The organism is Carboxylicivirga caseinilyticus, assembly GCF_050589785.1.
Taxonomy (GTDB): domain Bacteria; phylum Bacteroidota; class Bacteroidia; order Bacteroidales; family Marinilabiliaceae; genus Carboxylicivirga; species Carboxylicivirga caseinilyticus.
Genome location: NZ_JBNGOX010000001.1, coordinates 1 through 57,671 on the forward strand (window position 1 = coordinate 1; position 57,671 = coordinate 57,671).

Genomic DNA, 57,671 nt, shown 5'->3' on the forward strand with positions numbered 1-57,671 from the left:
TTGGTGTTAATTATTTAAATTTCAGATACTTAAATATAATCAAAACCTTGTTTATTTCCTTGTAAATCAGTCAGTTTTTATTTCGAACTCAGGTTATTAGCATAATATATACTTTTTGCTATTTTTATATTGTTTATTAAAAACATCATACTCAAAATAACCTTTCAACCTTAATAATAATTACCATGACAAAAAAGGACTTCTTTATTCTTATCATTAAACTATTTGGTTTATACTCAGTAATAACTTCAGCCTTTATCACAATACCTCAGAATATTTCCCTTCTTATGATGGATTTTAATCTGGTATCCTTAATTTTTATTAGCCTGGCTGTGGCAATACCTATTACTTTATTTGTTTTCCTTATCTTCAAATCTCATCGTATCGCGAGAATGCTGAAACTGGAACAGGGTTTTGATACTGATACTTTAGAGCTTGGAAAGCTTAATTCTAATGAGATTGTTAAAATTGCTGTATTAATAATTGGGGGTATTATGATTCTAAATAATTTACCTCATTTTATTTTTCAGTCAGTCAGCTGGTTTCAGTCAGAAATGAGAAACAATATTCTTAACACTCCCGATAATTGGAAATGGTTTGTAAGTGGATTTAATATTACAATTGGTTATCTTTTAATAACGAATGTAAGACTGGTTGTAAAGATCTTAAACTACAAAACCAAAAAATTGGATTAGTATGATAATTAAAAAAGCTTTACACCAGGAAAATATGGTTCAGCTTTTTTTAAAACTGGAGTTAGCTAATTCTCAGGAAAAGGAAATAATACTGGCTGAAATTGAAAGACGAAATCTTTCTGAAGAAGAAATGAATCGTGCTAAAAAAGAATATAAAAGTTTCAAAAAATATCTTGAAGAAGAAGCCAGCAAACCTTTACCCCGGTACTGGAAAGTAAGTTGTATTATGGTACCTTTTTCTGCCAGTGAATCATTTGGAAATAACAAACTAAATGAGAGAGATTTTGTAATGATCAATTCAACACATAACACACTACAACGAAAAGAAATATATAGATACAGTAAAATAGGCTTAATCATTTACGGTCTCATTATCATACCACTAATAATTGCTAGGATAGTCACGCAAATATTTTTTAGATAAATAGTCTTCTTTCCATACAATTTTAATAGATAATATTCTATGCTTTCAAATCTACAACACACTGTTATTTTGAGCGTTGTAACCTTTAAGATAAATGGCAGTATACATTGCAGTTGACCGATATGAAAGAAAACTAAAACAAATGAAAAAAACTGCATTACTATTACTGATCAGCTTATTTGCTATCACAACTTTCTCGCAAAAAATAGAAGATATTGTTGTCGAAACCTCTTATTTAACCTATCCACGAATACCTGTTAAAGACATTAATTGGAGCAGCTTAAAAGCTGAGGTTGCTCATTCCGAAATCAGCGTTGGTGATAAAGCCATATTGAAAGGGTCCAATCTCTGTAAGGCTAAAGGTGCCAGCTTAAAAGATGCGAAAGTTATCGAAAACTTTTATTACAGTATAAAATACACCACTCCATCAGCTATTTTGGTCTTAACCGATAATTCCGGCAAAGTATTGTTCAGTAAATATACATCTGAGAGTGGCGAATCAAGCGTTTTATTTGGAAAAGATGAATGTTACTTTCTTGAACAAATCCTAACGGATGTATGGAAAAAACAGGAAGAAGGGTTTGTAAATGACGTTGCGACTGACGAATATAAGGCTGTGCAAACTACTGCACAAAACTACATGGATGAGGCAGTAATCTTCCGATATGTTCCTGAAAGTGTAGAGGTATTTAGTCCAAAGACCAACAAAGATCACAATTATGATCGATTGACTGAAATAGCTCAACAAGCTGCGAAGGGATATGAGTTATTGAAAGATGATTACCAAAATGCAGAAGGTAAGGCCTTACTAGAAAAGTCTATCACAGAGTGGGAGAAGGAGCTGGAAGCTACTGACCTGAATGACCGTAAATCGCGAATCAATAAGAAAGTTGCCGGAACATTAAGAGCTAATATTGCATTGGCCTATGCGTATCTTCAGGAATTTGACAAGGCCATTATACAGTCGCGTAAAGCACTAACTATTTATACAGGAACAACCAATAACAGAACCCTCAAATGGGAAGCTTTGAATGACAGATGTCGCGAACAAAACACTTATTACCTGATGAATAAAGATGCTCAGGTAGATTTGACTGAGCATAAAATTATGGTAGAAAACAGGGGTTTGGAAGAATTCGATTCATTTAAAACTCAATACAAAACTTATGCTGCCAACCAACAGGGTGCAGAAATTATGGCTGCCAAAGATGCCCATGATAAAGCTGTTGAATCAGGAGAAATAAATAAATACGAAGGGATGATTACACAAACAGCCACACAAGGCTATATGTTAATGTATATGTCCTTTCAAAAGCTGGGAGAATTTCCTGTTGAGGTTTGTGAACTAACGCAACTAAACCAGATTTACTTTAGCAATCAAGGCATTAACAGCATTCCTCCTGAAATTAAGAATCTTAAAAATCTGAATAAACTAACCTTATCCAATAATAATATTTCGATAATTCCTGATGAGATTGGAGAGTTGACCGAATTAAAAACACTGAATTTAAAAGGGAATCCTCTTCCTCAAAGCGAATTGGATAAACTAGCCCGTTTATTACCAAACTGTAAAGTAAAGTTTTAGAAAATAAACATAAAAAATAGAAGGTCATCCAAATTTAAACGGATGACCTTTTTTATTGGCCTTCTTTCCGACAATGCATAAATTATTACTTCAAATATTGTACATTTAAACACATTAAATAACCTTTAGCTTTAATAGTATGATTTTAGGAGTTTGTAAATGGCTCAGCTATAAACTTGGCTGGGATGTAACAATTATTAGAATTGCTTTTGTAATCGCAGCCTTGTTTTTTGGTACAGGAGTAGGTTTATATCTAATACTTTGGATAGTTAAAATTCTTTCGAAATAATCTATGAATAATAAACAATTGCCGATAGGTCGAACCTACCGGCAACAAGTGAATGAGATATTCCAAACCAATATTTTATGAGTTTCTCATTGCTTCATCAATTTTCATTACCTGTTCATTCGAAGTTATCATTCCCCAGTTGACAAAGTCCATTTTCCATTCATCATTTTCCAGAATCCAGTTTACTGTCATTCGGTATGACATTGTTTTGGAAAACAAAGGCTCAAAAAATTCTTCAATACTGGTGGCCGAGTTTGCATCATGATACACCCGAACAATGCGTTTATCAATGTTATAAGTAAGATTCTGATTCAAATGCCGCGCAAATTCAGTGGCGTCTTTGATAAAACCGTATTTATCAACAACCTCAGTCTGGTCAGTACCCATATATAGCATCTCTTCCGACATCATATTGCTCACCGTTTCAATATCCCATGTTTTAAAGGCTTCATGAAACTTATCCAACAAAGAATGAATTTCCTGCTGAACTATTTTTAAATCAATCTTCTCGTTATGCGTTGCTTTCATAGTAAAGTATTTTAATCAGTAACCGGTTCTTCTTTTAGTGCAGTGTTTATGGTAGCAATATCTTCGTTGTAGGGTATAAAAGCCCAATCCATGAAATTGATCTTCCAGCTCATATCAGATTTAATCCAGTTGGTTGTTAACCTAAATGGCATTTCTTCACTCCAGTATGGAATATAGAATTGCTCAACAACAATACATGATAATCCATCTTTCGAAACCTTTAGAACACGTTTATCGATATCATATTCAAACTGATCCGAAGTATTTTGTTTTGCTTCTTCCCACAACCCGATTAGCTTATTTTTATCCCAAAACTCTGTAGGATCTGAACCTATGAATAATCCATCATCATCCATCATGCTTGATAATCGGTCGATTTTAAGTTCAACAAATACAGAATGAAATTCATCAAGAAGTGCGGTAATTTCCTTTTCAACCACTTTAGTGTCCACTTCACTTTTAGGAGGATTGGGAGCACACGATACAAGAACAGCCACTCCCACCATAACTACAAATAATTTTAAGTTCATTTTGCTATTTTTTTGGGGTTCAACACAATCATTTACAGATCAATAATTTTTTGAATGAATGCAAGTTACAACCCAAAGCAAAACCTTGTCAATAAATGCAAGACACAAAAAAAGATTGCCTTTCGACAATCTTTCTCTTTTAAGGGTATGAGATCATTCACACGGAGGTCTGAAATTCCCATTCATTGAAACCCACTGAAGATTGGTAACAATACCTTCTTCACCGACCACTCTCATTAAGATTATCTGACCAATCTTCACATAATTTTCAACTCTTACAAAATGATAACGCTTACCACTGACCAAACCATAAACATCGCTTTGTTTAACGCTAAAGTGAGCAGCATTACCATTTTCAACCACTTGAAAAACAACGGTACCTACCAGCTGTTCTCCGGCACACATACAATAGAAATCAATTGCAAAAGGCATTTCATAGGCCTTACTGTTTGACTCCGGGTTATTAGCACTTGTACTTAACACCATCATAAAAGATAGCAACACACCCATTGTCCATTTTACCAATGCTTTCATAATAACATGTTTTAAAGTTCGCAATACAAATGTCCTTCAAAGCATGTTGCATCGTTAGCAATAAGGTTTCAGAATTTTTCGATCATGTTGCAAAAACAGAAAGCATGTTTCATTAAAGAAATAAAGTAGTACTTAGAAAATAAAAGAGGTCCTTTTCTCAAAGAACCTCAAATTATTTCTAAGAATGAAATATCAACACTAACAAAAAGACCTCTGTGACTATAGACCTTATTACCTGCTATTTATTAAACTTATCCACGATAACTGCGCAGGCTGCGTCACCTGTAATATTTAACATGGTTCGCAACATATCAAAAACTCTGTCCAGGGCATAGAGTAAAGGCAGACCGGCAATTGGAATATCAGCTGAAACCAAAACGGCAATCACCAGTAAAGATGGCCCTGGTACACCTGCCTGACCAATTGATCCCACTGTTGATGTCATAATAATGGCCAGGTATTGTGTCATGGTAAGATCAACATCAAACAACTGTGCAAAAAACACCGCCACCAATGCATAATACATGGCACTACCCGTCATGTTAATGGTAGCACCCAATGGTAATACAAACCCTGTTGTAGCTTTCGTAACATTAAGTTCCTCCTCACATATTTCCATATTTACCGGTAAAGTGGCCATTGACGAACTGGTTGATAAAGCTACAATCTGAGCCTTAGGCATCTTGGATATAAATTTTCGGATCGAAGCTTTTGAAAATAACTTCAATGTTAAAGGATACATGACCAGTAACAGAATGATACCTCCCAGGATATTAACCCATAATAAATCGAGCGCCATGGATAAAAGGTCAAAGCCAAAAGCTCCAACGGATGAAGCCATTAAGCCAAATACTCCAACAGGAGCTGTCCACATCACAATTTTAATCATCCAGATCAATGCTTCAACCAGGTAGTTCATTCCATTCATCAGTGGCTCCTTTTTGTTTTTCGGTAATGTAGAAATACCAATACCCAGAAATAACCCAAAGAAAATGATTTGAAGAATGTTACCACTAACAAGTGATTCAATTGGGTTAGCAGGAATGATGGATATAATCGTATCCCAGAATCCAGCTGAAGAATGAACAGGCGCAGCTTCCTGTGGAAACATAGCCAACACTTTTTCAGGTTCCAATCCTTTACCCGGCTTCCAAATTTCGCCCAACAACAAACCCAACGATATTGAAATGACAGTTGTGACAATAAAATAAGCAATGGTACTTAATCCAATCTTACCGGCAGATTTGGTAGCTCCCAAAGAAGCAGCCCCGGAAATGATAGAAACAGCCACCAAAGGAATGACCAGCATTTTAATTAACTGAATAAAAAGATCGCCAAGGGGGGAGAAAATGGAAGCTTTGGGTCCCATAAAAATACCTACAGCCACCCCAACAATCATTGCTACTAAAATCTGAAATCCTAAATTCTTGATTAATTTTTTGAACGTCATTCCTGTTTATTCTTATCTGTTTTTAATTGGCGCGTAAGTTCGTAAGAATTTTTTAGGTATCAACAGCCCTTGTTCGTTTTAATACCAACCTGTTTATTCTTATCTTTGGCGCTTGCATCTGCACACTTCAAATTGATACCAGCGTAAATGATTGATCAGGTAACCATCGATAAAATATTGGAGACCGCCAACAGCCAGATTGTTGACGTGGTGTCTGATTATGTTACCCTGCGTCGTCGTGGAATAAATTATTTAGGTAATTGTCCCTTCCATAACGAAAAAACACCTTCATTTACGGTTTCGCCACATAAAGGTATTTTTAAGTGCTTTGGTTGTGGTGAAGGAGGTAATTCCCTCAATTTTATCATGAAGCATGATCAACTTTCTTTTGTTGAGGCCATCAAAGCTTTGGGTAAGAAGTTCAATATTCATGTCGAAGAAGAAGAATACTCGCCCGAACAGCAAAAACAGCGCAACGAACGTGAAAGCATGATGGTTCTGAGCGAATTTGCGGGTAAGTACTTCACAAAGATGCTTAATGAAACAGATGAAGGCAAATCTGTTGGACTTGGATATTTTCGTAGTCGCGGTTTTCGCGACGACATCATTCATAAATTTGATCTAGGCTATTCGCCTGAGAAAAAAGATGCTCTTACCGAAGAGGCCGTCAAACAGGGCTATAGGCTTGAATACCTTGAAAAAACAGGACTATCCATTGTACGCGATGATTACAAAGCAGATCGTTTCAGAGGTCGAGTAATGTTTCCTATTCACAGCCTGGCTGGTAAAGTAATTGCATTTGGAGGTCGTATTCTGAAAACAGATGCCAAAACAGCGAAATACCTCAACTCGCCGGAGTCTGAAATCTATCACAAGAGTCGTGTACTTTACGGTATTTATCAGGCAAAGCAGGAAATAACACGTCAGGATATGTGTTACCTGGTTGAGGGCTATACCGATGTTTTATCATTTCATCAGGCCGGCATAACCAATGTAGTTGCATCATCGGGTACAGCTCTGACTCCGGATCAGATAAGGCTAATTTCGAGGTTCACTAAAAATATCACCATTATTTATGATGGGGACCCGGCTGGTATAAAAGCGTCGCTTCGTGGAATCGATCTTGTCCTGGCCGAAGGTATGAATGTAAAGGTTCTTTTATTGCCCGATGGAGAAGACCCTGACACCTTTGCCAAAGAACGAAGTGAAGAAGAACTGACACAATATATTAAGGAGAATCAGAAGGACTTTATCAAGTTTAAAACTTCGTTGCTTTTGGAAGATGCCCAAAACGACCCCATTAAAAGGGCTCAATTGATACAGGATATTGTACGAAGTATATCTACCATTCCCGACTCAATTATTCGTTCGGTTTATGTAAAAGAGTGCAGCAGCCTGTTAAAGGTTGATGAACGTGTTTTGGTTCAGGAAACAGGCAAGTTACAACGTCAGAAGCTGGAAGAAAACTTTCGCAGGAGTACTACCAGTAACGAGCGTCCGGTTGGATATGAAAAACCTTCTACACCACAAACTCCGGCAAACACCAATCCATTTGAATTGGAAGAACGCGAGGTTCTCCGGTTTATGGTAAAACATGGTGAAAAACTGTTGTCTGATTTAACTGAGGATGGACAGAAAGTTACAGTAGGTCAGTACATCATTCATGAACTGAAGCAGGATGATCTTTTAAGCATCAATCCTCTTTACAATAAAATGATGGAAGCTTATGAGGTGGTTTGCCATGATCCTGAGGTAATAGCACAGAAATTTTTTGTGAACAATGCCGATACCGACCTGAGTCGTCTGGCATCAGACCTGATTGGGAAAGAATACCAGTTAAGCAGAATTCATGAAAAATTCGGGAAGGTAACACACGAAGAAGAAATTTATCAGGACCTGGTAATGAAGGTTGTTGCTGAACTGAAATGGAAAAAAGTAAAGGTTGTTTTAAAGGAAAAACGGTCACAATTACAACACATTGGGGCTAACGCTTCTGAAGAAGAGTTGATGGAGCTGATGAAGGAGATTAATACATGGCAAATGGTATTAGCTCACATCTCAAAAGAATTAGGCGGCCGAACCATAGTTTGATAAAAATAAAAAACATATACCATGCAAACACTTAACCACACAGACATTGAAGTTATTGAAGCAATTATACGTAAGTGTGACATCTGTTTTATCGGGGTTGTCGATCCTGAGAATAAACCTTATGTGTTACCCATGAATTACGGATATAAAGACCAGGTTATTTACCTTCACTCTGCACCCACAGGACGCCTGATTGACATCATCGAAAAAAATAATAACATATGCATTACCTTCTCGACTGACAACGAGTTGGTTTTTCAGCACCCTGAAGTGGCCTGTAGCTACCGAATGAAATCGAAAAGTGTTGTGGTGATGGGCAAGGTTGAGTTTGTTGAAGATATGGATGAGAAGCGGGAAGCTCTTAATATCCTGATGAAAACATACAGTGAGAAGGAATTTAAATACAACGATCCTGCCGTTAAAAATGTTAAGATCTGGAAAGTTCCTATGGATGAAGTGTCCTGTAAAGAATTTGGAGCACCTCATGATGAATACCGTCTTAAAAGGGATCTTGAAGATTTGAAAAACCACCCAAGAAATAAAGCCTAACCAATTTTTAGCTATATTCAACGTTCTATTTGTACTTAAACCTCAGAATTGACGCTTTATGAAGAAAGCATTTTTGTTGTTCTCTTTTTCGCTATTCGTAACTTTTATATTTGCACAAAACGATAAAGAGACTAAATTAAAAACCATTTATAACCAAGGCTTTAACAACGACAAGAGCACCGATGATTTTGAGTTTTCAAATGAAGGTAAATGGTTAATCAGTAAGATGGGAAAACCCGGCAAATCGCTTAAATGTTCAGGAAAAGGTGATTACACCAGTGCTCATGAGGGCCCATCAATAATTGCAGTTTTGAAAAATTATGTAGTCTCCAGCTTTGAATTGGAGATGACTATTCAACAAAACGGAAAAAATTTCGATTTACTTGATTTTTGCATCTTCTTTGGCATAAAAGACAAAGAACATTATTGTTATGCTCAGATTGCCGGGCATGCTGATAAAAAGACACACAATATTTTTAAAGTTGACGGATCAAAACCTGAAGTAACAGGCCAAAGTCTGAATAAAGGTGTATTGTGGGGCATTAATGAATGGCATAATGTAAAGGTGATCAGAGATGCTGATGAAAAAACAGTAAAAGTATATTTCGATGATGAATTAATACTGGAATCAAGCGATGAGTCTTTTGAACCCGGATTCATTGGTTTTGGGTCAACAAGCAGTGCTTTAAAAGTGGATAACATTAAACTATCTACAACCGAATTTACTGAAAACACAACCTCCATTTTTAAATAAACCCTATGGCACTGAATTATTTGTGGATTGCTTTCTTTTTAATTGCTTTTGTGGTTGGACTGGTACGACTGATATTTTTTGGCGATATGGAAGTTTTCCCCAATATGATCAATGCCACATTTGATAGTGCTAAAACCGGTTTTGATATATCCCTTGGATTGACCGGAGCACTCACCTTATGGATGGGACTAATGAAAGTTGGTGAAAAAGGAGGCATGGTACAACTTATGTCAAGACTTATCGGTCCTTTCTTCAGTCGTCTCTTCCCTGAATTGCCTAAAAATCACCCTGCCTATGGAAGCATGATGATGAACATTGCTGCCAATATGTTGGGGCTCGATAACGCTGCAACACCAGTAGGCTTAAAAGCCATGAAAGAATTGCAGGAATCAAACCCGCATAAAGACACTGCATCCAATGCTCAGATCATGTTTCTGGTCCTTAACACAAGTGGGCTAACCATCATCCCGATAAGTGTTATGGCAATACGTGCAACAAAAGGAGCTGTTAACCCATCAGATATATTTCTACCCATCCTGTTAGCTACCTTTTTCAGCACTTTAGTTGGAATTATTTCGGTTTCTGTAGTTCAGAAAATCAATCTTTTTGATAAAGTTATCCTTGCCTATCTTGGTGGTTTTATCACTTTAATCGGAGGTCTTATCTGGTATCTTTCAACCTTACCTCGAGAAATGATTAATACTGTTTCATTGTTGGGTGCCAACCTTTTACTTTTTTCCATTATTGTTGCATTTATCGTAATGGCTTTACGTAAAAAAGAAAATGTGTATGACGCATTTATCGAAGGAGCCAAAGAAGGTTTTGGTATAGCCATAAAAATCATTCCATTCCTGGTTGCCATTTTAGTGGCAATTGGTGTGTTTCGTGTATCAGGAACAATGGATTTTATTGTTAATGGTATTGGAGATGCATTTGCTTATATGGGTTTGGATGCTCGTTTTGTTGATGCACTTCCGACAGCTTTTATGAAACCTTTGAGCGGAGGAGCTGCCCGTGGTATGATGGTAGATGCCATTCATACTTTTGGTGTAGATTCTTTTGTTGGTAAGGTAGCAAGTACCATTCAAGGTTCCACAGATACTACCTTCTATGTATTAGCTGTATATTTTGGATCGGTAGGCGTTAAGAGAACACGCCACGCAGTTGGATGTGGTTTATTGGCCGACCTTGCAGGAATAGTGGCCTCCATCTGGCTGGCTTACCTTTTCTTTGGTTAAGCAGAAATATGTGAAAGAATATTTTCTTGTGAATGAGGCTGCTTACAAGGTATTTCGATATAAAAAGTACTACCGGATTCAGGTTCTGATTCAAGCCAGATAATACCTCCCAGCATTTTTACATATTCTTTGGTAATAGATAAACCAAGACCCGATCCTTCAAATTCGCTTGAATAAGAGATATCAGCTCGCACAAACTGATTAAAAATCACTTCCTGTTTATCCTTACTGATACCAATACCTGTATCACTTATTGCAAATCGGGCAAAGGTTTCTGAAATAGAAAAATTGATGGTTACCTTACCTTTATATGTAAACTTAATTGCATTCTTTAGTAAGTTGGTTAAAATGGAATGAAGCTTATATTCATCCGTTCTTATTTTACAAGGATGGATACAATCACCTTTTTCAACCACCAACTCAATACCTTTCTCTTTTGCTTCAACACTGAAAAACTCACCAATTTCTTGAATCATCTGCTTCAGATCCAGATCCTTTAGTATTAGCTTTTCAGCACCTGATTCTATTTTAGATATATCAATGATGTTATTGATGGTTGACAACATTCGGGCACCACTTTTCTGAATCAGACTTATATAATAGCTCTGTTCTTCCGACCCGTAATCAGCAGACTTAAGCAATTCTGAGAATCCAAGAATACCATTCATTGGAGTACGAATCTCATGACTCATATTAGCCAAAAAAGCAGATTTCATCTGGTCGCTCACTTCTGCTCGTACCTTTGCTATTTCAAGCTCCTGTCGAATTATATTATTCAGTTCTAACTGATGTTGCAGATGTTTGGTTTTCTGCCTCACCTGCTTCTTTAACAACCGATTGAAAAACAGTAATATTCCGATAATAAGACTTAATACAATACCACCAATGATGATATCTTTAATATAGTATCTCCAACTATTAACTGGTTTATCAAACTCCCTGATCCACTTGTCATATATTTGCTGGTAAGTACCATTAGCCATAATGATTTCCAAACCATTATTTAGTATCTCGGCCAGTTCGGGATATTCGCTGCTTACCTTAAAGCCCATATTTCTTTCCAGAAACACATCATTGGTAGCCTGTACAAAATTGAAATTCAAATTCTTTGCAAAATACTTGCCGGCATTTTTCTGAGCTATTGCACACACAACATCTTCTCGTTGTAAAGCTTTAAACAGCTCTTCATAATTATTGACGAAAATAAAATCGGAATTAGGATTTAGCGAAAGCATATAATGCTCAAGAACATCATTCTCCCAAAGCACCACTTTAGGTCGCTGTTCTGTTCTTATATCTTCAACAGATAAAAAGGATCGATAATCACTATTGTAGAAAAAACAATGACTGGTACTTATTACTGAACGTGTATAAAAGTATTTTTCATCCGATGAACCGGGATAATGTACGCCGGCTACAGCCTGTATTTCACCTGAATCTAATAAACTGACAATTTCCTCCCAATCACCAATAGAGATCTTAATCCGATTATCATAGATGTTATTAATTGCTTTTATGATATCAATATTAAAACCAACCATCTCACCATTAGTGTTATAAAAATGATAGGGTGGATAATTATGGCTGACCATAACATGATATTGTCCCATTGCATTCAATCTGGGCAATATCAGGGTAAATAAAAGAATGTAAAATATGGTCCGCATTCCAAAAAACAATTTTATAGAAAATTCAGGTGTTTATTTTTTCCAGAGTTATTTACGATCAATCTTATAAATCGTTACACTATTTACATATTAATGCCTTTTTAAGAAAGTAATTCTCAATTGAGCACATATTTCTTTTTCAACCCTGAAGTTCTGCGAAAATAAAACACTTTTAAACATTATTGCTATTCAGAATTAAATAAATCAACCAACACAAACCTCATATAGTTGTTTTTCTGTTTATTACGAGTTTTACATTTTTTCACATTTACACATTTGTGCAAGTTTAAAAACCATTTGTGTAAGGGTGTAGCTTCCATTCGTAGGTAAATTCGACGAAAATATTGTTCACATTAAACCACCAAATTTATGAATGACAAAATCAAACGATCTGTTAGAACATATTGTAATCCAATATCATTTTTTTTGATACTGGGTTTTGTTCTTACTTCATCAACCCTTTTCGCTCAAAACAGAGTTGAAGGAGTAATTTATGATGAAACGAATACACCCTTGCCAGGAGCTGCCATAATGATTAAAGGCACAAGCGAAGGAACTATTACCGACATGGATGGTAAGTTTAGTATTGACGCTAACTCATCAGATGTTTTAGTAATTTCTTTTATTGGCTATAAAAACTATGAAATTACAGTGGCTACACAAACCTTTATTACCATCAGCCTTCAACCAGAATCTGTTGGCCTGGATGAAATTGTTGCCATTGGTTATGGAACACAAAGGAAAGGAGATATAACAAGTGCCATCGCCAGTGTTAAATCAGAGGACTTTTTAGTGGGTAATGTTCAAAATGCCGCCGATCTGATTAAAGGTCAGGTTGCTGGTTTGGTAATCACCAAAGCATCCGGAGACCCTAATGCCTCATCAAGCATTAATATCAGAGGTATGGTATCGTTAATAGGAAGCTCAAATCCTCTTGTACTGGTAGATGGAATACCTGGTGATTTAAATACGGTTGCTCCGGAAAACATAGCCTCCATCGATGTATTAAAAGATGCTTCTGCAGCAGCTATTTACGGAACACGTGGAGCCGGTGGGGTAATAATTATAACCACTAAAGGAGGACAGCGTCAGGGCAAACCGGTTGTTTCTTATGATGGATATTATACCACTTCTGAGTTTTACAAAAAAGCTGAGTTTATGGGTCCGGAAGACATAAGAAATGGATTAACAGCTTTTAAAGATGCCGGATACGATACCGATTGGCTAAAAGGAATATCGCAAAACGCCTACACTCATAACCACAGTATTAGTGTTACCGGAGGAACTGACAATGCAACTTATGCTGCAAATGTTACTTATCGTGAGGAAGAAGGAATTATTAAATCAACAGGAAACAATACCCTTAAAGTAAACTTTGATTTAAATCAGTACTTTCTTGACGATATGCTTAAACTTAATTTAAACATAGTAAAAGGCATTAGAAAATATGATCTTGCTGATCCGGCATATGCTTACCGTCAGGCGTTAATAAGAAACCCAACGCTACCGGTATACAACGAAGATGGAACCTATAGGGAGGATTTTACTGTTTTGCAATATTTGAACCCGGTTTCAATGTTGAATGAAAAAATTGGAGAAAACAGAAGTGAGTATACACGATTAACAAGTAATTTGACTTTTGAGCCAATAGATGGTTGGCAAACAAATCTGATGTTGGCTACGCATCGCAGTTTTTCAAATAGCAAAAGCTACACTACTTCACAATTTTATACTGCAGAAACCAATAATAGGGTTGGTGAAGCCTATCAAAGCTCATACAATGATCAGAAAGACTATTTGGAGTTAACCACTAAATATGAAAAAACATTTTCCGATCATCGCATCTCTGCATTGGCAGGATATAGTTATCAATCCAATATGCAGGAAAGTTTCTGGGCTTCAAACTATGGATTTTTAACAGATTACTACCTATACAACAATTTAGGTGCTGGAGAAGCCATTAATGATGGTAACGCCGGAATGGGAAGTGGTAAAAGTGATGACTTACTTATTGGTTTTATCGGACGTGTAAGCTACGGGTATAAAAATAAATATAATGTATTAGCGAGTATCAGACACGAAGGCTCATCAAAATTTGGTGACAATTATAAATGGGGTAACTTTCCTTCTCTTTCGTTAGGATGGACCATCAGCAATGAATCATTTATGTCATCCTTTGAATGGCTAAATAACTTAAAACTAAGATCTGGTTTCGGTGTAACAGGTGTTATACCGGGCGATCCATATTTGTCTTATCAAAGGTATTCAGGTGGCGCTAACTATTTTGATGGCACCCGTTGGAAGAGTGGAACGCAGGTTATATCCAATCCTAATCCTGATTTAAAATGGGAAGTATCAGAAGAATACAATGTTGGATTTGATGTTTCTGTTTTAAATAACAGGGTTAATGCCTCAGCAAACTATTACTGGAAAAGCACTTCAGACCTACTTTATTATTACAAGGTACCAGTACCACCATATAAATATCCTGAGATGTTGGCAAATGTTGGCGAGATGAAAAACGAAGGATTCGATATTTCGGTGAATGCCTTGCCCGTTAAGTTAAGTAACTTCCAATGGAGCACAACTATTACGGCTTCTCATAATAAAAATAAACTTGTTAGTTTATCCAACGACTTGTATGAATCAGATAATTTCTGGAATACAGCATATGCAACAGATCCAATTTCTCTGCCAACTCATCGTGTTGAAATAGGCATGTCGATGGGACAGTTCTGGGGCATGAAGTCTGTGGGTTTGACAGATGATGGCTATTGGTTAATTGAGAACCCTGAAACAGGAGAAGCTGTAAAATTTAATGATGATATTAAAGCGAGCGAAGATTACCGTCAATATTTAGGATCAGGTCTACCCAAAATAACAATTGGCTGGAACAACACCTTTACCTACAAGAGTTTTGATTTGGTTATGCAAATGAGCGGTCAGTTCGGACATAAAATCTTAAACGGTCAGAGAATGTTTTACGAAAACAATTCCATCCAATACAACCGTTTAAAAAGTGCAGCAAACGATGTATATGGTGTTGCGCCGTTAGCAAACAACCTGACTCAAACATTTGTGAGTTATTACCTGGAGGATGGAGACTATATGAAGATGGATAACATCACATTGGGCTATACCTTAAAACAAAGTAAATATCTTTCTAAAGTAAGAGTTTATGCTTCTGTAGAAAATGCATTTGTTATAACCAATTATTCAGGTTTAGATCCAGAATTAGCTACTAATTTCTTATCTGCAGGAACTGACGATAGAGATAAATATCCATCTATTCGTTCGTATACAATTGGACTTAACATCACCTTTTAACGGTTACAGAAATTATTAAGGTTTTTCAAAAACTTGAAAATAGAAAAGCATGAAAATACAATATATCACAAATAGAATAGCAGCTATATTCCTTATTGCCATAATAGGTTTTAGCTCTTGTACCGATCTTACAGAGAAACCCTTCAGCGTAATACCTGATCGTGGATATACATTTAGCAATGAAGAGATTAAGTCATTAAATGGAGATGTTTACCAGAATTTGAGATGGCTATATTGGGGTTGGAATGGAACTTTTGATATTTACGAGGAATCATCAGACTTAATTATGACTCCCCTTCGAATTGGTATTGGTTGGGGTGACTTATACGTTACCATGCATAAACATACTTACACGGCTACTACAGGTCATTTCTGGACCATATGGAATCAGGCCTATAAAACCATCAACGGATGTAATCAGTTACTGGAGTATGACATTGTTAAAAGTGCACCGGTATCTGCTGCAGAACTAAGAGGTATCAGAGGCTTATCATACTATTTATTGCTTGATAATTTTAGAAATGTACCGTTAGATACCATCTTTACGCGTGATGCCGGATTCTTGCCGGAACAAGAAGATCCTCAAAAATTGTTCAGTTTTATTGAACAGGAAATGAAAGATGTAAAAACCATCTTAAAAGACGAAGATATTCTTTATGGCCAATTCAATTATTATGCTGCCTGCATGGTTTTAGCTAAAATGTATCTTAATTATAATGCATGGTTCGGAACAAGTGACAATTCTTATTACGAAAAAGCTTACAATGAAGTAAATGAAGTAATTAATGATGGCAAATTCACCCTTTCATCAGCCTATACCGAACCTTTTATGGCTGACGGATCAACCTGCTCTGAAATTATATATGCTATCGTATACAGCAAGCAATACAATGCAACCGGCAACTACCTGTCAAATAAATGTTTACACGGTGGAAGCAAAGCAACCTTCGGTCTAAAATCTGCACCCTGGAATGGTAGTTGTGCAGTGCCACAATTCATCGACACTTACGATATGGATGATTCCAGATTTAGTGATACCTGGTTGATTGGTGAACAAAAAGACAAATCAGGAGCATCTATCACCATTGATGGTACTCCTCTTATCTATACTCAATCTGTTCATAGCATTGATAATCCCGGAGCCTATCAAATGGAAGGTGCACGTTTCCATAAATATGAAATCGTTTCAGGAGAAGATGGTACCTATGGAGATGATGTTCCATTCTTCCGTTTGACTGATGCCTATATGATTAAAGCAGAATGTTTACTTCGCTTAGGTGGATATAATGGAGAAACAGAGCAAACAGCTGCAGACATTGTTACTATGATTCGTCAAAGAGCATTTAAATCGAATCCTGAAAAAGCAATAAGAACAGTTGAGCAATTGAAAGGTCCAAGTATTTATAACTACGGACATCAGGAAAATACAGGACTTGAAGGTGAAGATGACAATTGGGTTATTACTGAAGAAGGAGGAAATGATATTGAGTTGGGTGGCCTTTTAGACGATCTTGCCTGGGAATTTGTGGGAGAACACCACCGTCGTCAGGATCTGATTCGATTTCAATTAACAAACGGAAATAATGTTTATACAGGAAAGTCACGCTTCTGTTTTGATGCTCATAACAATTCTGATAAGAATATTTTCCCATTGCCTCAGGATTTCTTAGATGCCAACTCAAAACTTGTTCAAAACCCTGGTTATTAATTCTTATTTAAAAGTAAAATATGAAAAAGATAAATATATATTTTCTGGCAACCTGCTTTTTAATAGGCTTGTATAGCTGCGAAGACTATGATGACTTTTCATCTAAACACGTCTATTCTGAAGATGAAAATCCATACCTGAGAGTAGATGCTGATGCTACAATTATTACGGATACCGAATTTGAAGTGGGTCGTTTTGAACCTTATACTATCCAACTGGATGATTATGCTGAAAAGTTCGAAACTGAAATGGGTATGACTGTTGATCAGGTAATAAGTGGTTTAAACAACGGTACTGTTTTATTTTATAATATCAATTTGAGCAGAAATATTTGGAATAAAGCTGCAAAAACAAAAGGAAGCAATGGGTGGTATTATAATTCTTCAGGGGTAATTTCTGCCGAAGGAGATAATAACCTTACCGCTACAGTTGAAGTAGACCCCAATAGCAAAACCCTTATTGTTAATGCATTGGAAGCTGCCAAAGCTGGAACAGTTTTTCAAATAAATGTTGGTTTTGCTGTTAATGGCCCTGATTACGATCAATATATCCGATTCCTATTTAATGTATCCATTACCGATCCATCCATTATTTTAACAAGTATTACCATACCTGCAGGAGACTACAATAACTTTGGTATTGATTTAGAACAATATGCAGATATCATTGAGTATAATATTGGTATGACTTTAGATGATTTTGTAAATAGTTTTGACCACAATGGTGGAGGTACTATTCATATGAATATGGTAGATATTGAATCAACTGAGTGGGATTTAACAAGCAGTTATACAGCCAATCCTCCGGGATACTGGTTAAACAATGAGGCAAAAGTGTGCAATTGGGGCGAAACAGGATTCTCTTTATATGCAGAGACTAATTTAAGTGATAAGGTTTTGTATATCGGAAGAGCACCTGAACTTGCATCTGGTAATAAATATAACCTGAGTGTTGGTTATCGGGATACATCTGATGATTCAAAATTCTTTAGATTTATAATTACTGCCACCCTTGAATAATATTGAATGAAACTTTTAAATGTTATATTAAACAAACAAAAGCCGGTAAATGCCGGCTTTTGTATCATACACCTTGTAATAATATTATTGCTGTTTACATCCTGTGGAAAAAACAACTCCATTGTAGCACAAACTCCCAATAATGGAAGTGAGAGCGATGATCCAAAGTCTGATGTTGTAGTGCTTACAGAAGATGATGTAACCGACTATCAGAAATATTACAAACCAGCTGAAATGGCAGATATGGATGTGTTACGAAGCGACAGTAAATGGTCGTTCGTTCGCAGCAGACAATCTGATCATTTTATTGTGTTTTGGGAAGAAGGTTTTGGAGATGATCCTAATTCAAGTGACTTAGAAGAAAAAATGCGAATTGATATTGATGACCTGCTACAAAAAGCAGAAGAATTCTTTAGTATTAATATCAACACCTTAAAATTTGCAGACTTAGGAACATCCAAAACAAATCTTGAGACCTATAAAATGCAAATCTATTTACATTATACAGAGGAATGGATGGCTTTCGGAGCGGGATATGATGATGTAATCGGAGCCTTATGGGTGAACCCGGCCACTTGTAAACCTGTTGGTTCAACCATTGCACACGAGATTGGTCATAGCTTCCAGTACCAGGTATATGCCGACTTACTGGCCCATGGTGAAATAACAAACGATTTTACCCGGGGATTTAGGTATGGATTTGGTGGAAATGGAGGGAATGCATTTTGGGAACAAACCGCACAATGGCAAGCTTTTCAGAGTTATCCCATGGAAGCATTTACATCATATAATTTTTCAGTTTATTGTAATAATTACCATCGCCATATATGTCACGAGCATCAACGATATGCAAGCTACTGGATGCATTACTTCTGGACTGATAAACATGGCATTGATGCGGTTGCAAGAGTTTGGCGCGAATCAGTCAGTCCTGAAGATCCATTAGAGACTTATATGCGAATTTATGAATTGAGTGTAAGTGATCTTAATGATGAGATTTATGAAGCAGCAACCAAATTTGTTACGTGGGATTTGGATGCGATCCGTTCAAATGGAGAAAACTATATTGGTCAGTTGAAATATAAGTTTTATCAATTAGAAGATGGCAGCTATCAGGTTGCCTATAGTCATTGTCCAGGTTCAACCGGTTATAATGTGATACCTTTAAATGTACCTGATGCAGGAACTACTGTAACAACTAAGTTTACAGCTCTTTCGCCAGGATCTGATCTGGCACCAAATGATCCAGGTAATTATGCTGATAATGAAACTACCTTAGTAACTACACATTATAACACTGGTTCGCAAGCAAGAGCAGGATGGAGATACGGATATGTTGCTTTGTTAACAGACGGTACAAGGGTATACGGAGACATGAACCAAAACACCTCAGCTGAGATAGATTTTATAATTCCTGCCAATTGTGAACGCCTATGGTTAGTAGTAACAGGTGCCCCAAAAACATATATCGCACATCCTTGGGATGAAATCGAAAGCAACGATGATCAATGGCCTTATATAATTAAATTTACCAATACTGATTTGTTGGGTAATGTAACCGTTGATACGGATAAGGATCCTGAAAATTTAACATTGACTTATAACTTGGAATTTAAGGCTGATAAGGAAAACTATACCGGAACAATTGTAAATCTGTTTACCAATGGTGATATTGCTAAAGTAGCTCAGGCCTTATCAATACAACCTTCCGATATTGGTTCTAAAATGTTAGAAGCTAAATCTTCTCCCTCAGAAGGTAAAATTGCTTTCGCTGCCGTTGAACCAGATGAATCGTTAAACTATGAAACAACCGCCAACGGATATGGCTTTTGGTTCGACAGTAATGGATCAGTAATTGGATGGGGAGAAAGCAATGATAGTAAGTTATACTGTGAGCTGAATGCAGGAGGCATGCAATTCTCAATTGGTCAGTTTCCGGGTAAAAGTTCTGCAGGTGATTCATATCAAATTAAGGAAGCATTGGTATATACCAAAGGGGGTTCTCAATATGTGGTGACCTTTATATTTAATGTTGGCCTACAATAATCACAAATGTTCGTTTCTTTAATGTAATGTCAGTATATTATTGAATTAAAAGGAATAAGAATAAGGGTTAATAAACATTTGTACTAAATATTAATGAAAACGTGACATAATAAGTAACTCCCCCAACTTATTTTTACAATCTATAATCCAGAATCATCAAAAAATTAAATACAATGAAGAAAATTGCCTTCTTACTTCTGTCCTGCATCGTTTTTACAACCTATGCGCAAGATAAGAATAGTGGATATCCAATCTCTCCAGTGCCTTTTACCTCGGTAAAAGTTAACGATGCTTTTTGGGGACAACGTCTGAAAGCAAGTCGTGAAGTGACCATACCATTGGCATTTAGTAAATGTGAAGAAACAGGTCGGTATCAAAACTTCATCAATGCAGCCCATCCGAGTGATACAATCAAAGTTGGAGGTTTATCATTTGATGATACCGATGTATATAAAACCATTGAAGGTGCGAGTTATTCAATGCAGACTTTCCCGGATGCTAAACTAGATCATTACATCGATAGTATTTTGGTGATCGTAAAAGCGGCTCAGGAACCTGATGGATATTTGTATACCAGCAGAACCATGAATCCTAAACATCCACATGAATGGGCCGGTTCGAAAAGATGGGAAAAAGAGGAAGACTTAAGTCATGAGTTATATAACCTGGGGCATATGGTTGAAGGTGCCATAGCTCATTACCAGGCTACTGGTAAAACCAACTTTTTGGATATTGCTAAAGCCTATGCTGATTGTGCTGTTCGCGAAGTAGGTGATGGTCACGATCAGGCGTGTGTGGTTCCGGGTCACCAGATTGCAGAAATGGCTTTAGCTAAATTATATGTGGTTACCGGAGAACAAAAATACCTTGACCTTGCAAAATTCTTATTGGATAAGAGAGGTTATACTACCATCAAAACAGAATATAGTCAATCGCATAAACCCGTTCTGGAGCAGGATGAAGCAGTTGGACATGCAGTTCGTGCCGCATACATGTATTCGGGTATGGCTGATGTTGCAGCTTTAACCGGCGACACTTCATATATTCATGCCATCGATCGTATATGGGATAACATTGTTGGAAAGAAACTATACATTACCGGAGGTATTGGTGCAACCAACCACGGTGAAGCTTTTGGTAAGAATTACGAATTACCAAACATGTCAGCCTACTGTGAAACATGTGCTGCCATTGGTAATGTTTACATGAACTACCGCTTATTCCTTCTTCATGGAGAATCAAAATACTACGATGTATTGGAACGTACGCTTTATAACGGATTAATCAGCGGAGTTTCATTAGACGGTGACGGATTCTTCTACCCTAACCCCCTGGAATCAATTGGTCAGCACCAGCGTCAGGCCTGGTTTGGATGTGCTTGTTGTCCATCCAATGTTTCACGTTTTATTCCTTCTGTTCCCGGTTATATCTATGCCGTTCACAACAGCGATTTATATGTGAACCTGTTTATGTCCAACACATCAACATTGGATGTAAATAGTAAAAAGGTAAATCTAACTCAAAAAACATCTTACCCCTGGAATGGTGATGTTGCAATTGAAGTAAATCCTGAGAAAAAACAAAGCTTCAATCTCAAGATCCGTGTTCCGGGCTGGGTGCAAGGTCAGGTTGTACCTAGCGATTTATATTCATTTGCTGATAAAAAACGCTTATCATACACTGTAATGGTAAATGGTAAAGCTGTTGAAAGTGAATTAACCAACGGTTATTTTACTGTTTCGCGTAAATGGTCAAAAGGAGATATGGTTTCTGTACATTTTGATATGGAAACACGTGTTGTCAAAGCTCATCCATTGGTTGAAGCCGATCAGGGTAAAGTATCTTTCGAACGCGGACCAATTGTTTATTGTGCTGAGTGGCCCGATAATGATTTTAGCGTGCTAAGTGCTTTCATTCCTCAAAAACCAGAATTTACCGTGACAGAAAAACCTGATATGCTTTATGGTTTAAACATGATCCAGACCAATGCTCAGGTGCTTGCTTATAACAAAGAGGGCAAGATAGAAGTAGAGGATGTAGAATTGAAACTTATTCCTTACTATGCATGGGCCCACCGTGGCAGCGGAGAAATGGCAGTCTGGTTCTCAAATGAACTACGATCAACACGTCCTGTTCAACAACCAACCCTGGCATCCGAAAGTAAAGTGGATGCTTCGCATATGGTAAAAGCTATTAGTGCCGTTAACGATAGACTGGTACCCAAAGATGAACACGATAGATCGATTCCTTATTACCATTGGTGGCCCAAACAAGGAACAACCGAGTGGATTTCATACGAATTTCAGGAAGAAAATACGGTTTCAAGCTCATCTGTAATTTGGTATGATGATGCACCATGGGGTGGTTGCAGAATTCCTAAGGCATGGAAGATTTACTATAAAGACAGCGAAGGAAACTGGACTCCGGTTGAAAACGATACAGACTATCCAATAGTGAAAGGAACCCTTAATACCATTTCATTCAAGCCGGTAACCACAAAAGCTGTAAAAATTGAAGTTCAACTTCCGGATGATAATGCCGCAGGACTTTTCGAATGGGAAGTTGAATAATCAGAAATAAACTCAACAACAAATTGATGAAACTAAAACATTTAATATATTCCTCAATTCTAATCCTTTTGGCCTTTTCTTGCGTGAGTAAGGAGGGCCAAAAGGCTCCCCTAACACCTGTTTCATTTACCGATGTAAAGCTGACAGATGCATTTTGGGCACCTAAAATTGAAATCAATCGCACTGTTTCTATTCCTTCGGCCTTTGGTAAATGTGAAGAAACAGGCAGATTGGATAATTTTGCATTAGCTGGTGGGCTAATTAAAACTGATCACCAGGGTGATTTTCCTTTTGATGATACCGATATTTATAAAGTATTAGAGGGCGCATCCTATACTTTAGCTGCCCAATATGATGCTGACTTGGACAATTATTTGGATAGTGTGATCACATTAATAGCTGCAGGTCAGGAAGATGATGGTTATCTAACCACTTGTGTAACCAATAAATGCGAACGATTAACCGGATGGTACGGTAAAGGTCGATGGGATCGTTTAAACAGTCATGAGCTCTATAACAGTGGTCACCTTTACGAAGCAGCTGTAGCACATTACCAGGCAACCGGCAAGAGGATTCTGCTGGATATTGCCATCAAAAATGCCAATCTGGTGAATGAAGTATTTGGGCCTAATGAAGGTCAGAAACATGTACCTTCGGGCCACCCAATTATTGAAATGGCACTGGTTAAACTTTACAGAGTTACCAACAATAAGAAATACCTTGATCTGGCACGATACTTTGTTGATGAAACCGGGAAAGGAACCGATGGTCATAAATTAAATGCATACAGTCAGGATCATATGCCTGTTGTTAAACAGGAAGAAGCTGTTGGACATGCTGTTCGCTTAGGATATTTATACTCAGGCGTTACCGATGTGGCTTCATTGCTGCACGATCAACAATTAATGGAAGCTACCAAACGCGTTTGGGAAAACGTTGTTTCTAAAAAGCTATACATCACAGGTGGCATTGGCTCGCGTGCTCAGGGTGAAGGTTTTGGTCCTGATTACGAGTTAAACAACATGACTGCCTATTGCGAGACCTGTGCATCCATTTCGAATGTGTACTGGAATTACCGCTTATTCTTGAATGAACACGAAGCCAAGTATTACGATGTTCTGGAGCGGACTCTTTACAATGGAGTAATTTCCGGAGTGTCATTAAGTGGTGACAAATTCTTCTACGACAACCCTCTCGAATCAGTTCATAACCATGAAAGAGCTCCCTGGTTTGGATGTGCTTGCTGTCCGGGCAACATAACCCGCTTTATGGCATCGGTTCCGGGGTATATGTATGCTACAGATAAGCGAACTATTTATGTGAACCTGTTTGCTCAAAGCACGGCTAAAATTCCTTTTGGAGAAGAAACCATTGGCATTAGTCAGGAAACCAAATATCCATGGGAAGGTAAGGTTAACATTACAATTGATGAGCCTTCATTAACCAAAATGGAACTAAAAATCAGAATTCCGGGATGGGCCCACAATCAACCTGTTCCATCTGACCTATATCATTTTGCCAACGAAAACAAGGATGCATATGCGGTAAGTGTAAATGGTAAAAAGGAATCTGTTAAAACCGAAGATGGTTACATCTTATTAGATTCCAAATGGAACGCTGGTGATCAAATCACTATTGATTTTCCAATGCCGGTTCGTAAAGTTATTGCCAACGAAAAGGCAACCTACGATCAGGGCAAAATAGCTTATCAAAGAGGACCGGTGGTATATTGTTTCGAGGATAAGGATAACCACGATGGTTTCATGTTCGATAACTTTGCATCTGCTGATGCTAAAGTAACTCATGAATTTGATGATTCTCTATTGGGAGGAGTGGTTAAATTAAAAATGCCAGCTCATAAAATTAGTACAGAGAAAGCAGAAACAACCGAAGAAACTGTTGAGTTAACAGCTATTCCTTACTATGCATGGAACAACCGAGGAACTTCAAACATGTTGGTTTGGTTGGCAGCCAATAAAGAAACAGCTATTGCCAAACAAGCTCCATCATTGGAATCTAAAGCAACTCCGACTGCATCTAGCGGATGGGCTCCCGGATTAAATGATGGATTCGATCCTAAAAACTCAGGTGATGTAGACAAATCATATTTCTACTGGTGGTTGAAAGAAGGTAGCGAAGAAACCGTTGACTATGAATTTGAATCACCTGTTACGATAGCACAATCTTCGGTTTACTGGCTGAATATGGATCATTACGATGGTAACTACCGTGTACCTGAGCATTGGTCAATCCTTTATAAAAACAAGGCCGGAGAATGGAACGAAGTTGAAACAAGTAACGAATTTGGAGTGGCTTTAGATCAATACAATACCGTTAACTTTAAACCTGTTGAAACAACTGCAATTCGTATCAAAGCGAAGCTACAGGAAGGCGAGTCAGCTGGTATTCTGGAGTGGAAATTAAAATAGTTGGTACTACAACGCAACAAACTAACCATTTTTAAAGGGAAGAAGAATGAACATAAAATCGATTTTACTTTTAGCCGTGATGATGACTGTTATACTTTCATTATCATGTGCCAATAACAACAAGAAAAGTAACAGTGTATCAGAAAAATATACTATTACAGCACCGCCTGCATCGTTAAATCTTGATCCGTTTTACAAAAAATATGCGAACATTAATGGTATTCATATCATGAGTTCGTGGCGTGTGCCCGATTCTGCCTTTGTGAAAGCATGTGAGATAATTGATTTTATGACTGCTGATTTGCCTGAAGATGTTTTAAACCAAATGGTGAAAGTTGGAGCCCGTTTAGGAATCATGGCACGTTACGAAGGAACTACCGACATACCCGAACATGCTCACCTGGCAAATGATACAACAATCAACTGGGATGTTCGTGCCCGGGGTTTAGGTGGTGATATGGAATTACCCTTAACCACCTGCGCAGAGGAGAATCTTCTTTGTTATCAAATTGACAAGTACCATGCCGAGGATATTACCATTCACGAATTTGCGCACGCTATTCACCTGATTGGTATAGCTCCTATTGATTCAACCTTTAACGATACACTTCAGCAATTACTCGATAAAGCAATGTCTGAAGGAAAATACGTTAACACGTATGCTGCCACAGATATCTACGAATACTGGGCAGAAGGCGTTCAGAACTGGTTTAATGTTAACGCCGAAGTGGCAAAGACAGATGGTAAGCATAACTGGGTTAATACCCGTGATGACATGAAAAAATATGATCCTGACTTATATGATTTGGTTAGTAAATATTTTTCCGACTTCAAACAAAGTCCTTCCTGTCATAGTGCAGAAAATCTCTACACAGAGTAATCAAATACGATTATTATGCAATTAAAAAACCTAATAAAAAGCACTGTATTTTTAGGCCTTATGTGCTCTGCCATTTCTTGTAATCAACCTACTGATTCAAGAATTGAAACTGACGGACGGGAAATAGTTGATTTCAAGGTGCTCACTTTTCCGCTGGAAGATGTCAAACTTTTGGATGGCCCTTTTAAGCATGCAACAGAATTAAATGAGCAATCGCTCTTAAACTACGAGCCTGACCGCTTACTGGCCAAATTTCGTTTTGAAGCCGGTTTAGAACCCAAAGCCGAACATTACCATGGCTGGGAAGATAACACCATTGCCGGGCATAGTTTAGGTCATTACCTGTCAGCCATCTGTATGATGTATAAAACAACCGGTAACGAAGAATTTCTGAATCGGGCCAATTACATTGTTGATCAATTGGCAGAGTGTCAGAAAGCAGATGGTAATGGCTACATTGGAGCATTCCCTGATGGGAAAAGGATTCTGGAAGAAGAAGTTGCCAAAGGAAATATTCGCTCACAAGGTTTTGACTTAAACGGCATTTGGGTTCCTTATTATACCCAGCATAAAGTGATGATGGGATTGATGGATGCTTATGAATTATGTGGAAATCAAAAAGCTCTTGAGATCAATAAAAAGTTTGCCGATTGGTTACTAACTGTTGTGAAAGATCTGACAGATGACCAAATCCAGTTGATGTTGAATTGTGAACATGGTGGTATTAACGAAGCTTTAGCTGAGTTATACGCAGTTACCGGTGACACCACCTATATGAAAATGACGGATTCTTTCTATCATAAGTCTATTCTAGATCCATTATCCAACAACGAGAATATTTTGCCCGGAAAACATGCAAACACGCAGGTACCAAAACTGGTTGGTTTGGCACGTATCTACGAATTAACCGGAAACGAGAAAGATCGTCGTGCTGCAGAATTTTTCTGGGACAGAGTTGTTCATCATCATTCGTATGTAACCGGTGGACATTGCAATCATGAGTATTTCGGAGCACCCGACTCTCTGCGCGATCAGTTAAGTGATGGTACCACTGAAACCTGCAATGTGTATAACATGCTTAAGCTTTCGAGTCATATGTTTAGCTGGGAAGCACAACCCGAAGTGGCTGATTTTTACGAACGTGCTCTTTTCAATCATATTCTGTCGTCTCAACATCCGGTAGATGGAAGAGTTATTTACAACCTTTCACTGGAGATGGGAGGTCATAAGGTTTATCAGGATCCTCATTGGTTTACCTGCTGTGTCGGAACAGGAATGGAGAACCACTCAAAATACGGTCGTAACATCTACTACCATAACAACGATGAGTTATATGTAAGTCAATACATTGCATCGGAACTGAACTGGAAAGATAAAGGTGTAAAGATCATACAGGAAACTCAATATCCTGATGAGCAAGGCACTCAATTGACAATCAAAACAGATCAAGCCAAAAAGTTTAGCTTGTTATTACGCTATCCTTATTGGGCTGAGCAAGGCATTGAAATTACAGTGAATGATAAAGCGATTACAGTGAATCAAAAGCCGGGCAGTTTTGTAAGCATTAACCGCAATTGGAAGGATGGTGATGTGGTAAAGCTTAAGATGCCATTCAGCCTGAGACTGGAAACAATGCCTGATGATTCCAACCGTGTAGCCATTATGTATGGGCCATTGGTACTGGCAGGCGATTTAGGTCCTGAAGATGATCCTAAGGTAAGTAAATTGATGTATGTGCCGGTATTGATGAGCGAATCACGCAATCCATCTGATTGGATGGAGCCGGTTGAAGGAAAAGTAAATACTTTTACGACACATGATGTGGGTCGACCTCGCGATGTGGTTTTCAAACCATTTTATCAAACGCATGAAAGAAGATACTCTGTTTACTTCGATTTGTTTGACCAGGCTGACTGGGACGAGAAACAGGCTGAATACAGAGCGAAACAAGAACAGAAGAAGAAGATTGATAACATGACAATTGATTTCTTTCAACTGGGTGAGATGCAGCCGGAAAGAGATCATAATTATGAGGGTGACAAAGTATTTGTTGATCAGTTTAAACAAAAAAGATACCGTCAGGCTGACAGAGGCGGATGGTTCTCGTTTGACATGACAGTCTACTCGGGCCAGCCTATGGCACTGGTATTTGAATACTGGGGCGGTTTCCCTTGGTCACTTACCTTCGATATTTTTGTTAATGACCAGAAACTGGTAACTGAAAACCTGAAAAATAAACAACCTGGAGAATTCTTTTACCAGGTATATGAATTACCCGATAATTTAACCGTTAATGGTGGAAAAGTAAAGGTAAAACTGGTACCTCATGAAGGCCATCGGGCAGGTCCTGTATTCAGTGTTCGAACCATCAAAAGATAATTGGTTTATAATTAATATTAAGTGCTAAATTAGATTTCGAATAAAAGTCAAAGTTTCATCTTTGACTTTTATTTTTTAAACACTACAAGTATAGAAACCATGGAAAACATCATAAAGAATCGTCTGCAACAACTAAGAAATGAAATGAGAAATAAAGGAATCGCAGCATGGTACATGTCGGGTTCCGATCCTCATCAGAGCGAATATATGCCCAATCATTGGCAGATTAGGGAGTTTATCAGTGGTTTTAATGGTTCGATGGGTTTTATGGTTGTTACCTTAAACGATGCAGCGTTATGGACCGATTCGAGATATTTTCTACAGGCTGCCAGTCAGTTGGAAGGAACAGGTATTCAGTTAATGAAATTCAGAATAGAAGGAACTCCCAGTCCGGCTCAATGGATCAGCAGTCAATTAACATCCGAACAACTTGCCGGAACAGATGCCAGCTGCATCTCCATTTCTGCTTATGAGTCATTACAGTCAGAGCTTTCTGGTTATGATATTACCCTGACAGATTGTGGTGATTTATTGGACTCATTCTGGACGGATCGCCCCGAATTACCATCTAATCCAATCTTTGAACATGAAGTAGATTATGCGGGTCATTCACGCATCGAGAAGATTGATCAGATAAGAAATCATCTGGATGAGAAAAAAGCTGACTACATTATTTTAACTGCCTTGGATGATATCGCCTGGACATTTAACCTTCGTGGTAATGATGTTGAATTCAACCCTGTGTTTATAGCTTTTTCTCTCATCAGTAAAACAACATGTACGCTGTATGTTAACCAACAAAAGATTCCGGATTCATTAAAGGATAAACTGGAAAACGAAGAAATAAACATACTTCCTTATGAGCAGATTTATTCAGATGTTAACAACATTCATGGCAAATTATTGATTGATCCGGATAGAGTTAACTACGCTTTAAAAAATGCCTTAAGTAAAGAAGTCAAAATTGAATATACTTTATCGATAGCTGCCATCTTAAAAGCCATAAAGTCAGATCATGAAATTAAGATGTTTGAGATCGCCATGCAAAAAGATGGAGTTGCCATGGTCAGGTTTTTAAATTGGCTATATCAAACAGCAGGAGTTGTGAGTTTTACAGAGTATGATGTTTTACTTAAACTGGAAGAATTCAGATCTGAACAGGCAAATTTTATGGGAGCCAGCTTTCATTCCATTGTCGGCTATAATGGCAATGGTGCAGTAGTTCATCGCTCTGTCACACCCGAAACGGCTGCTTCCATTACCAATGATGGTATTTTGTTATTTGATTCAGGAGGGCAGTACTTAGAAGGAACAACCGATATTACGCGAACTGTTTGTTTGGGTGATCCAACTGATTTGGCAAAAGAAGATTTTACCATCACACTTAAGGGAACCATCGGACTGGCTGAACTTAAATTCCCGGCCAATACCTTAGGTTGTAATCTTGATTTGGCTGCCCGTCATGCCATGTGGCAAACAGCCCGAAACTATGGTCACGGTACTGCTCATGGAATCGGATTCTTTCTAAACGTTCACGAAGGTCCTATGAGCATCCGACAGGAATACAATAACCGAGTGATTGAACCCGGAATGGTAATGTCGGACGAACCAGCTTTTTATCGTGAAGGATTATATGGTATAAGAACCGAGAATGTGATGGTTTGTAAAGAATGGGTGACAAATGAATATGGTCGTTTCCTTCAATTTGAAACCCTTACCCTTTGTCCCATCGATACCAAACTGATTGAGAAAAGTCTATTAACTGAGGCCGAAATCAGATGGATAAATAATTATCATCATCAATGCTTTGAGAAGCTTGCTCCGGCTTTAAATGATGAAGAAAGAGAATTTTTGAAAGAATTAACTCAGAAGATTTGATTGGATTATGAATAAATTTTCAGCAATTGGTGTTATGAGCTAAACATTTGTACTAGTTATTTAAACCTTCATGACAGCTGTTGCCGGAAATATTTTTCTTCTTCACCATGAGAAAAAATCAGTAATCCAGGAAAGAATAATATATGTACAAATTATCGCCGCCCCGTATCAAGAAGAAACACACATTAGTTGTCACAACTCTTTTATTATTGATTTCTATGTCATGTAATCATGACAAACCAAAAGCAATTGATGAATCAGTAAAACCCAGGGTTGAGTTGTTTTCTATTAAAGATGTTACATTGCTCGAAGGTCCATTTTATCATGCCACCGAACTAGGAAAGAATACTTTACTTGCCTATGAACCGGATCGCTTCCTGGCAAGATTCAGAACCAATGCCGGATTGGAAGCCAAAGCGGAACATTATGAGGGATGGGAAGGTGAATCACTAGCCGGACATAGCCTCGGACATTACATGACAGCTATTAGCCAAATGTATCAAACCACTGGCGACAAAGAATTTTTGAATCGTGCCAACTATATCGTTGATGAATTAGCCTTGTGTCAGGATCAAAGCAAATCCGGTTTTATTGGTGCTTTTGAAAACACCGAAAAGATACTAACCGAAGAGGTTGCCAAAGGACAAATTAAAGCACAGGGATTTAACCTCAACGGCTTATGGTCTCCATTTTATACCGTTCACAAAATAATGGATGGATTGTTTCACGTTTATAAACTTTGCGATAATAAAACGGCACTTGAAATTGATGAAAAGTTAGCCAGATGGGTTGGGCAAATTCTAAAGGACTTAAACGAAGAGCAATTACAGGAAATGCTGCACTGCGAGTTTGGTGGCATGCCTGAAACACTCCTCGATCTTTACGGAGAAACAGGCGATACCATCTATCTTCATTATTCCAAAAAATTCAGACATAAAGCCATTATTGATCCCATCATCGAAAACAACGATATTCTGGCGGGCAAGCATTGCAACACACAAGTCCCTAAATTTCTAGCTCTCGCACGTAGTTATGAATTAACAGGTGATACAAGTGATTACAAAGGAGCAATCAACTTCTGGGATATGATGGTGCATCATCATGCATACGTAGCGGGAGACTTCGACAATTACGAATATTTATACGAACCGGATCAGTTAAACGATCAATTGAGTAATAGTACGGCAGAAACTTGCTGTGTGTACAATATGCTGAAGTTATCAAGGCATCTTTTCCAATGGAACCCATCCGTAGAAATTCTTGATTATTACGAAAGAGCTTTGATTAATCATATTTTGTCATCACAACATCCTGAAGATGGAAGAGTAATCTACCATTTGTCGCTGGACATGGGTGGGTTCAAAGTTTACGAAGATCCGCATGATTTTACCTGCTGTGTCGGATCCGGAATGGAAAATCACGCTAAATACGCACAAAACATTTATTATCATTCTGAAGATGAATTAATTGTAGGTCAATTTATTGCTTCAGAAGTTAACTGGAAAGAGAAAGGTTTTAGCTTAAAACAAACTACCCTATTCCCCGAAGAGGAAGGAACAACTTTGGAAGTAATAACTGATCAAGCCGAAATTAAAAACTTATCCTTAAAAGTACGTTACCCGGCTTGGGCTTCACAAGGTTTTAAAATAAGCATTAATGGTAAAACATTCGCTTTTGATGCTCAACACGGATCATTTATTAATCTGGGTGATACATGGAGAAATGGTGACCTGATTAAAATTGATATGCCATTTAACATCCATACAGAATCGATGCCGGATAACAAAAACAGATTAGCCATATTTAACGGTCCGGTTTTGTTGGCTGGTATTCTGGGACCAGAAAATGATCCAAAGATTGCTGATCCTTTATATGTTCCTGTTCTGATGACAAAAGATGCAAATCCTGCAAGCTGGTTAGTTAAATCCGGAAAAGGTTTTAATACATTTAAACTAACTGATATAGCTCAACCAAGGGCGGTTGAATTGCAACCATTTTATCGCACGCACAATTGTACCTATACCGTTTACTGGGATTCGTACACTCCAAACGAATGGAAGCATCAGCAAAAGAAATACAAAGAAGAACAGGCTAAAAAGAAAGAGCTGGAACTAAAAACAATTGATCTGTTCCGATTGGGAGAAATGCAACCGGAGCGTGACCATAACTTTAAAGAGGAAGCATCGTGGGTAGGTGAATATAAATCGAGAAAATACCGTGAGATTCCTAAGGAAGGTTTTGCTTCCTTTGAAATGGCTGTTGATCCGTCGAAAAAGAATTCTCTTGTATTTGAATACTGGGGTGGTTTTGCCGGAAGCCATACCTTTGACATTACAGTTGAAGGTCAGGTAATTGCTACCGAAAACATCACAAATATGGCCCCGGGAAAATTTATTAATGTAACTTATGAAATTCCGGAACAACTGATTGAGAATAAGAACAAGATTAAAATAGAACTCCTGCCTCATGACGGTCATCGTGCAGGACCTGTTTTTGCTGTTAGAACAATAAAGTCATAATCGCCCAAATAACGATAAAAACTTCATCAAAAGCATGTACAAACATCCATTCATACTAGTATTACTAATTGTTCTATTTTCAGTTGTTGGTAAGGCACAATCGCCTCATATGCTTCCCGGAAATGGTAATCCTCTCCTACCCGGTTACTTTGCGGATCCAACCATCAAGAAATTTAATGATACTTATTACATCTATGCAACCAGCGATGGAGTAAAGTTGGCATCAGGCGAGCCATCGGTATGGATTAGCGATGATCTGGTTCATTGGTACAATCAGGAAATGGATCTGGATTTACCCGAAGGATTGACCAATTGCTGGGCTCCAGATGTGGTTAAAGGTGATAATGGAAAATATTATTACTACATGGGTAATTGCCAATTTGGATGTAATATCTATGGCTATGTTTCAGACTCTCCAACAGGCCCCTGGAAACCGGTAAACGAAGGTAAAGCTGTAATACCCGTTGGAACCAGTAAGGAATATTTACCTGCTTTGGATGCTCAGTTTTTTAAGGATGATGATGGATCGTTGTACAGCTATTTTGGAACCTGGTGTACCTCGTTTAAAGGTATGGGGTGGGTTAAAATCAATCAGGATGACATGTTCACGATTGAAGAAGAAGGATTTATTCCCATCGAACAGATCCCTAATGCTTTTGAGGCCGCGTATCTTCTAAAGAAGGATAGCATTTACTTTTTGATGTATTCCGCCGGAGATTGTCGATTGAGCTCTTATTCTGTTCATTATGCCTGGTCGAAATCTCCTGAAGGGCCCTGGAACTATGGCAAAAACAATCCCATTTTGGAGACATCCGAAGATGGCTTAATCCATTCTCCTGGTCACCATTCTGTTTTAGAGGAAAACGGCGAGTATTATATTGTTTATCACCGACATGATAACCCACATAGCTCAGGTGGAGAGTTCCGTCAGGTTTGTATGGATCGCATGGTCTTTTCTGATCCGTATTCTATTGAAAAGATTAATGCCAGTCACGAAGGAATTTGCAGACAAACAGATGAAATATATCCAAAAAATCTGGCTTTAGGGGCTAAATCATCAGCAACATCTTATTATCATTTAAAAGCCGAAGTTAACAGATACACCGAAAAAGAAACGGATTATGAATATCTGCCTCAACTGGCTACAGACGATAATAACGGTACAATCTGGAAAGCCTCCGGATGTTCTTTACCGCAATCGCTTGTAATCGATCTGGGTAAAAATCAATCCATTCAGAGAGTGATGATAGAGTTTGAATATTCAACCTATTTTTATCAATATAAAATTGAGACATCTGAAGATAGCATTCATTGGAATTTATTCGCCGATCGCACCCTGAACAAACAAAGTGGTTGTCCAGTAATTGATGATAATAAAGCCGAAGCCAGATATATTAAAATTACGGTTACCGGAACAGAGAAAGCTGGAATGTATGCTGCAATCTGGAACATAAAAGTGTATGATCAATTATTTGAAACACCGGAACTAAATAATCATATCCAAAATGTTGAAGCAGCCAATACTGTTTCTAAAGGTTTATTAGTTGACTTTGATGTACAAAAACAAAAGGCAAAAAATATCAACCAGTTTAAAAACAAAGGTTTGATGGGTGGTGATTTTATTTTGAATGGAGAAGCATCATTTATAACAAAAGAAGGCGTAAAAGCCATTGAGTTAAATGGAAATGGCTACTATGAATTATCGGCAACACCTACTCAAAGTCTGAACTGGAATTCACCCTTTACCGCATCAGCATGGGTATACGTATCGGAATTGCAAAATGGAGACTGCATCATTAAGTGGAACTCACGAGATAATATGCTACAAGCCTCTTACGCAGCAATGATGTTCGGCAAAGGTCCTTTTGGTGCAATTGCTCATGGCGACGGATCGGTTGATATGGGATTTAAAGAAACTCCATCGGCAAATCAATGGCATCATGTAGCAATCTCTTTTGATGGAATGAAGGAAAGTATTTACATAAATGGCAAACTTGACAGAGAAATGCCATTGATGCTTTTTGTTGAAAGTGATACAGTATTAATTGGAAGCTCTGGTTTTGAAATGGAAAATTTTAAAGGATTCATTGCTAAAGTTCAATTATATGATAAAAGCATGAATTCTGATGATATTACAAGATTGTATAAACAAACGAAGCCCAAAGGGATTAAATAAAATTCACTGGTAATACATAAATCATTAAGTTTATATTTTTAAAACCCTTTAAAATCAACCTAAGCTAATCCATTTCTCATAAATTTAAATCTATGAATAAAGTGTTTTTAGCTAAGTATCTGTTTATAAATATTTTGGTATCGATATTTGGTATCGTAACTATTCAGGCTGAAATTTCTGAAGAAGAACCACTTTATTTTAGTCATTATACCAATGAGGATGGACTACCATCAACCTACGTAAAAAGTATTGTTCAGGATGTGGATGGATTTATTTGGGCAGCAACCCGCATGTCGGTAGTACGGTTTGACGGAAAAACATTTCGTGATTTTCCGAGCTACAACCAGCAGCACGAATTAGTTCAGATGTATTGCAATAAATTGTTCTTCACTAAAGACTCGATGCTGATTTGTCGCACCAATGATGAAGAATACTTTTATTACGATTGCAGCCTCGAATGTTTTTACCCTTATGATTTACTAACCACATTAGGTTCAACAACCTTAATCACTCCTACTGATAATGGATTTTGGGTTTGTCAGAATAACAAAATCTATTTTGTTGACAAAGCAACTGCTGAGCAAACAGATATCCTGACAAAACTGGATATAAAAAGTATCTACAAGAAAACGGTTTTCTTCGATATAGTTGAAAACGATCAATGGCTGGTTTTTTCAACAACTGGAGGACAAATATATGTCTACAATAAAAATACTTTTAAAACATACGAGTATTCATTACCATCTGTAATTGATGTTGCCGATCACGATTTAAGATACATTGACAGCCATAACAACCTCTGGGTTACTTCTTCCTTTACAGGTCTGATAAATTTAAATCTGGTAAACAAGCATTACAGTCATTACACAACCAATCGAAACGATGCTTATCGATTACCACATAACCTCATCCATGCTTTTTCTGAAGATAAACTAGGCAGAGTCTGGATGGGTACAGAGGCAGGTTTAGCCATTTACAACCCCTCATCGGATAAGCTTCGACTCTTAAAAAGTAAATTATCAGAACCGCAGGGATTAAATACAGATCCTATTTACGACACCTTTTGTGATAAGGAAGGTAATATGTGGCTGGGATCCTATTTTGGTGGGATTAACTTCTGGAGCGGAGAGCAAAACTTTTTCAGAACATGGACACCCGGATTCGGCAAATGGCAAATTAATGGTAGGGTAGTAAGTTGTTTCGAAGAAGATCTGGATGGTAATCTTTGGATTGGTTTTGAAGATAAAGGGCTCAATAAACTAGATATTGAAACCGGGAATATGAAACTTTATTCTTCTGATTCAGAACCTTATGGTTTATCATACGATAATCTTCACGATTTATTATTTGTTAATGATGAAGAATTATGGATCGCAACGTATACGGGTAGTATCAATGTTTTAAATACCCGCACCAATACCTTTAGTTATTATCATCGTAACAACGAAGAGCAAACGCTTTCAGATGTAATCTATCAATTTAAGAAAGTAGGTGATACCATTTATATAGCCACCTCAGAAGGGATTACTTATTACAGTATCAAAAAAAGGAAATTTACAGCCCTGAGGCCCGACATCCTGCGATCGATCCAGTTCGAAAGCATAACCAGTACTGATGATGGAATAATCTGGTTTTCTTCCTACAATCAGATTTACCAGTATAACCCGGTTAGTGACTCACTGTATACTTTTGATCGGGTCCCACATATGAAGAACATCAATTTTGTAAAAACAGATTCTAAAGGCAGACTATGGATTGGCGACTGCTACAATGGTTTGTGCATGTATAACATAAAAGATCAGTCGGTTCAACAATTTAATCGGTCCAATCATTTTCCTGCCCACTGGATATTTAGTCTTGAGGAAGGAGACAATGGCTGGTTTTGGGTAAGTACAGATAAAGGATTAATTCATTTTTCGCCCGAAAAAGAAATATTTACTCTGATAGACAGTAATTCAGGAATCCCTTTTAATCAGTTTAATTACAGAGCTTCATTTACTGATAGTAAAGGAAACATTTACTTCGGAGGAAACAGTGGAATGGTATCTTTTAATGAGGAAACTAATATCCCTAAGAAAGAGCATCTCCCTATCGCCTTAACCGATATTAAACTGTTTAACGAATCGCTTCAACCCGGAAGTAAAACTCTCAGCCAATCCATCAATAAAATAGATCAGCTGACTTTAAAACACAACCAAAATGTTTTTACCATAGAGTTTTCAGCCTTTAGCTATTCCACACAAGGCAGGTGTCAATACATGTACTACCTCGAAGGACTGGAAGCTGACTGGAACAATGTTGGTAACCGTAATTTTGCGACTTATACCAACATTAGTCCGGGAACTTACACCTTACATATAAAAGCTGTTTACAATGAAAAACAGTCAGATACTGAAGAAAGGCAATTAATAATTGAAGTACTTCCACCCTTCTGGCTTACAGGTTGGGCTTACGGAATTTATTTTCTAATTATTCTTTTAATCTTTCTGGTTGTTTTCCGTGTGGGTAAAAACATTGAAAAATCCAAAGCTTTGGCCGAGTTGGAGCACCGCGAGAAAGTGCATGCCGAAGAAATAACACGTGTTAAACTTGAGTTCTTTACCAATATTTCTCATGAATTAAAAACTCCGTTGACCCTTATTGTAGGTCCCCTAAGCAAAATTATGAGTGAAGAAAACATCACTCCTGCTTTTCGTAAAAGGCTAATGGGAATTGAACGAAATGCAAATCGTTTGTTTCAACTAATCAATCAGCTTTTAGAATTCAGAAAAATAGAAACCGGAAAAGAAAAACTGGAGGTATCCCCAACAAATCTTAACGATTTAATGAATGATGTAACCGATTCATTCAATAGTATTGCTGAAACTAAAGGCATTGAACTATCAACCCAACTGAACTTATCAAACGAAATTGTTTGGATTGACAAAAATAAGATGGACAAAGTGTTCTGTAATCTTCTTTCCAACGCTTTTAAATTCACACCTGAAGGTGGACTTATTGAGTTTTCACTCAAAACCAAAAAGAGAAAAGGCAGAAATATACCCGAATTATATGATTTGATCATTAAAGTCTCTGATTCTGGTAAAGGTATTGAGCCCGAACTTCTTAATAAAGTATTTGATAGATTCTTCCAGATTGAAGATGAGTCCAACAAGGAAGGCGGATCAGGTATCGGTTTGGCATATGTAAAAAGTCTGGTACAATTACACAAAGGTCAAATTTCAGTGGAAAGTGAAATGGATAAAGGAACGAAGTTTAAGATTATCATTCCTGTAAGCCGCGAAGATTATCAAAACGATGAAATTTCAACCATTACAAGACCAACCAACACTTCTTACATTATTGATGATGAAATTCAGTCAGAATTTACCAAGTCAGATTTAATTAACATTGATGCATTATCATCTAAACCCACCATATTGGTTGTGGAAGATAATGTTGAACTTGTTTCATTTATGAAAGAGAATCTGGAAGAGAAATATAATGTAATAACAGCATTAAACGGCAAAGAGGCTTTTGATAATCTTGAAAAAGACAGACCCGATCTGATTATCAGTGATATTATGATGCCGGTTATGGATGGAATCGAACTAACTAAGAAACTAAAAACAGATATTAACTATTCGCATATTCCGTTAATTCTTCTGACATCAAAAGATAGCATAGAAGATAAACTACATGGTTTAAGTTGTGGTGCGGATTATTACATGGCAAAACCATTTTATCCGGCCATACTTGAAAAATACGTCGAAAATATCATTAATACACGTCAACGCTTAATCGATAAGTTTAGAAGCGATGAGGAGGTTAAGGCAGAAGATATCTCATGCTCCGAGTCGGATAAAAAATTTATTGAGAAGCTTACTTCAATTATTAAAGACAACATTAGCAATCCGGATATGGATGTTAGCTTTCTGATGAAACACATGGGCGTTAGTCGTTCGTTGTTGCATTTAAAACTTAAAGGATTACTGGGATGTTCAAGTACAGAGTTCATTCGTGCCATCAGACTAAAAGAAGCTGTTAAACTAATTTCAAGCGGACAATGTAACTTCTCTGAGGCAGCTTACGAAACGGGCTTCTCCAGTCCTACATACTTTACAAGACGATTCCGCGAATTCTATGGTAAGTCTCCACGGGAGTATTTTGGAAAATGATTTAGCTACTCTTGAACATTTATACTGGTTTTATAAACATTGCTACTAAACGTATGAATGTGTTTTAGCTTTCTTTACGTTGCTATAAAATGTACTAACAAAACCATCATGAATACAACTTCACAAATACTGTCCATCCTATTGGCTCTTGTATTAATCACTTCTTGCATTTCAGAAAGTGATAATACCTTTAAGAAAAAAACCTATTTCTCATCTGAAATTTGGAATGTGGAGGAAGGCAATGATTTTTCAGATAGTTTGGCCCAATTTAGCAAATATCGGATGAAAGAAACTGATAATCTTGCCATTTTATGGGAGCAGGCATTTGGATCTGATCCGGCTACTACGCCTGATGAAAAATATCGCTTTCAAATGAACGATCTAATGGAAGAAAGTGAACGGATGTTTGTCTTTTATCGCGATAGCTTAAAATTCATCGAAAAAGGACACTCGAAGACAGACAGTCTACGTATGCTGATTTTTGCCTATCACAACGATGATGGAACAGTTTATGGTGGCGGAGCTGGCGATACAATAGGAGTTGTTTGGCTTTCTCCTAATCGCATTCAAAAAAAACCTTATGCTGCCATGGCTCACGAGCTAGGTCATGCATTTCAATTTCAGGTAGCAGCTGATGGCAATGATGGCTTTGATCCGGGATCGATCTATGAAATGACCTCGCAATACATGCTATTTCAATTCTATCCAAACTGGATGCAATTAGAGACTTATCATTTCGATAACTTTATGAATAATACTCATAAGGCCTTTCTTCATGAAGATAATATGTATTGTACACCTTACGTATTGGAATATTGGTCAAATAAATATGGACGTGAATTCATTGGAAAACTTTGGAGAAGTGCAAAAAAAGGAGAAGATCCTGTAATAACCTATAAACGAATTCAGGGGATGGATCAAAAAGCTTTTAACGACGAGATAGCCGACGCATATCTAAAATTTATGACATGGGACATGGATCGCATCCGCAATATTGCGTGTGAATTTGCCAATAAACACACCAGTACCTTAAAACCCATCAATGATAACTGGTATCAAATATCGGAGGAAAATTGCCCACAAAACTATGGTTATAATGGTATCCGCTTATCTATTCCAGATGGAGAAACGAAGATATCAATGGAATTTAATGGACTTATCAACGCCAATGGTTATAACATTATTCAAACAGAAAAAGCTGGATGGCGGTATGGTTTTGTTGCCGAACTAAAAAATAAAGAACGAATTTATAGCCCCATTTTCTCTAATAAAACAGATACTGTGACATTTACAGTACCGGATAATACATCCAATCTTTGGTTGATGGTATGTGGAGCACCAACTGAGCATTGGATTCATGAAATGGATTTTAAACCTGAAAATGATGAGCAGTGGCCATATCAAATCAGACTTTCGGGTACAACAATTTTTAATGATGACAAGACAAATAACTAATAAACTGATTTGTTTATGAAAATAAAACTTCTCTTGGTAACCCTTTTTGCCTTTTCGATGCAAATTTTTTCGCAGGTTGCATCCGTTTCTTCACCCGATGAATCCATTAAAGTAAATGTTAAAATAACCGATCGGATTTATTACGACTTGATGGTTGATGGGATAGAAACTATTTGGTATTCACCAATTTCGATGACGACTAACAAAGGTGTATTAGGACTTAAACCAACTCTTTTAAATCAATCAACCGCAACCGAGAATAAAACCATTAAAACGGTTTGGGGTATTCGTTCTGAAGTAAAAGATCAATATAATGAACTAACTCTTGATTTTAAAGGAGGCTATTCTCTTATCTTCAGAATATACAATGATGGAATTGCATACCGATTCAAAACCGCATTAAAAGGCGATTTAGTTGTTTACGATGAAGAGGTTGAATATCGTTTCTGGGAAAATCACAAGATGCTTAGTCATGTTGTTGATTCGTATACCACTTCTTTTGAAAAGCTTTATACCCGCCAGACTTTAAGAGAAGTGACACCAGATAATCTGATTAGTTTACCTAGTACAATCATAGCTGATAAAATCAGACTGACAATTTTGGAATCAGACCTTTTTAATTATCCTGGAATGTATCTGTCCAAGTCCAATAATCATGCACATCGCTCATACCTCACAGCTAAATATGCCAAGTACCCAACTGAATGGGTTCAGAATAATTTTCGTTTAAAAATTACCGAACGAGCTGATTACATAGCTAAAACAACAGGAACACGATTTTTTCCATGGAGAGCTATTTCCATAGCGAGATCAGATATTGAAATGGCCGATTCTGATTTAGTTTATAAATTAGCACGACCTTCACAGATTGATGCCAGTTGGGTAAAACCGGGAAAAGTTGCATGGGATTGGTGGAATGCATTAAACCTGCAAGGTGTTGAATTTGAAACCGGAATTAACAATAAATCCTATGAATATTTCATTGATTTTGCTGCTCGCAACAACATTGAGTATGTAATAATGGATGAAGGATGGTCGGATCAATTTGATGTATTATTACCGACTCCAATGATTGACATGGAACATCTGACTCAATATGCGAAAGAAAAAGGTGTAAAATTGATTTTATGGGCTGTTTGGCACACAATCGACAAACAATACAAAGAAGCATTCGAACTGTTTGAGAAATGGGGTATAGCTGGTGTTAAAATTGATTTTATCGATCGTGATGATCAGATTGCCATTGAATTTTATGAACGCATGATTATAGAGGCTGCTAAGCATCACTTATTAATCGATTATCACGGATGTAGCAAACCAACCGGTTTGCATCGTACTTATCCTAACCTAATAAATTACGAGAGCGTCCATGGAGGTGAGTACAACAAGTTTAATGATGAAGAAACACCATCACATAATGTTGATATCGCCTTTACACGTATGATTGCAGGTCCAATGGATTATACACCTGGAGCGATGAGTAACTCAATTCAGGGCGATTACAAAGTGAGTTATTATAATCCTCAAAGTATGGGAACCCGTTGCCATCAATTAGGAATGTTTGTGGTGTATTTTGCGCCTTTACAAATGTTATGTGATGCTCCAACAGCCTATGAAAAATACCCTGATATACTGCATTTCTTAGGTGAAGTTCCAACAATATGGGATGATACGAAAGCTCTGGAAGGCCAGGTTGGCGAATATGTTATTATAGCAAGAAAAAGAGGTGACGATTGGTATATTGGAGGTTTAAATAACTGGACAGAACGTGACGTTACCATCGATCTTTCAAAAATAATTGAGAATGGTACTTATAAAGCCTCATTATTGATAGACGGTGTTAATGCAAACAGAAATGCCGAAGATTATCAATATCAGGAAAAGTATGTATCAAGTACAGATCAGCTAAAAATAACAATGAAGAAAGGTGGTGGATTTGTCATTAAACTAAGTAAATAATAACAAATGAATCAAATAAAAAAAAGCAGTTACCGATGGTAACTGCTTTTTTTACGGGGTGGGCCCACCTGGGCTTGAACCAGGGACCCCCTGATTATGAGTCAGGTGCTCTAACCAGCTGAGCTATAGGCCCGGCATCAAAAGGCTTAATACCTTTTCAGCGGATGCAAAAATAGAAAGGAATTTCATATTATCAAAAGCCTTTCGCAATAAAATTATGCTTATTTTATTTATGAATGCTCATTACTTCTCTATTATTCAAATAAACAATAAGATATAAGCAGAACTTTTTAAAGTTATTTTTTCTTGCCTGCCAAATTTCCTTCAACTATTCCTTTAATTAATGCAACAATGCCAATAATAAAAAGAATTTGAGGATAGAAAAAGATAAATCCGGCAGCTAAACCTCCAAACCATACAATCGCAATTAATATCATAAAACACCTCTTAAAACACCTTATTTCAGCTATGTATTTCCGGACCTAAAAATCCCCCTGACATTTCTTCCTCCTCTGCTTCATCTTGCAATTTTTGAAGTCTTTTCGCTTCGTTCTCATCCAACTCTCCTTCTTCGGAGCGACCAATAAAAATTGGTTTCTCATTTGTCAGTCCACATATTAAGCCAATTGATGAATTGAATTTTCATATAGTACAAACTTTGCATTGTTGTCATAGGAATTGAATTTGACTAACTTTACAACAATATATATACGTAATAATATTTTTATCAAACTACAGAAGAAAAATGAATTGGATCTATTTCGTTATTAAATTTTATTCTAAAGAATGAATAGAATTACCAATTCCAATAATAGCAGGTTCTTCAGATAATCAAAACTTGCATATCAGAATAAAGATATATGATTTAACAAATATTAAGACTGGTTTGAAATCATTACTTTTTATTGAAAATAATTATTCAATAGCTTATCATATATTTTTTGGAAAGTATCGCACTATAAAACAATGAAGTACAAGTAAATGATAAAAGGCTTTGCAATGCAAAGCCTTTTATCATTTGGATTTTTATCTGATTTAAGGGAAAGGGTAATCTTTTCCGTTTGTTAAATATATATAAAATTTAATCCTTCCCAAACTTAACTTACAAATAGAAGCCAGTAAGAGCTGATTTAAATATTTTCAATTTTCACATATAAATTTTTTAACCCCCTTCGAAACGAGTAATAATTTGAAATAAACGTTAATTTTTCAATTAGACCCCTAAATATTTAAGCATCATCTATAATTTTAGCATATTTATACAATTTAACCCCCTTTTTAATATTTTTTCGATAAATATTTCAAAAAATATTATTTATAACCATTCTACATAATAAAAACCTAAAAATATGAGGTCTGAATTAAAATTTGTGAAGTTATTTTAACCTCGATCCTGGAATTTTATATCCTTTAACATTACCTGAAGAGTGGTAATACCATTATAGAAATTTTCTTCTACTGTATAACAAATATCAAAAGCACTGTTTTCTTTAATCTTTTTTAAGGCATTACCCATCGAAAAGGCAATTCCTTGTTTGATAGCCGCAGAATGTTCTTCTATTAATTCAAGCTTCAAATGATCTTTATCCTTGCCTACCGCTTTACTGGTTCCGTAATCAAATACATTTCGGGTCACAAAAACCGGTTTCATATTCCCTGGACCAAAAGGTCTGAATTGCTTTAAAATACGATTAAACTTTGGTGTAATATCCTTTAAATGCAAAAGCGAATCAACGTCAATTTGAGGTACTAACTGTTCTGGCTGAATATTATCCTCAACATATTGTTCAAACCGTCCTTTGAATAACGGAATATTCTCAATCTTCAAGGTCAAACCGGCAGCATACATATGCCCACCAAAATTCTCAAGTAAATCACTACACGATTCTATTGCTTTATATAAGTCAAAACCTTCAACAGAGCGGGCACTTCCTGTTGCAAAGCCTTTTGACTCCGTCAATATAATAGTTGGTCGATAAAAGGATTCTGTTAGCCTTGATGCCACAATTCCAATAACTCCCTTATGCCAGTTAGCATTAAATAATATAGTAGATTTCTTATTTAAAAGTTCTTCGTTATTGGCTATGAGCTCATGTGCCTCAATGGTTATACTTCGGTCAAGATCTTTCCGTGTTTCGTTACTGGCATCAATGTTCTCACTCATCTCTTTAACAAGATGCTCATTCTCCTGATCGCACACCAATAATTCAACTGCATCACTTCCGGCATCAATTCTTCCTGCAGCATTTATACGCGGTCCTATCTTAAAGACTATATCGCTGATGGTGATTTCTCTGCCTTCCATTCCGGCAATCTTAATAATAGATTTAAGACCGATACCAGGACTGGAGTTCAGTTTTTGTAAACCGTAATATGCCAGAATTCTGTTTTCTCCAATAATAGGTACAATATCTGAGGCAATACTAACAGCAACTAAATCGATTAAATCATAAAGCTGAGACTCCTTAAAATCATTAAAACGACAAAACGCCTGCATCAGTTTAAAGCCAACCCCACAACCCGAGAGGTTTTTATCAGGGTAATGACAATCACTTCGTTTTGGATCCAGACAAGCTGCCGCACTTGGTAATTCATCACCGGGCGTATGATGATCACATATAATAAAGTCTATTCCTTTTTCTTTTGCATAATCAACTTTCTCAACTGCTTTAATACCACAATCGAGTGCTATTACCAGTTTAATACCTTGTTCAGCTGCAAAATCAATTCCTTTATAAGAAATTCCATACCCCTCTTCGTAACGATTAGGAATATAAAACTGTAGTTTTTCGTAATGGATTTTAAGAAACGAATAAACCAAAGCAACGCTGGTTGTTCCATCCACATCATAATCACCATAGATCATGATATCTTCGTGTTGATCAAATGCTTTGTTTATTCGATGCACAGCTTTTTCCATATCCTTCATTAGAAATGGATTGTGCAAATCGGTAAGTTTCGGGCGAAAAAATGCTTTGGCTTCATCATAGTTTGTCACCCCTCGCTGCACCAAGAGATTGGCCAACACATGATTTATATTGAGAACCTCGGCTAAGTGATTAACCATTTCTGGGTCACTCTCGGGTTTTATGCTCCACCTTTTTTCCATTAATAATAAGCCCGTTTATGACCTCAAATTTTTCTAAAAATTTACTTAAATCAAAGAAACGTTATAAAATAATACTTTTTTGTTACGTCTTATTCGAATTAATAAGCAAGTTATATAATTAGCCGTCACTTCCTTAATTCAAGATTAAATATTTTTGATATTTTTTTCAACAGTATATCTTTTACTTCAACCATATCCAAACTTCTACCCAATTCCTTTTGTAATGATGTCACACCTTTATCAACAAAACCACATGGATTAATATGATTGAAATAGTTTAGATCGGTATTTACATTCAGCGCAAATCCATGCATCGACACATAACGACTGGCTTTAACTCCAATTGCGCAAATTTTTCTTGCTTTTCCCGGAACTTTAGTATCCAGCCATACTCCGGTAGCACCTTCTAAGCGCTCACCCTCTATTCCATACTCTGCAATGGTTTCAATTATACTTTGTTCAAGATTATGAATATAACTCTTCACTTGCAGTTCCATCACTTCTAAATCAAAGATTGGATAACCAACAATTTGACCAGGGCCATGATAAGTGATATCACCACCTCTGTTAATCTTATAAAAGGTTGCATTTATCTGCTTCAGGAATTGCTCATTTATCAACAAATTATTCTGAACACCACTTTTACCTAATGTATAAACATGAGGATGCTCAACAAACAATAAATGATTAACTACTTCTTTTAATACACTCGGATTCTCACGATTATATAACTTTGTATCAACTACTTTTGCAAAAAGTTCTTCCTGGTAATCCCAGACTTTTTTATAATCACTGATTCCTAGATCTTCGAAAATAGTAATGGAGGGGTTCATATATTTATTTTAATGCATTAATATGTTTATCAGCGTGATATGACGACCGAACCAATGGCCCACTTTCAACATATTTAAATCCTTTTTCTAAACCCACTTCTTCATACTTCTTAAACTGTTCAGGTGTTATATATTCAGCAACAGGTAGATGATTTTGGGTTGGCTGAAGATACTGCCCGATGGTCATTACCTTTACTCCAACAGACAGAAGATCATCCATTGTTTCATACACCTCTTCCTCCTTTTCTCCTAATCCAAGCATAATACCTGATTTAGCCACCATACCAGCGTCAGCAATATATTTTAAAGTTCGTAAACTAATGTCGTATTTAGCCTTGGTTCGTATTACAGGGGTTAATCTTCTAACTGTCTCAAGGTTATGTGAGATAACCTCAGGTTTAGCATCCATAACCGTTTGTACTAAATGATGCAATCCGTTAAAATCAGGAATTAATACTTCCATCGTTGTATTTGGATTTAGCTCTTTGGTTTTTCTGATGGTAGCAGCCCATATTTCAGCTCCTCCATCTTCCAGATCATCCCTATCAACGGATGTTATAACCGCATGTTTTAATTTCATTATCTGTATGGATCTTGCGATCCTGAGAGGTTCTTTCAAGTCAACCGGATTTGGTTTACCGGTTTTTACATTACAGAATTTACATGCACGTGTACAAATATCTCCAAGAATCATAAAAGTGGCAGTTCCGTTACCCCAACACTCTGCAGCATTCGGACATTTACCACTTGTGCAAATCGTATGTAATTTATTATCTCGTATGGTTTTATGCATCCAATTATAATCGGCTGTGTTCGGCAATTGAATTTTTAGCCATTCTGGTTTGGATACCCTGCTTTTTATTTTCACCATTTCTCTTAAAACTCTTTATAGCCAAATATTTCGACAATAATACTTAAAATTCGGCTCTTAAAACATGAATAATATTTGGTATTAACCAATAACTGTTACGAATGGAAACAGCACAGTTTCTTCAATGTTCATCTATCTGCAAAATACAAAATGTAAACTACCGTAACACAACCTGTAACAAACTGAATTTTGTCATATTACAGTTTAGAACAAAATATTAAATTGCAGGTTCTTTGGGAAACAACAATCACGTAAATTATAAATATATAGAATGAAACAAATCTTAGCATTAGCTTTGGTCGCATCATTTGTTATAAGTGGATGCAAAACAAACCAAAAAACTGAAACGGATATGAATCCATTTTTTGCCGAATACAATACTAAATTTAATGTGCCTCCTTTCGAAGAAATAAAGGTTGAACACTTTCTTCCTGCTTTTGAAAAAGGAATGGAACTACAAAAAGCAGAGGTAGAGGCTATTATTAACAATACAGAAGCTCCATCATTTGAAAATACCATTGTTGCATTGGATTATACGGGTAATCTTTTAAGCGAAGTCTCTTCAGTATTTTTCTCTTTAAAATCGGCTCACGGAACTGATTCTCTTTTAGCAGTTGCTCCTGAAATTCTTAAAAAACTTAGTGTTCATAACGATGACATTAATATGAATCCTGATCTTTTTAAAAGAGTACAGGAAGTTTATACTCAAAAAAATAAGCTTGACCTTACAACAGAGCAATCAATATTACTTGAAAAAACATATAAAGGCTTTATCCGTAGTGGGGTGAATCTTAAAGGAGAGCAAGCTGAACAACTTCGTAAAATAAATATGCGCCTGTCAGAATTGAGCAATCAATTTAACATGAATGTTTTGGCCGAAACAAACGCATTTAAATTAGTAGTTGACAAGGAAGAGGATTTGGCCGGACTACCAGAATCTTCAATTATTGCAGCTGCCGAAACTGCGAAAGCGATGGATTTAGAAGGTAAATGGGTTTTCACAACTCAAAAACCAAGTATGTTACCGTTCTTATCATATGCTCAGAACCGTGATTTAAGAGAAAAGCTATACAAGGGCTACTACATGAGAGGCAATAACGACAATGATAATGACAACAAGAATATATTGGTTGAATTAACCAACCTTCGTGTTGAAAAAGCTCATCTGCTGGGATACAACAGCTATGCCGATTTTGTACTGGAAGAGCGTATGGCAAAGAATGCTGACAACGTTTATGAATTACTTGAGCAATTATGGGATAGGGCTATTCCGGTGGCAAAGAAAGAACGTGCAGAAATGCAGAAAATAATTGATCGTGAAGGAAGTAATTTCAAGCTTCAATCATGGGACTGGTGGTACTATGCTGAAAAAGTTCGTCAGGAAAAATACAACCTGGATGAAAATGAAATTCGCCCATACTTTGAATTAAGTACTGTTCGTGATGGAGCATTTGATTTGGCAGGTAAATTATTTGGTCTTCAATTTGAAGAAATAAAAGGGGATTTTCCAAAACCTCATCCCGATGCGCAAGCCTTTGAAGTAAAGGAAGCAGATGGTTCGCACAAAGGAATTCTTTATATGGATTGGCATCCGAGAGCAACCAAAAGTCAGGGAGCATGGTGTGGAGCTTATCGTAAACAGTATCGTAAGAATGGAGAGAATATACCACCGGTAGTTACCATTGTATGTAACTTTACACCCGCTATTGGAGATAAACCGGCACTTTTGAGTTTTGATGAAGTAAGTACTCTATTTCATGAATTCGGACACAGTTTACATCAGCTTTTGAGCGACTGTACCTATAATATGTTATCGGGCACATCAGTTCCACGCGATTTTGTTGAACTTCCATCTCAGATAATGGAAAACTGGGCTGGCGAACCGGAAGTAATGAAACAATTTGCACACCATTATAAAACAGGTGAGGTTATTCCTGATGAATTGATCAAGAAGCTGAAAAACAGTGGCAATTTTAACCAGGGTTTTGCAACAGTTGAATATCTGGCAGCTGCATTATTGGATATGAATTATCACACGCAGACAAAAGTTCAGGATATTGACCCGGTAAAATTTGAAGAAGATTATTTGAAGGGTATTGGATTAATACCGGAAATAATATCTCGCTATAAATCAACCTATTTCAAACACATATTTGGAGGTGGTTACATGGCAGGATATTATAGTTATATCTGGTCAGGTGTATTGGATGCTGATGCCTTTGAAGCTTTTAAAGAAACTAGTCTTTACGATCAAAACACTGCAAAGGCCTATCGCGAAAACATTCTTGAAATGGGCGGAACAGAAGATGCTATGACAATGTATAAGAATTTCCGTGGACGTGAACCTAAAATAGAAGCTCTGCTTCGTCAAAGAGGTTTAGACTAAAACTCACACAACTTTATATACATACATGAGCTGCCTTAAGGGGCAGCTTTTTTTATGCAGTAAACAAGCTTTCTATCATCTTCTTAACATTTTTGTAATGATAAACAGTGTCCTGAATATCTATAATATTTTTGCCTAATAGTTTTATTTTCATGTTTTAATGTAACATTAGCTTACAATATTCGTTTAAATCTATATCTTTACTTTAAAGTTATAATTAAAAAGTCCAACACACATTTATTAACACAAACTAGAAATTAACATGAAAAAAATTCTATTAGTACTTGCTGTATCAGCATTCGTTGTATCATCATGTGGATTAAAGTCAAACGCACAAGGTGGTGAAGTAACAGAAGAAACAACAGTCGTAGAAGAAGCAGTAGAAACTGCTGTAGCCGACTCAACAGATAAGGCATGTTGTGAAAAAGACAGCACAAAAGCATGTTGCGAAAAAGATAGTGTAGAAGTTGAAACTCCTGTTGAAAGCGCAGAATAATCATCATCTACTGATTATCTTTTTATTAAAGTATCATAAGGCCGGATTTCCCGGCCTTTTTTTATTAAATAAACCTGATGAATGATCTGTAAAAAAATATTTCAAAAAAATTAAAAAATTGGGTAGGGTGAATTATTGCTTGTGCGGTATATAACTGTAAACGCATTTAAATTAGATATAAAAAAACATAACTTAAAATTTTATAGTCATGAAAAAATTAGCATTTGCAGTGATCACAAGCGTTCTGGTACTTACAGCTTGTAATAAAAATGAGAATTTGGTACCTGTTCAAACATTAGAAGATGTTGATCTTAAAATGACAACTGAATCGGTTGTTACAACTGACGCAACTTTGGAGGATGTTGTTGAAGCAACAGAATATGAAGTTGAACTGTACTCCGGAACTTCAGAAGCTCTGTCTATTGTAGCTGTTGAAACTGAAACTCCTGAACTAAAATTTGGAGGTAACGATAATCCATTCAGATACAGATACAGAAACGGTGTTTGCCCTAATGTAAATGTTGATTCAGAAAACGGTACTTTCCCTAAAATTATTACCATCGACTACGGCGACAGCACAGTATTAAATAATGGTCGTGTAATTTCCGGAATTATCACCATTGAAATCTCAGCTCCACGAACCGTGAGTGGTGCAACACGTACCATAACATTCGAAAGCTTTACTGTTGATTCAATTTCAATTGATGGTGTTATTGTTAAAACCTTCTTGTTGGATGAATATACTATCAGCATCACCCGTAATTTAACTTTTACTTTACCTGATGGAACAACTATCACAATTGAATCAGAAAGAACAAAAGTATGGGTTGAAGGAATGGATACTCCATTTATTCACGAAGATGATGTTTTTGAAATTACCGGCTACTCATTGATATCTGATTCTGATGGAGACGAGTTTAAGAAAGAAATTACTGTACCATTAATCAAAACAGGTGATTGCAGATATATTGTATCTGGTGAAGTTACTCTTTCACAAAATGAAGTAGTATTTGCTGTTATTGATTACGGTGATGGAACATGTGACAATATTGCCACTTATACAACTGCTGATGGAACAACCGAATTTATTATCGGACAAAAAGTAAGAGATAAAAAATATCAAAACACTAATAATTAACTAAGTATTTCCCGTTCACTTATTTAACTTAGTTTTTCCCGAAGATTAGGACGCTACTCTTCGGGAAATTAAAGAAAATTAGATTAGCAGCAAATTACTTATTTTCAGAATCATTAACTTTAGCCAAAGCAAAATTCAACAACTTGAGACGGGAAGATTTTAAAATTCTGTTTGATCAACATTTTGATTCGCTTCGAAAGTATTTATACTACCGATGTGGAGATACAGAATTATCTACTGACATTGCTCAGGAAGCCTTTCTTAAATTGTGGGAGAAAAAACTGAATAAACCACCTGATGAATTAATTGGTTTATTATACAAGATTGCAAAAGATGCTTTAATAAGCAGCTTACGAAGACAGACACTGGAAATGAAATTTACTTCAAAACCAGCAGAAAATGGCAACAGTATCACACCAGAAGAAGAATTGAGATACAAAGAATTACAACTAAACTATGAGAAAGCTCTTAATGAAATGCCGGAAATACAACGAGTCGTTTTTTTAATGAGCAGAAATGAAGAACTTAAATATCACGAAATAGCAGAACGACTTGATTTAAGTGTCAAGGCAGTTGAGAAAAGGATGAAAAACGCCTTACAATTTTTAAGACAATCACTGACAGTAAAATGAAAACAGACAAGCAATATAATCTACCAGAATCAGACAAAGACTTTTTAAAGTCTCTGCCAGGGCTTGATGTTTCATTTTCAAAACCCAAAGAGGAAGTATGGAATCAACTGTCAGAATTGATATCTTCCGAAGAAGAGAAGGCACCCGTTATTGAAAAAACTCTTCAACCCATTAAATATCTAAGAATCGTTTATGCAGCGGCTGCTATTTTAGTCCTTATGATGGTTTCAACAGCATTTATGCGCTTTTATACTAAATCAGTTACGTGCGAATCCGGTCAGCATTTAACAGCATTCTTACCCGATGGATCAAGCATCGAATTAAATGCAGGATCCAGTATAGAATATCACCCTTATTGGTGGAATCAGGAACGTCACGTTCATTTTGAAGGAGAAGGTTTTTTCAAAGTTGAAAAAGGTAAATCATTCGAAGTGTTTTCATCAAAAGGAAAAACTGTTGTGCTTGGTACCAGTTTCAACATTTTTTCGAGAAAAGATGAATATAAAGTTACCTGTTATACAGGTAAGGTAAGGGTAATAAGCACAGCAAGTGGTGAATCTGCTGATATTTTACCCAATCAGCAAGCCATCATCCAAAACAACGGAAATGTAATTAGTCACACACAACAAGACACAAATAATACCATTTTGTGGAGGGAAGGAATGTTTATTTTCACCGCCACTCCAATCAATCAGGTACTTGAAGAAATTGAACGTCAATTTGGTGTTTCAATTAAAACCAATACCAAACTAAGTTATAACTATTCGGGAAATTTCAGCAGGGAACAATCAATTGAAGATGTAATGCATACAGTATGTCTGGCATTAAATCTTGAGTACAAAAAAGTCAATGGTGGTTACCTGGTGAGTAAATAAAGGACGGGTGAAGAAATTCATTTTACTTTTATTCATTGTATTCAGTTCAGTACACATTTATGCACAAAAAATAAAATTAGAATGTACTGACAAACCTTTAAATGAACTGCTAATTGAGTGGCGCTCGCTATACAATTTGCAGTTTTCATTTAACGACGAACTATTATCCCAATTCAAAATTACCCGGTACCGAACCTACGAAGATTCAGAGAAGGCTATTCAGGATCTTCTTCAAGGGCTTCCTCTCTCCTACGAAAAAAACGATCAGGTTTATATCATTTACGCAGTTAAACAATCCACAGAAATTAAAACCTACTACTTAATAGGTAAAATAGTAGAGAAAGGAACCAACGAGCCATTACCCTTTTCGCATATTTCGGCAAACAATATTCAAGCTGTTACCGACATTAAAGGCATGTTTAGCTTTTCTTTCCAAGGCGACAGTATCTATCAGGTTAAAGCTTCTCATTTAGGTTGTTATTTAATGGATACAGTCCTAACTGCCGGAAATCATCACGTCATAAAATTAGTTCCTTCTGTAGTTGGTCTTCCCGAGGTAAGAGTCACCAATAATATTGTTGAAAAATCAGCGCAGGTGGGTGAAAAACCCGGGTTAATAAAACTCAACCATCATATTGCCAATTATCTGCCCGGAAATGGTGATAATTCGGTATTTAACCTTTTGAAACTTCAACCCGGAGTAACCGCAACAGGTGAAAATCCAAACGACTTAATTCTATGGGGAAGTTCGGAAGGAACAAGTGCGGTGCAGTTTGATGGATTTACAATCTGGGGGCTTAAAAATCTAAATGATAACATAAGTGCAGTAAATCCTTACATGGTTAAAAATGTTGACATCATGAAAGGTGGTTACGATGCCTCTGAAAGTGATTTCATTGGGGGTATAGTTGATATAAACGGAAGAACCGGTAATTTCACCAAACCGTCCTTTCATCTTTTCATCAATAACCAAACCATCAACGGAATGATGGAACTGCCTGTTGGAAACAAATCATCCCTGATAGCGGCATACCGACAAAATTATTACGACTTGATTTCTTCTGGTGACGTTCAGCTTCAAGAGATTAACAACATCGAAAAATACAACTGGAGTTACGATCAACCCAAATACACCTTTAAAGATCTCAATATTAAATACTCACTTCAGGGAGATAACGGTGACCTATTCTATATAAGTGCTTTAGGAGGGGGTGATGAATTTAGTATGCTTGCCCAACGGGATACAACCATTGACCGCCCCAATACAAGTCTTACTATTAACGAAACACTGGATGTTGATGAGAAAACTAATCAAATTGGTGCTGCTGCATTTTATGGTAAAACGTTTCAATCCGGTCATTCCTCTTCTCTCGAATTGAGTTATTCGTACTATGATAACGATTATAATATTCGTTCATCACGAGAATTCCGTAACTCATCAATTATTCGTTATACAAGAGAGGCAACCAATGAAATTGAAGAAATAAAAGGAGATTGGAAAAATCATTTTCTAATAAATAACCTCAACAAATTAACGGCTGGATTTTCATTTATTCAAAATAATACCGTATTAGCAGAAAAACTCAACGATTCAACGTACATTGACTTATTGAGTAACGCATCTCGAGTTGTGCTTTATGCACAGGATGAATTACAAATAGCAAAATCATTAACTGCAACAGCAGGATTTAGATTTAATTATCCTACTCATATCAACAAAACCCATTTTGATCCCAGAATATCTTTATCATACAAACCAGGTTTATTCAAGTTTAATGCATCCTGGGGTATTTATCATCAATTTATCGCCCGAACCTCAATTGTTGATGATAACAATCGCATCCGTTATGCCTGGTATGTGAGCGGATACAACGATGTTCCAGTTCTAAAATCAACCCATTATGTAATGGGTGCAGCATATACACGAAATAATTTTTTAGTTAGCTTAGATACCTATTATAAAAAAAATGAAAACCTTACCCGTTATATACAATTTACTCAAACAGCCTACGTATCTGATGGAGAGAGTAAAAGCTATGGTTTAGATTTATATATTAAGAAGGATTTTAATGGTCATTCAATCTGGACAACCTATTCTTTGAGCCGTACAGAAGAACTATATGATTATTTTACCGACAATGAATACAGACGTGCTCCTCAGGATCAAACCCATGAATTTAAACTGGCTGGCTTGCTAAACTTTGGTTCAATTCACACATCTGCAAGTTATGTATATGGATCTGGTTTTCCATTATTTACCGATAATGTAAAATATGAATACTTAGAACCGGATTATAACCGGGTTGATTTTTCGATAATTTATCAAATTACTGGCAAAAAAATTGCAGGCGAAGTGGGACTATCGATTCTTAATGTATTTAATAGCGAGAATGTTAAATATAATAGTTTTCAACTCTTCCCTATTGATGAATTCAACGACGTATTAATTAATGAAAAAGCAATTCCATTTACGCCACTATTGCATTTAAAAATTGAGATTTAAACGGCGGGTATATTTGCACTTTGATGTTACAGCCTCACGATCTATAGTTACAACTTGCATACATCCAATACGGTTAATATATCGAACTATTAATTTTAATGGATTATTTTCCATATCAAAACCTGTAAGATAACCTGACCTGCGACGCCCCTTATGGAAAAAAGTAATCTGATCGCCAATGCAAATATTATTTGCCTTCTGCCATTTTACAATTTGATGATATGCATTCGTACTTTTCACAATACAATCGTTTTTACATCATTCAACTTCCTCTACCAACGTCACAAAAATAGTAAAGTTCTAATTCCCTGAATAATGCTTAATGGTACTAAATGATAAACTGTAAAAAGCTTTCCATAAACAGCCCGATTAAATGGATAATATTTTTAAAGTCTTACTTTTACTACATTGTAACCAAATCGAATGACCCAGACTCCTAAACATATAAACTTCAATTTCAATAATTTAGATAATATCAACGATTGGTTTGATGTACTATTTAAAGAGTATTATCAATCCTTATGTCGTTTTGCACTTACCATTGTCCCTTATGAAAACCTGGCTGAAGAAGCCGTTCAAAATGTATTCGTTTACTTATGGGAGAAACGAAAAACATTGCTCATTAAAACTAACGTTAAGGGACTACTATACCAATCTGTCTACAACGAAAGTATTCGCTTACGGAAAAGAAGATTACAAAACAAAAATTACGAAGCTGAATACCTGCAGCAACTTTTACCAGAGTTTGAAAACAGTGATCAACCCGATCTGGATTTTATTAAGACAGCTATTAGTAATGCAATTATAAATCTACCCGAAAAATGCCGCGATATTTTTATTATGCGTCGCAAAGAAGGATTAACAAATGAAGAGATTGCCAATTATCTTGGAATTTCTGTTAAAACGGTTGAAAGTCAAATGACCATAGCACTTAAGAAATTACGAACAGAACTGACTCCAATCATCAAGCATTTACCAGCAATATTGATTCTTTTAGAAATTTCTTAAAATTTTTTCGAGGTTTTTAGGGGATATACATTCGGCATTACTCTTAATAAAAAAACGCATGTCGAAAAATATACCCTATAATATTATCGTTGCTTCGTTAGAAAACACAGCAACTATTGATGAACAAAAAGAATTGGATGACTGGCTGTCGTCAACAAACGAAAACAGAGAAATCTTTGAATCCATCAAAAAAACCTGGAGTAAAACACAGCTAAAAAGATCTTCTTTTAATCCGAATATAGATCCCGCTTTAACACAAACCAAAAAACGAATCCATCGACGCTTGTTTATAAAACGCGTATCGGGTATTGCAGCCATTTTATTGATTGGTTTAATGATTAGTACACTATTTAATCCATTTGATAACGATAAGCGATGGCAATCTGTAATTGCTCAACAACAAGAAAAAATAGAATTACCTGATGGATCAATAGTGGTTCTTTCTCCCGGATCAGAAATTAAATTTCCTGACAAATTTGAAGCTAAATCACGCAGGGTAAAAATAAAAGGAAAGGCATATTTTGATGTAGCACATAATAAAAATCAACCCTTTATTGTTGAAACCAACCACACTAAAACAAAGGTACTGGGAACCAAATTCACACTTGTTTCAGATGCTTTAGATAAAGATGTTCTTTACCTTGATGAAGGTAAGGTAGAATTTAGTTCCCTAACCTGGTTCGGACCAAAACAATTAGTAAAACCGGGAGAAGAAATCTCTTTGATGAATGGTAAACTCATAAAGAGAATTGCCATTAATGATAACCTTTCAACATGGGCAACTGGTAAACTAACCTTTAAAGACATTGCTTTGATTGACTTGGTAAAACAATTGGAAGATTATTACCAAACACCCATTACTCTTTCAACTTCATTAATAAATGACTTACACTTTAGCGGTAGCATCACACAAACAGAAGCAATAGATGCGTTGCAAATAATAGCATTAACCCTTCAACTGAAACTTTCAACCGATAACCAAAC

At 36.6% G+C, this 57,671-nt stretch carries 40 protein-coding genes and 1 tRNA gene (1 of these 41 running past the window's edge); 30 read left to right on the plus strand and 11 right to left on the minus strand.

Going from position 1 to position 57,671, the window contains the following annotated elements; all coding sequences use genetic code 11:
* The first annotated feature begins 185 nt into the window (after positions 1-185).
* The 4 genes from ACRD62_RS00005 (at position 186) to ACRD62_RS00020 (ending at position 2,993) form a co-directional block, all read left to right on the plus strand.
* The gene (locus ACRD62_RS00005) at positions 186-695 is read left to right on the plus strand and encodes a hypothetical protein (RefSeq protein WP_430818063.1); all 510 of its coding nucleotides are present in this window, start codon (positions 186-188) and stop codon (positions 693-695) included.
* Between the two features lies 1 nt (position 696).
* Entirely contained in the window at positions 697-1,119 is a 423-nt protein-coding gene (locus tag ACRD62_RS00010; RefSeq protein ID WP_430818064.1) for a hypothetical protein, read from the plus strand.
* 142 nt (positions 1,120-1,261) lie between these two features.
* The gene (locus ACRD62_RS00015; protein ID WP_430818065.1) at positions 1,262-2,704 is read left to right on the plus strand and encodes a leucine-rich repeat domain-containing protein; all 1,443 of its coding nucleotides are present in this window, start codon (positions 1,262-1,264) and stop codon (positions 2,702-2,704) included.
* Between the two features lie 139 nt (positions 2,705-2,843).
* Positions 2,844-2,993: a PspC domain-containing protein gene (locus tag ACRD62_RS00020; RefSeq protein ID WP_430818066.1), complete on the plus strand. Its 150-nt coding sequence runs from the start codon at positions 2,844-2,846 to the stop codon at positions 2,991-2,993.
* 75 nt (positions 2,994-3,068) lie between these two features.
* On the opposite strand, the gene ACRD62_RS00025 is transcribed toward ACRD62_RS00020, so the two are convergent.
* The 4 genes from ACRD62_RS00025 to ACRD62_RS00040 form a co-directional block, all read right to left on the minus strand.
* Complete coding sequence (locus ACRD62_RS00025) at positions 3,069-3,521, minus strand: nuclear transport factor 2 family protein (protein WP_430818067.1); 453 nt, start codon at positions 3,519-3,521, stop codon at positions 3,069-3,071.
* A gap of 11 nt (positions 3,522-3,532) precedes the next feature.
* On the minus strand, positions 3,533-4,051 hold the full coding sequence (locus ACRD62_RS00030) for a nuclear transport factor 2 family protein (protein ID WP_430818068.1): 519 nt from the start codon (positions 4,049-4,051) through the stop codon (positions 3,533-3,535).
* Between the two features lie 153 nt (positions 4,052-4,204).
* Positions 4,205-4,585, minus strand: coding sequence for a hypothetical protein (locus tag ACRD62_RS00035; RefSeq protein WP_430818069.1), 381 nt, complete (start codon positions 4,583-4,585; stop codon positions 4,205-4,207).
* A 238-nt stretch (positions 4,586-4,823) separates the two neighbouring features.
* Positions 4,824-6,035 (minus strand): dicarboxylate/amino acid:cation symporter, encoded by a 1,212-nt coding sequence (locus tag ACRD62_RS00040; RefSeq protein WP_430818070.1) that lies wholly within the window; start codon positions 6,033-6,035, stop codon positions 4,824-4,826.
* A gap of 147 nt (positions 6,036-6,182) precedes the next feature.
* Between ACRD62_RS00040 and dnaG the strand changes: the two genes are divergently transcribed.
* Genes dnaG through ACRD62_RS00060 form a run of 4 tightly spaced genes read left to right on the plus strand, consistent with a single transcriptional unit; the run spans position 6,183 to position 10,667 of the window.
* The gene (dnaG, locus tag ACRD62_RS00045) at positions 6,183-8,126 is read left to right on the plus strand and encodes a DNA primase (RefSeq protein ID WP_430818071.1); all 1,944 of its coding nucleotides are present in this window, start codon (positions 6,183-6,185) and stop codon (positions 8,124-8,126) included.
* 21 nt (positions 8,127-8,147) lie between these two features.
* Positions 8,148-8,675 (plus strand): pyridoxamine 5'-phosphate oxidase family protein, encoded by a 528-nt coding sequence (locus tag ACRD62_RS00050; RefSeq protein WP_430818072.1) that lies wholly within the window; start codon positions 8,148-8,150, stop codon positions 8,673-8,675.
* A gap of 58 nt (positions 8,676-8,733) precedes the next feature.
* Positions 8,734-9,429: a hypothetical protein gene (locus ACRD62_RS00055; RefSeq protein WP_430818073.1), complete on the plus strand. Its 696-nt coding sequence runs from the start codon at positions 8,734-8,736 to the stop codon at positions 9,427-9,429.
* A 5-nt stretch (positions 9,430-9,434) separates the two neighbouring features.
* On the plus strand, positions 9,435-10,667 hold the full coding sequence (locus ACRD62_RS00060; RefSeq protein ID WP_430818074.1) for a nucleoside recognition domain-containing protein: 1,233 nt from the start codon (positions 9,435-9,437) through the stop codon (positions 10,665-10,667).
* On the opposite strand, the gene ACRD62_RS00065 is transcribed toward ACRD62_RS00060, so the two are convergent.
* Positions 10,664-12,334: an ATP-binding protein gene (locus tag ACRD62_RS00065; RefSeq protein ID WP_430818075.1), complete on the minus strand. Its 1,671-nt coding sequence runs from the start codon at positions 12,332-12,334 to the stop codon at positions 10,664-10,666. The genes ACRD62_RS00060 and ACRD62_RS00065 overlap by 4 nt on opposite strands.
* 369 nt (positions 12,335-12,703) lie before the next feature.
* On the opposite strand from ACRD62_RS00065, the gene ACRD62_RS00070 reads away from it, so the two are divergent.
* From ACRD62_RS00070 to ACRD62_RS00135, 14 genes are all read left to right on the plus strand, one after another.
* Complete coding sequence (locus tag ACRD62_RS00070; protein WP_430818076.1) at positions 12,704-15,661, plus strand: SusC/RagA family TonB-linked outer membrane protein; 2,958 nt, start codon at positions 12,704-12,706, stop codon at positions 15,659-15,661.
* Between the two features lie 49 nt (positions 15,662-15,710).
* Complete coding sequence (locus tag ACRD62_RS00075) at positions 15,711-17,369, plus strand: RagB/SusD family nutrient uptake outer membrane protein (RefSeq protein ID WP_430818077.1); 1,659 nt, start codon at positions 15,711-15,713, stop codon at positions 17,367-17,369.
* Positions 17,370-17,389: 20 nt separating this feature from the next.
* A complete protein-coding gene (locus ACRD62_RS00080; RefSeq protein ID WP_430818078.1) occupies positions 17,390-18,388 on the plus strand; it encodes a DUF4859 domain-containing protein in 999 nt (332 codons plus the stop codon).
* Between the two features lie 6 nt (positions 18,389-18,394).
* Positions 18,395-20,434, plus strand: a complete 2,040-nt coding sequence (locus tag ACRD62_RS00085; protein ID WP_430818079.1) for a DUF4859 domain-containing protein — start codon at positions 18,395-18,397, stop codon at positions 20,432-20,434.
* A gap of 173 nt (positions 20,435-20,607) precedes the next feature.
* The gene (locus ACRD62_RS00090; protein WP_430818080.1) at positions 20,608-23,004 is read left to right on the plus strand and encodes a glycoside hydrolase family 127 protein; all 2,397 of its coding nucleotides are present in this window, start codon (positions 20,608-20,610) and stop codon (positions 23,002-23,004) included.
* 26 nt (positions 23,005-23,030) lie between these two features.
* Positions 23,031-25,433, plus strand: a complete 2,403-nt coding sequence (locus tag ACRD62_RS00095) for a glycoside hydrolase family 127 protein (protein WP_430818081.1) — start codon at positions 23,031-23,033, stop codon at positions 25,431-25,433.
* Positions 25,434-25,479: 46 nt separating this feature from the next.
* Positions 25,480-26,313 (plus strand): M90 metallopeptidase family protein, encoded by an 834-nt coding sequence (locus ACRD62_RS00100; RefSeq protein WP_430818082.1) that lies wholly within the window; start codon positions 25,480-25,482, stop codon positions 26,311-26,313.
* Positions 26,314-26,328: 15 nt separating this feature from the next.
* Complete coding sequence (locus tag ACRD62_RS00105; RefSeq protein ID WP_430818083.1) at positions 26,329-28,692, plus strand: beta-L-arabinofuranosidase domain-containing protein; 2,364 nt, start codon at positions 26,329-26,331, stop codon at positions 28,690-28,692.
* 99 nt (positions 28,693-28,791) lie between these two features.
* Positions 28,792-30,570, plus strand: coding sequence for an aminopeptidase P family protein (locus ACRD62_RS00110; protein ID WP_430818084.1), 1,779 nt, complete (start codon positions 28,792-28,794; stop codon positions 30,568-30,570).
* 143 nt (positions 30,571-30,713) lie between these two features.
* Positions 30,714-33,089 carry a beta-L-arabinofuranosidase domain-containing protein gene (locus tag ACRD62_RS00115; protein WP_430818085.1) on the plus strand — a complete coding sequence of 792 codons (2,376 nt, stop codon included), beginning with the start codon at positions 30,714-30,716 and terminating at the stop codon, positions 33,087-33,089.
* A 34-nt stretch (positions 33,090-33,123) separates the two neighbouring features.
* Positions 33,124-35,265 (plus strand): family 43 glycosylhydrolase, encoded by a 2,142-nt coding sequence (locus ACRD62_RS00120; protein WP_430818086.1) that lies wholly within the window; start codon positions 33,124-33,126, stop codon positions 35,263-35,265.
* 92 nt (positions 35,266-35,357) lie between these two features.
* The gene (locus ACRD62_RS00125; protein ID WP_430818087.1) at positions 35,358-39,422 is read left to right on the plus strand and encodes a hybrid sensor histidine kinase/response regulator transcription factor; all 4,065 of its coding nucleotides are present in this window, start codon (positions 35,358-35,360) and stop codon (positions 39,420-39,422) included.
* Between the two features lie 108 nt (positions 39,423-39,530).
* On the plus strand, positions 39,531-40,877 hold the full coding sequence (locus ACRD62_RS00130; protein WP_430818088.1) for a DUF6055 domain-containing protein: 1,347 nt from the start codon (positions 39,531-39,533) through the stop codon (positions 40,875-40,877).
* A 15-nt stretch (positions 40,878-40,892) separates the two neighbouring features.
* Positions 40,893-42,836, plus strand: a complete 1,944-nt coding sequence (locus ACRD62_RS00135) for a glycoside hydrolase family 97 protein (RefSeq protein WP_430818089.1) — start codon at positions 40,893-40,895, stop codon at positions 42,834-42,836.
* 59 nt (positions 42,837-42,895) lie between these two features.
* Here ACRD62_RS00135 and ACRD62_RS00140 read toward each other — a convergent pair.
* From ACRD62_RS00140 to lipA, 5 genes are all read right to left on the minus strand, one after another.
* Positions 42,896-42,969, minus strand: a tRNA-Ile gene (locus tag ACRD62_RS00140).
* A 163-nt stretch (positions 42,970-43,132) separates the two neighbouring features.
* Positions 43,133-43,273 carry a hypothetical protein gene (locus tag ACRD62_RS00145; RefSeq protein WP_430818090.1) on the minus strand — a complete coding sequence of 47 codons (141 nt, stop codon included), beginning with the start codon at positions 43,271-43,273 and terminating at the stop codon, positions 43,133-43,135.
* A gap of 944 nt (positions 43,274-44,217) precedes the next feature.
* Positions 44,218-45,945, minus strand: a complete 1,728-nt coding sequence (recJ, locus tag ACRD62_RS00150; RefSeq protein ID WP_430818091.1) for a single-stranded-DNA-specific exonuclease RecJ — start codon at positions 45,943-45,945, stop codon at positions 44,218-44,220.
* A gap of 125 nt (positions 45,946-46,070) precedes the next feature.
* Positions 46,071-46,778 (minus strand): lipoyl(octanoyl) transferase LipB, encoded by a 708-nt coding sequence (gene lipB / locus ACRD62_RS00155; RefSeq protein ID WP_430818092.1) that lies wholly within the window; start codon positions 46,776-46,778, stop codon positions 46,071-46,073.
* A 4-nt stretch (positions 46,779-46,782) separates the two neighbouring features.
* Complete coding sequence (lipA, locus tag ACRD62_RS00160) at positions 46,783-47,649, minus strand: lipoyl synthase (RefSeq protein ID WP_430818093.1); 867 nt, start codon at positions 47,647-47,649, stop codon at positions 46,783-46,785.
* A gap of 271 nt (positions 47,650-47,920) precedes the next feature.
* Between lipA and ACRD62_RS00165 the strand changes: the two genes are divergently transcribed.
* The 6 genes from ACRD62_RS00165 to ACRD62_RS00190 all read left to right on the plus strand — a co-directional run bounded on the left by ACRD62_RS00165 (position 47,921) and on the right by ACRD62_RS00190 (position 55,679).
* Positions 47,921-50,035 carry a M3 family metallopeptidase gene (locus ACRD62_RS00165; RefSeq protein WP_430818094.1) on the plus strand — a complete coding sequence of 705 codons (2,115 nt, stop codon included), beginning with the start codon at positions 47,921-47,923 and terminating at the stop codon, positions 50,033-50,035.
* 262 nt (positions 50,036-50,297) lie between these two features.
* Complete coding sequence (locus tag ACRD62_RS00170) at positions 50,298-50,531, plus strand: hypothetical protein (RefSeq protein WP_430818095.1); 234 nt, start codon at positions 50,298-50,300, stop codon at positions 50,529-50,531.
* Positions 50,532-50,739: 208 nt separating this feature from the next.
* On the plus strand, positions 50,740-51,669 hold the full coding sequence (locus ACRD62_RS00175; RefSeq protein ID WP_430818096.1) for a hypothetical protein: 930 nt from the start codon (positions 50,740-50,742) through the stop codon (positions 51,667-51,669).
* Positions 51,670-51,812: 143 nt separating this feature from the next.
* Positions 51,813-52,301 carry a sigma-70 family RNA polymerase sigma factor gene (locus tag ACRD62_RS00180; RefSeq protein WP_430818097.1) on the plus strand — a complete coding sequence of 163 codons (489 nt, stop codon included), beginning with the start codon at positions 51,813-51,815 and terminating at the stop codon, positions 52,299-52,301.
* A complete protein-coding gene (locus tag ACRD62_RS00185; protein WP_430818098.1) occupies positions 52,298-53,176 on the plus strand; it encodes a FecR family protein in 879 nt (292 codons plus the stop codon). Before ACRD62_RS00180 ends, ACRD62_RS00185 begins: the two co-directional genes overlap by 4 nt.
* 7 nt (positions 53,177-53,183) lie before the next feature.
* Entirely contained in the window at positions 53,184-55,679 is a 2,496-nt protein-coding gene (locus tag ACRD62_RS00190; protein WP_430818099.1) for a TonB-dependent receptor, read from the plus strand.
* Here ACRD62_RS00190 and ACRD62_RS00195 read toward each other — a convergent pair.
* Entirely contained in the window at positions 55,662-55,919 is a 258-nt protein-coding gene (locus ACRD62_RS00195) for a hypothetical protein (RefSeq protein WP_430818100.1), read from the minus strand. The genes ACRD62_RS00190 and ACRD62_RS00195 overlap by 18 nt on opposite strands.
* Positions 55,920-56,102: 183 nt before the next feature.
* Between ACRD62_RS00195 and ACRD62_RS00200 the strand changes: the two genes are divergently transcribed.
* Both ACRD62_RS00200 and ACRD62_RS00205 read left to right on the plus strand, forming a co-directional pair.
* A complete protein-coding gene (locus ACRD62_RS00200; protein WP_430818101.1) occupies positions 56,103-56,687 on the plus strand; it encodes an RNA polymerase sigma-70 factor in 585 nt (194 codons plus the stop codon).
* A gap of 58 nt (positions 56,688-56,745) precedes the next feature.
* Positions 56,746-57,671, plus strand: partial view of a FecR family protein gene (locus ACRD62_RS00205; RefSeq protein ID WP_430818102.1) — the 5' portion only. The gene runs 19 nt beyond the window's last position; the window shows 926 of its 945 coding nt (coding positions 1-926); it begins with the start codon at positions 56,746-56,748; its stop codon lies off the right edge, out of view.

Excerpts from the sequence above, each read along its gene's own strand:
- ACRD62_RS00200 (WP_430818101.1), top strand. The coding sequence starts at position 56,103 with ATGACCCAGACTCCTAAACATATAAACTTCAATTTCAATAATTTAGAT.
- ACRD62_RS00030 (WP_430818068.1), bottom strand. The coding sequence starts at position 4,051 with ATGAACTTAAAATTATTTGTAGTTATGGTGGGAGTGGCTGTTCTTGTA.
- ACRD62_RS00010 (WP_430818064.1), top strand. The coding sequence starts at position 697 with ATGATAATTAAAAAAGCTTTACACCAGGAAAATATGGTTCAGCTTTTT.
- ACRD62_RS00080 (WP_430818078.1), top strand. The coding sequence starts at position 17,390 with ATGAAAAAGATAAATATATATTTTCTGGCAACCTGCTTTTTAATAGGC.
- ACRD62_RS00115 (WP_430818085.1), top strand. The coding sequence starts at position 30,714 with ATGTACAAATTATCGCCGCCCCGTATCAAGAAGAAACACACATTAGTT.
- ACRD62_RS00065 (WP_430818075.1), bottom strand. The coding sequence starts at position 12,334 with ATGCGGACCATATTTTACATTCTTTTATTTACCCTGATATTGCCCAGA.
- ACRD62_RS00185 (WP_430818098.1), top strand. The coding sequence starts at position 52,298 with ATGAAAACAGACAAGCAATATAATCTACCAGAATCAGACAAAGACTTT.
- ACRD62_RS00060 (WP_430818074.1), top strand. The coding sequence starts at position 9,435 with ATGGCACTGAATTATTTGTGGATTGCTTTCTTTTTAATTGCTTTTGTG.
- ACRD62_RS00110 (WP_430818084.1), top strand. The coding sequence starts at position 28,792 with ATGGAAAACATCATAAAGAATCGTCTGCAACAACTAAGAAATGAAATG.
- ACRD62_RS00070 (WP_430818076.1), top strand. The coding sequence starts at position 12,704 with ATGAATGACAAAATCAAACGATCTGTTAGAACATATTGTAATCCAATA.
- ACRD62_RS00130 (WP_430818088.1), top strand. The coding sequence starts at position 39,531 with ATGAATACAACTTCACAAATACTGTCCATCCTATTGGCTCTTGTATTA.
- ACRD62_RS00095 (WP_430818081.1), top strand. The coding sequence starts at position 23,031 with ATGAAACTAAAACATTTAATATATTCCTCAATTCTAATCCTTTTGGCC.
- ACRD62_RS00055 (WP_430818073.1), top strand. The coding sequence starts at position 8,734 with ATGAAGAAAGCATTTTTGTTGTTCTCTTTTTCGCTATTCGTAACTTTT.
- ACRD62_RS00075 (WP_430818077.1), top strand. The coding sequence starts at position 15,711 with ATGAAAATACAATATATCACAAATAGAATAGCAGCTATATTCCTTATT.
- ACRD62_RS00100 (WP_430818082.1), top strand. The coding sequence starts at position 25,480 with ATGAACATAAAATCGATTTTACTTTTAGCCGTGATGATGACTGTTATA.
- ACRD62_RS00035 (WP_430818069.1), bottom strand. The coding sequence starts at position 4,585 with ATGAAAGCATTGGTAAAATGGACAATGGGTGTGTTGCTATCTTTTATG.
- ACRD62_RS00015 (WP_430818065.1), top strand. The coding sequence starts at position 1,262 with ATGAAAAAAACTGCATTACTATTACTGATCAGCTTATTTGCTATCACA.
- ACRD62_RS00120 (WP_430818086.1), top strand. The coding sequence starts at position 33,124 with ATGTACAAACATCCATTCATACTAGTATTACTAATTGTTCTATTTTCA.
- ACRD62_RS00165 (WP_430818094.1), top strand. The coding sequence starts at position 47,921 with ATGAAACAAATCTTAGCATTAGCTTTGGTCGCATCATTTGTTATAAGT.
- lipA (WP_430818093.1), bottom strand. The coding sequence starts at position 47,649 with ATGGTGAAAATAAAAAGCAGGGTATCCAAACCAGAATGGCTAAAAATT.
- ACRD62_RS00090 (WP_430818080.1), top strand. The coding sequence starts at position 20,608 with ATGAAGAAAATTGCCTTCTTACTTCTGTCCTGCATCGTTTTTACAACC.
- ACRD62_RS00175 (WP_430818096.1), top strand. The coding sequence starts at position 50,740 with ATGAAAAAATTAGCATTTGCAGTGATCACAAGCGTTCTGGTACTTACA.
- lipB (WP_430818092.1), bottom strand. The coding sequence starts at position 46,778 with ATGAACCCCTCCATTACTATTTTCGAAGATCTAGGAATCAGTGATTAT.
- ACRD62_RS00025 (WP_430818067.1), bottom strand. The coding sequence starts at position 3,521 with ATGAAAGCAACGCATAACGAGAAGATTGATTTAAAAATAGTTCAGCAG.
- ACRD62_RS00105 (WP_430818083.1), top strand. The coding sequence starts at position 26,329 with ATGCAATTAAAAAACCTAATAAAAAGCACTGTATTTTTAGGCCTTATG.
- ACRD62_RS00125 (WP_430818087.1), top strand. The coding sequence starts at position 35,358 with ATGAATAAAGTGTTTTTAGCTAAGTATCTGTTTATAAATATTTTGGTA.
- ACRD62_RS00085 (WP_430818079.1), top strand. The coding sequence starts at position 18,395 with ATGAAACTTTTAAATGTTATATTAAACAAACAAAAGCCGGTAAATGCC.
- ACRD62_RS00005 (WP_430818063.1), top strand. The coding sequence starts at position 186 with ATGACAAAAAAGGACTTCTTTATTCTTATCATTAAACTATTTGGTTTA.
- recJ (WP_430818091.1), bottom strand. The coding sequence starts at position 45,945 with ATGGAAAAAAGGTGGAGCATAAAACCCGAGAGTGACCCAGAAATGGTT.
- ACRD62_RS00050 (WP_430818072.1), top strand. The coding sequence starts at position 8,148 with ATGCAAACACTTAACCACACAGACATTGAAGTTATTGAAGCAATTATA.
- ACRD62_RS00040 (WP_430818070.1), bottom strand. The coding sequence starts at position 6,035 with ATGACGTTCAAAAAATTAATCAAGAATTTAGGATTTCAGATTTTAGTA.
- dnaG (WP_430818071.1), top strand. The coding sequence starts at position 6,183 with ATGATTGATCAGGTAACCATCGATAAAATATTGGAGACCGCCAACAGC.
- ACRD62_RS00020 (WP_430818066.1), top strand. The coding sequence starts at position 2,844 with ATGATTTTAGGAGTTTGTAAATGGCTCAGCTATAAACTTGGCTGGGAT.
- ACRD62_RS00170 (WP_430818095.1), top strand. The coding sequence starts at position 50,298 with ATGAAAAAAATTCTATTAGTACTTGCTGTATCAGCATTCGTTGTATCA.
- ACRD62_RS00145 (WP_430818090.1), bottom strand. The coding sequence starts at position 43,273 with ATGATATTAATTGCGATTGTATGGTTTGGAGGTTTAGCTGCCGGATTT.
- ACRD62_RS00135 (WP_430818089.1), top strand. The coding sequence starts at position 40,893 with ATGAAAATAAAACTTCTCTTGGTAACCCTTTTTGCCTTTTCGATGCAA.